General features: G+C 57.6%; 42 protein-coding genes, 1 other RNA gene and 1 pseudogene (2 of these 44 only partly in view). 11 read left to right on the forward strand and 33 right to left on the reverse strand.

Annotated features, from left to right (window positions below; all coding sequences use genetic code 11):
- From IQ265_RS16490 to IQ265_RS16535, 10 genes are all read right to left on the reverse strand, one after another.
- Nucleotides 1-527: the start of a polysaccharide pyruvyl transferase family protein gene (locus tag IQ265_RS16490; RefSeq protein WP_194055543.1), read on the reverse strand. Its footprint begins 760 nt before the window's first position; 527 of the gene's 1,287 nt are visible here — the first part of the coding sequence; the start codon lies at nt 525-527; its stop codon lies beyond the left edge, outside the window.
- Between the two features lie 60 nt (nt 528-587).
- The gene (locus IQ265_RS16495) at nt 588-1,307 is read right to left on the reverse strand and encodes a TylF/MycF/NovP-related O-methyltransferase (RefSeq protein ID WP_347404977.1); all 720 of its coding nucleotides are present in this window, start codon (nt 1,305-1,307) and stop codon (nt 588-590) included.
- 21 nt (nt 1,308-1,328) lie between these two features.
- The gene (locus tag IQ265_RS16500; protein ID WP_194055546.1) at nt 1,329-2,606 is read right to left on the reverse strand and encodes an ABC transporter ATP-binding protein; all 1,278 of its coding nucleotides are present in this window, start codon (nt 2,604-2,606) and stop codon (nt 1,329-1,331) included.
- A gap of 142 nt (nt 2,607-2,748) precedes the next feature.
- A complete protein-coding gene (locus tag IQ265_RS16505; protein ID WP_194055548.1) occupies nt 2,749-3,174 on the reverse strand; it encodes a hypothetical protein in 426 nt (141 codons plus the stop codon).
- A gap of 246 nt (nt 3,175-3,420) precedes the next feature.
- Complete coding sequence (locus IQ265_RS16510) at nt 3,421-4,638, reverse strand: glycosyltransferase family 4 protein (RefSeq protein ID WP_255523565.1); 1,218 nt, start codon at nt 4,636-4,638, stop codon at nt 3,421-3,423.
- A 918-nt stretch (nt 4,639-5,556) separates the two neighbouring features.
- Nucleotides 5,557-6,555 carry a hypothetical protein gene (locus tag IQ265_RS16515; RefSeq protein ID WP_194055552.1) on the reverse strand — a complete coding sequence of 333 codons (999 nt, stop codon included), beginning with the start codon at nt 6,553-6,555 and terminating at the stop codon, nt 5,557-5,559.
- Nucleotides 6,556-6,635: 80 nt separating this feature from the next.
- Entirely contained in the window at nt 6,636-8,594 is a 1,959-nt protein-coding gene (locus IQ265_RS16520; protein ID WP_194055554.1) for a hypothetical protein, read from the reverse strand.
- Between the two features lie 61 nt (nt 8,595-8,655).
- The gene (locus IQ265_RS16525; RefSeq protein ID WP_194055563.1) at nt 8,656-10,965 is read right to left on the reverse strand and encodes a polysaccharide biosynthesis tyrosine autokinase; all 2,310 of its coding nucleotides are present in this window, start codon (nt 10,963-10,965) and stop codon (nt 8,656-8,658) included.
- Nucleotides 10,966-11,122: 157 nt separating this feature from the next.
- The gene (locus IQ265_RS16530) at nt 11,123-12,253 is read right to left on the reverse strand and encodes an SLBB domain-containing protein (protein ID WP_194055565.1); all 1,131 of its coding nucleotides are present in this window, start codon (nt 12,251-12,253) and stop codon (nt 11,123-11,125) included.
- Nucleotides 12,254-12,530: 277 nt separating this feature from the next.
- Nucleotides 12,531-13,733 (reverse strand): argininosuccinate synthase, encoded by a 1,203-nt coding sequence (locus IQ265_RS16535; RefSeq protein ID WP_194055567.1) that lies wholly within the window; start codon nt 13,731-13,733, stop codon nt 12,531-12,533.
- A gap of 420 nt (nt 13,734-14,153) precedes the next feature.
- Here IQ265_RS16535 and IQ265_RS16540 point away from each other — a divergent pair, with 420 nt between their 5' ends.
- Together IQ265_RS16540 and IQ265_RS16545 are read left to right on the forward strand one after the other, a co-directional pair.
- On the forward strand, nt 14,154-14,372 hold the full coding sequence (locus IQ265_RS16540; protein ID WP_194055569.1) for a hypothetical protein: 219 nt from the start codon (nt 14,154-14,156) through the stop codon (nt 14,370-14,372).
- A 2-nt stretch (nt 14,373-14,374) separates the two neighbouring features.
- Nucleotides 14,375-14,707: a type II toxin-antitoxin system PemK/MazF family toxin gene (locus IQ265_RS16545; protein ID WP_194055571.1), complete on the forward strand. Its 333-nt coding sequence runs from the start codon at nt 14,375-14,377 to the stop codon at nt 14,705-14,707.
- A 132-nt stretch (nt 14,708-14,839) separates the two neighbouring features.
- On the opposite strand, the gene IQ265_RS16550 is transcribed toward IQ265_RS16545, so the two are convergent.
- Nucleotides 14,840-15,145, reverse strand: coding sequence for a hypothetical protein (locus IQ265_RS16550; RefSeq protein ID WP_194055573.1), 306 nt, complete (start codon nt 15,143-15,145; stop codon nt 14,840-14,842).
- A 962-nt stretch (nt 15,146-16,107) separates the two neighbouring features.
- Between IQ265_RS16550 and mazG the strand changes: the two genes are divergently transcribed.
- Nucleotides 16,108-16,968, forward strand: coding sequence for a nucleoside triphosphate pyrophosphohydrolase (gene mazG, locus IQ265_RS16555; RefSeq protein WP_194055582.1), 861 nt, complete (start codon nt 16,108-16,110; stop codon nt 16,966-16,968).
- Nucleotides 16,969-17,071: 103 nt separating this feature from the next.
- On the opposite strand, the gene IQ265_RS16560 is transcribed toward mazG, so the two are convergent.
- From IQ265_RS16560 to IQ265_RS16570, 3 genes are all read right to left on the reverse strand, one after another.
- The gene (locus tag IQ265_RS16560) at nt 17,072-17,290 is read right to left on the reverse strand and encodes a hypothetical protein (protein WP_194055584.1); all 219 of its coding nucleotides are present in this window, start codon (nt 17,288-17,290) and stop codon (nt 17,072-17,074) included.
- A gap of 119 nt (nt 17,291-17,409) precedes the next feature.
- Nucleotides 17,410-18,423, reverse strand: a complete 1,014-nt coding sequence (cofG, locus tag IQ265_RS16565) for a 7,8-didemethyl-8-hydroxy-5-deazariboflavin synthase subunit CofG (RefSeq protein WP_194055586.1) — start codon at nt 18,421-18,423, stop codon at nt 17,410-17,412.
- A 32-nt stretch (nt 18,424-18,455) separates the two neighbouring features.
- Entirely contained in the window at nt 18,456-18,836 is a 381-nt protein-coding gene (locus IQ265_RS16570) for a rhodanese-like domain-containing protein (protein WP_194055587.1), read from the reverse strand.
- A gap of 447 nt (nt 18,837-19,283) precedes the next feature.
- Between IQ265_RS16570 and mutL the strand changes: the two genes are divergently transcribed.
- Entirely contained in the window at nt 19,284-21,017 is a 1,734-nt protein-coding gene (mutL, locus tag IQ265_RS16575; RefSeq protein WP_194055588.1) for a DNA mismatch repair endonuclease MutL, read from the forward strand.
- A gap of 125 nt (nt 21,018-21,142) precedes the next feature.
- Here the strand turns inward: mutL and IQ265_RS16580 are convergent, their stop codons facing one another.
- The 12 genes and pseudogenes from IQ265_RS16580 to rpsT all read right to left on the reverse strand — a co-directional run bounded on the left by IQ265_RS16580 (nt 21,143) and on the right by rpsT (nt 39,119).
- Nucleotides 21,143-22,369 carry a glutathione S-transferase family protein gene (locus IQ265_RS16580; RefSeq protein ID WP_194055589.1) on the reverse strand — a complete coding sequence of 409 codons (1,227 nt, stop codon included), beginning with the start codon at nt 22,367-22,369 and terminating at the stop codon, nt 21,143-21,145.
- A 78-nt stretch (nt 22,370-22,447) separates the two neighbouring features.
- A complete protein-coding gene (locus tag IQ265_RS16585) occupies nt 22,448-23,092 on the reverse strand; it encodes a response regulator transcription factor (protein WP_194055590.1) in 645 nt (214 codons plus the stop codon).
- Nucleotides 23,093-23,503: 411 nt separating this feature from the next.
- Nucleotides 23,504-24,118: a fasciclin domain-containing protein gene (locus tag IQ265_RS16590; protein ID WP_228037983.1), complete on the reverse strand. Its 615-nt coding sequence runs from the start codon at nt 24,116-24,118 to the stop codon at nt 23,504-23,506.
- A 449-nt stretch (nt 24,119-24,567) separates the two neighbouring features.
- Nucleotides 24,568-25,212, reverse strand: a complete 645-nt coding sequence (locus tag IQ265_RS16595; RefSeq protein ID WP_194055591.1) for a hypothetical protein — start codon at nt 25,210-25,212, stop codon at nt 24,568-24,570.
- A gap of 116 nt (nt 25,213-25,328) precedes the next feature.
- Nucleotides 25,329-25,673 carry a hypothetical protein gene (locus IQ265_RS16600; protein ID WP_194055592.1) on the reverse strand — a complete coding sequence of 115 codons (345 nt, stop codon included), beginning with the start codon at nt 25,671-25,673 and terminating at the stop codon, nt 25,329-25,331.
- Between the two features lie 309 nt (nt 25,674-25,982).
- Nucleotides 25,983-27,059: a Gfo/Idh/MocA family oxidoreductase gene (locus IQ265_RS16605; protein ID WP_194055593.1), complete on the reverse strand. Its 1,077-nt coding sequence runs from the start codon at nt 27,057-27,059 to the stop codon at nt 25,983-25,985.
- Nucleotides 27,034-27,756 carry a ribonuclease III gene (gene rnc, locus IQ265_RS16610; protein ID WP_194055595.1) on the reverse strand — a complete coding sequence of 241 codons (723 nt, stop codon included), beginning with the start codon at nt 27,754-27,756 and terminating at the stop codon, nt 27,034-27,036. Before rnc ends, IQ265_RS16605 begins: the two co-directional genes overlap by 26 nt.
- Before the next feature lie 21 nt (nt 27,757-27,777).
- Nucleotides 27,778-28,155, reverse strand: an RNA gene (gene rnpB / locus IQ265_RS16615) — RNase P RNA component class A.
- A gap of 248 nt (nt 28,156-28,403) precedes the next feature.
- A pseudogene (locus tag IQ265_RS16620) lies at nt 28,404-34,325 on the reverse strand (DNA-directed RNA polymerase subunit beta').
- A 106-nt stretch (nt 34,326-34,431) separates the two neighbouring features.
- Complete coding sequence (gene rpoB, locus IQ265_RS16630; RefSeq protein ID WP_194055601.1) at nt 34,432-37,740, reverse strand: DNA-directed RNA polymerase subunit beta; 3,309 nt, start codon at nt 37,738-37,740, stop codon at nt 34,432-34,434.
- 174 nt (nt 37,741-37,914) lie between these two features.
- Entirely contained in the window at nt 37,915-38,757 is an 843-nt protein-coding gene (locus tag IQ265_RS16635) for a TatD family hydrolase (RefSeq protein WP_194055603.1), read from the reverse strand.
- Nucleotides 38,758-38,816: 59 nt separating this feature from the next.
- Nucleotides 38,817-39,119, reverse strand: a complete 303-nt coding sequence (rpsT, locus tag IQ265_RS16640) for a 30S ribosomal protein S20 (RefSeq protein WP_194055605.1) — start codon at nt 39,117-39,119, stop codon at nt 38,817-38,819.
- 225 nt (nt 39,120-39,344) lie between these two features.
- Between rpsT and hisD the strand changes: the two genes are divergently transcribed.
- Both hisD and IQ265_RS16650 read left to right on the forward strand, forming a co-directional pair.
- A complete protein-coding gene (gene hisD / locus IQ265_RS16645; protein WP_194055607.1) occupies nt 39,345-40,670 on the forward strand; it encodes a histidinol dehydrogenase in 1,326 nt (441 codons plus the stop codon).
- Between the two features lie 126 nt (nt 40,671-40,796).
- On the forward strand, nt 40,797-42,443 hold the full coding sequence (locus IQ265_RS16650) for a CTP synthase (protein ID WP_194055609.1): 1,647 nt from the start codon (nt 40,797-40,799) through the stop codon (nt 42,441-42,443).
- A gap of 16 nt (nt 42,444-42,459) precedes the next feature.
- Here the strand turns inward: IQ265_RS16650 and IQ265_RS16655 are convergent, their stop codons facing one another.
- The 3 genes from IQ265_RS16655 to argS form a co-directional block, all read right to left on the reverse strand.
- Complete coding sequence (locus IQ265_RS16655; RefSeq protein WP_194055611.1) at nt 42,460-43,659, reverse strand: adenylate/guanylate cyclase domain-containing protein; 1,200 nt, start codon at nt 43,657-43,659, stop codon at nt 42,460-42,462.
- A 12-nt stretch (nt 43,660-43,671) separates the two neighbouring features.
- Nucleotides 43,672-47,019, reverse strand: a complete 3,348-nt coding sequence (locus IQ265_RS16660; RefSeq protein ID WP_194055614.1) for an MHYT domain-containing protein — start codon at nt 47,017-47,019, stop codon at nt 43,672-43,674.
- 382 nt (nt 47,020-47,401) lie between these two features.
- Nucleotides 47,402-49,159: an arginine--tRNA ligase gene (gene argS, locus IQ265_RS16665; protein ID WP_194055616.1), complete on the reverse strand. Its 1,758-nt coding sequence runs from the start codon at nt 49,157-49,159 to the stop codon at nt 47,402-47,404.
- A gap of 98 nt (nt 49,160-49,257) precedes the next feature.
- On the opposite strand from argS, the gene IQ265_RS16670 reads away from it, so the two are divergent.
- The 3 genes from IQ265_RS16670 to mnmH all read left to right on the forward strand — a co-directional run bounded on the left by IQ265_RS16670 (nt 49,258) and on the right by mnmH (nt 51,774).
- Nucleotides 49,258-49,713 carry a cupin domain-containing protein gene (locus tag IQ265_RS16670; protein ID WP_194055618.1) on the forward strand — a complete coding sequence of 152 codons (456 nt, stop codon included), beginning with the start codon at nt 49,258-49,260 and terminating at the stop codon, nt 49,711-49,713.
- Between the two features lie 156 nt (nt 49,714-49,869).
- Complete coding sequence (locus IQ265_RS16675; protein WP_194055620.1) at nt 49,870-50,706, forward strand: DUF429 domain-containing protein; 837 nt, start codon at nt 49,870-49,872, stop codon at nt 50,704-50,706.
- 18 nt (nt 50,707-50,724) lie between these two features.
- A complete protein-coding gene (gene mnmH, locus IQ265_RS16680) occupies nt 50,725-51,774 on the forward strand; it encodes a tRNA 2-selenouridine(34) synthase MnmH (protein WP_194055622.1) in 1,050 nt (349 codons plus the stop codon).
- Nucleotides 51,775-51,836: 62 nt separating this feature from the next.
- Here the strand turns inward: mnmH and IQ265_RS16685 are convergent, their stop codons facing one another.
- Nucleotides 51,837-52,172 (reverse strand): hypothetical protein, encoded by a 336-nt coding sequence (locus tag IQ265_RS16685; RefSeq protein WP_194055624.1) that lies wholly within the window; start codon nt 52,170-52,172, stop codon nt 51,837-51,839.
- 289 nt (nt 52,173-52,461) lie between these two features.
- On the opposite strand from IQ265_RS16685, the gene leuC reads away from it, so the two are divergent.
- Both leuC and IQ265_RS16695 read left to right on the forward strand, forming a co-directional pair.
- The gene (leuC, locus tag IQ265_RS16690) at nt 52,462-53,874 is read left to right on the forward strand and encodes a 3-isopropylmalate dehydratase large subunit (protein ID WP_194055627.1); all 1,413 of its coding nucleotides are present in this window, start codon (nt 52,462-52,464) and stop codon (nt 53,872-53,874) included.
- A 315-nt stretch (nt 53,875-54,189) separates the two neighbouring features.
- A complete protein-coding gene (locus IQ265_RS16695) occupies nt 54,190-54,876 on the forward strand; it encodes a Crp/Fnr family transcriptional regulator (protein WP_194055633.1) in 687 nt (228 codons plus the stop codon).
- 25 nt (nt 54,877-54,901) lie between these two features.
- Here the strand turns inward: IQ265_RS16695 and IQ265_RS16700 are convergent, their stop codons facing one another.
- From IQ265_RS16700 to purN, 3 genes are all read right to left on the reverse strand, one after another.
- On the reverse strand, nt 54,902-55,870 hold the full coding sequence (locus IQ265_RS16700) for a DUF1350 family protein (protein ID WP_194055635.1): 969 nt from the start codon (nt 55,868-55,870) through the stop codon (nt 54,902-54,904).
- Between the two features lie 278 nt (nt 55,871-56,148).
- On the reverse strand, nt 56,149-56,979 hold the full coding sequence (locus IQ265_RS16705; RefSeq protein WP_194055637.1) for a hypothetical protein: 831 nt from the start codon (nt 56,977-56,979) through the stop codon (nt 56,149-56,151).
- A gap of 97 nt (nt 56,980-57,076) precedes the next feature.
- On the reverse strand, nt 57,077-57,671 hold the 3' portion of the coding sequence (gene purN / locus IQ265_RS16710; protein ID WP_194055638.1) for a phosphoribosylglycinamide formyltransferase. Its footprint extends 80 nt past the window's final position; the window shows 595 of its 675 coding nt (coding positions 81-675); the start codon falls outside the window, past its right edge; it ends in the stop codon at nt 57,077-57,079.

The following is a 57,671-nucleotide window of genomic DNA, read 5'->3' on the forward strand; positions in this document are numbered from 1 at the left end:
TGAACAGGGCCTAGTCCTTGTCCAACTAGTATGGTTGGTATCCCTAGTTGATTAGCCAGGCTTAACATTGCTAACCTCGGCTGCGTTTCACATTTAAACTCGTCAGTAATATATCCTCCACCAGTTGCAATTACTATATCTGCCCTATACAAAGCATCCATCAAAAGCCGAACTTCTTCGAGAAGACCGGCTTTTTTTTTAAGCTTTAGGGATAAAATTCTCAAAAAAAGAGTCGGCTTGTGTCGACGGAGCAAATTTTCTAAAAATAAGCCTAGTTTGGAGAAATATCTAATGAGTGGTAACTGATAATACCGGGCTGCCAAAGGTGAGAACCAAGTCATACGAGCCTGAACTGATATAGGCTTTGTGCTTGGAAAAATTTCCGATAATTTTTCGGGATCTGATGTCAGAACTTGAATAGATGAGTGAGGGAAAAGGCGATCTAGGCGTGATAAAGCTACCGTTAGCATAGCTAGATCCCCCATATTAAGAAGGCGATAACCACTATTCTCAACTAAAATGCGCATTATCCCAGCTCTCTAAATCAGGGCACTAGTATTACCAACACATTAGGGCAAGAGAGCCAATCACTTTTTGACTATGTGTAACCTGCTTTTATGATAAAAGTCATATCCTGCCTTAATATTCTCAAAATACTCATCAACGGCTCTACGACATCCAGTCCAAACATAGTAATCATCGATTACTAAGGTGCCTCCGCTAACAAGATGTGGCTCTATACGTGACAAGCAAGTGTATACGGAATCATACCAGTCGCAATCAATATGGGCTAAAGAGACTGGGTGATCGATAAACAGTGATTTTTCATACAAACCAGTCACAAGATAGATGTGGTTTTGTTCCAAATCAAGCCCATAAGACAAAAAATTGTTAACCACTTTCCCATATAAATCTTCTTCATATCCATAGTATTTTGATTTCCCAATACCTTTCGAGTTGCCAGAGATAATTGTTTCATAACGCTCATGAACATCTTGTTCATCTTTTGCAGAAGGTTGGGGAATTATTCCAAATACATCAAAAATGAAGAATTTTTGACTTTTAGATTTAGAGCTGGCAATAATTATCGCAGAACCCCCTAATGCACAACCAGTCTCTACGATGACTCCATCGATTTTATTCTTTCGATTATTAATGATAACGCTAGCTAGATCTAGCAAAGCATCCCGATTCAAATAAGTTAGTTCCTGCTTAATTACACTATCAATAGTGGCCATGATAGGTTGGGAAGTTTTTCTTCCTTTAAGGAAATTTTTAATACTCGTAGACAGTAATTGATTTTTCACGGCATTACGTAGTGTTAGGTGTTACATACTCCAGGCTTGATGCCCCCCCATTCCCCATTGGTGAGGAATCATTATGCTGCCATGACTAGAAGAATATGCTGTCCTTCCTTGTATATGTCCCTGCTCAACATCAAAAATGTATGCAGATTCAATATGATCTTGCACCTCTCCATCGCTCATAAGAGCGACGTTGATTCGATAGCGGCCTGGGAGAAGCAATAATTCATCAATTTCACAAACCAAGTGGTCTCCTGCTACAGTATTGATTTCGTCCTTTGAACTGCGATTCGCACTGTTAAAACAGCTAATCGGATGGCCTTGCTGATCGTAAAAGGTGAAAACGCAGGTTAAGCCAAAAGCTGCATTATTAACAGTAAATATAAATTTAGCCGGTTGGCCAGCAACTAAGTTGCCAGTCGAGTCACCATTTATTCCAATAGCTTGTACTTGAACTAATCGTATTTTTCCCCTCCCTTTTCGATCCTTCCTACAGGATAAATTGGTTGTAACGTTTTTTTCCATTGCTTCTAAATAAGAGTTAGTTGCCGCCACCGCTGTGCCATTTTTGACGACTTTGCCTTGAGCCAATAGAATTCCTCTTCTACAAAGGGTTTGTAGGGTACCGAGATTATGACTGACAAACAAAACCGTCCTTCCCTCCTTCTCTGCCACATCCTCCATCTTCCCCAAACATTTCTTTTGAAACGCCGCATCTCCCACCGCCAGCACTTCATCCACAATCAAAATCTCTGGCTCTAGGTGCGCTGCTACCGCAAATGCTAGTCGCACATACATACCACTGCTGTATCGTTTAACCGGCGTATCCAAAAATTTTTCGACCTCTGCAAAAGCGACAATCTCGTCAAACTTGCGACGAATGTCTAGCTTGCTCATCCCTAGGATGGCCCCGTTGAGATAGATATTTTCTCGACCCGTTAGCTCCGGGTGGAACCCTGTGCCTACTTCTAGCAGGCTGGCTACTCGGCCTTTGATGCTAATACGCCCTTCTGTGGGTTCGGTAATACGACTCAGAATCTTTAGCAGGGTAGATTTGCCTGCGCCGTTGCGACCAATGATGCCAATGCGATCGCCCTGTTTTACCTCAAACGACACATCCTTCAAAGCCCAAAACTCTTCTAATTTAAGATTTTCGGCTTTAGCTTTGGGGTTGAAAAGCTGGGTTATACCTTTGGCTTGCTTAGCCAATACATCTCGCAGGGCGGTGTAGCGCTCTTGCTGCTGGTGGCCAATAATATATTTTTTACCCAGGTTTTCAACCCGGATGACGGTGTCAGACATTGGAGCTGCAGGTGGTAGATAGTAAGGCTATGGCGTTGGGAGCTAAATTACATCTGCAAGGGTACGCTCGGATAGTTGAACATATAAAGTGGCTTTAGGCTTTTGCTGGAAAGAAACTGTGGGGTATCTACCACAGAGACTATTAGCCAATGCGGCGAAAATCTTTGATGCCCTGGTACTGGGTTTGGCGGGCTTGGCGACGGGTGAATTCGCTAACGGTAGGGTTGCCGGTAGGGAGAATAACGCCGCTGGCTTGCATCCAGAGGGTTTCCGGGGCGGTTTCAACGGTGTACTGGTTGGCAGCGGTTTTGTGGACGTGGTACCAGCGAGTTGTTTGGCAATGGTCACACCAAAAGGCTTCAAGCCATTCGCCTGTTAGAGGAACAGTGCCGTAGCCAGCAATTACAGTGAGCGATCGCAGTCTGCTTAGGCCCCGTTGCTGTAAATGCTCGGCTTGGGTGGTGTAGAGGGGATATTTTTGGCTAACACTGTCAAGGTAAGTACCGTGTTCGGGGCAGTAGATGGCGCGCCGTTTAGACCGACTGCGGTTGCGACGAGATGAGGCCATAACGAGGAACCAACAACGAGTATTTAGAGTGCAAGTGCTCCCGAAGGTACGGGTAGGTGATCATTTCCAGACACACTTATCCTGTCTACGGTCTTAGGTCAGCGTGGCTAAGACTACGGGGGAGAGACTGAGATCCTGAGACCGTCGAAGTCCGCTCCATGTCAGAAAGGGTAGCGGAAGTATTCAATTAAGCAAGGCCTAGACCAGAACATTTAAGATTTCTAGCTAGCCTAAGCAAGGGTGAGCCTACAGCCGAGAGGCTGCGGCCTTAGTAGGAGGTGAGGCGTGGGCAGCAGGGGCAGGCATAGGGCCATAGAGACAGCTTTCAACCACTTCAACGTAGCGAAGGACGCCCTGTTCAGGGGTAAACTTTTGCTGCATGTAGCTGCGACCCCGATCGCCCATCTGCTTGACCAGGGCTGGGTCAGCCATCAGCGTGTGGATAAAGTCGGCCAAGCCCTTGCTATCGCCGTTGCTGAAGGCGCGGCCAAAACCGCCCTCGGCCAGCAGCGATCGCAGGTAGGAGTGAGTTTCACAGATAGCCGCTACCGGTCGGCCGGCAGCTAGGCTGCTATAGAGTTTGCTGGGAGCCACCAACCCTTCGACTCCGGGTACTAGACTGACCAGGCTCAGATCGCAGGCTGTGAGTGAGTAGGGCAAATCGCCCTTTGATTGATAGGGCAAAAACAGGCAGTTTGTCAACCCTGCCGCCTGGGCCCGATCTGCGCAGGGTTGTCGTTTGGCTCCGCCGCCCACAAACACAAACTTAACGGGCGCGTGGCGCAGAGCTTGGGCCGTCGCCATAACGGTATCCAAGTCGTGACAGCGGCCCATATTGCCGGAGTAGAGCACCGTGAATACTTGGGTTAGCCCGTGCTGATGGGCAAACCAGTTATCGGCTTTTGGGCGCGGATAGATGAGCCCAGGGTCGGCCCAGTTGTGTATGACCGATATTTTGTCGCTGATCTCGGGGCACTGATCGACAATGCGCTGCTTCATGGTGCGACTGAGCACCACGATCGCCTCGGCGTTGCGCCAGGTCAGGCAATTGAGCCAGTTCCACAGCCGCGCCAGACCGTGGGTTTTGGGAACAACTCGAAGCGCCACCGCCACCTCGGGGTAGAGATCGTAAACAACGCACAGGTAGGGCTGCTTAAACAAGCGGTGCAGCAGGTAGGCCAGCACGGGCAGGTAGGGAGGCTCGGTGGTGACAAGTACCAAATCACCCCGCCGAGCTGGGTGCAGCAGTTTCACCAGCGATCGCAGACAGTATAGAAGCCCGCCTACGGCTCGCCCACGAATGCGCTGGGGCCAAAGGCGGGAGGTACGCGTGCGCCGCACCATTACTCCATCAACTACTTCTCGCTGAGGGGCGAGGGAGCGATCGTAGGCATAGCCCGGCTGACCAGCAAACACCTGCACCTTCAAGCCCTGGCGACTCAACCCCTGGGCTAATTCCGCCATTAGTTGCCCAGTGGGCGCATAATCAGGGGGAAAAAATTGAGTCAAAATTGACAATTGTGGAGATACGCCCGGATCAAAATGCATTGATTTCATCAGCTTCATCAGCCTTTACTTGCATGCAAAAAAGCGGCACCAAACAGTTTCTTCCAGCCTCCGATTAAATCGTACTGAGCATTACAAGTTCTGCCTTAGGGGCAGCTTTTGCGCATCTGCCTATCGGTTGATATGAGAATAGTTCGAGCGAAAATTAGAACAAACCCCGCAAAAGCAAGCTATAGCTTTTCTAAGCAGAATAGCTATAGCAAAAGAGCAACTTTTCTAGCCAAACCTAGAAACTTACCTACCGCGATAAATCACGCAGGGCACGAGCAGAAGCTTCAATATTTCTTGACATAATTCTCTCCCGACTTAGAGAATACGCAGAAGGATACCGTACTTTATCAGACATTGGCGATAATTATATGGCATTTTATGAAAACTGGCCTGATAGAGCTAAACTGCTCTGAGTCGAGCCAGTGAGGGAAATATTTCTCAAAGAAAGTCTGTTTCAGAAATTACAAAACAGCGGCAAGAATTGTATCAACGAATTCAGTCTTGCCAGATTGATGCCGAACAATATTTGTTTACAAAAATCCGGGAACAATAACAACTTAAAAACGTAGACCTTAGCCACAATGCCGATGCAGCTAACTCAAAAGGTTAACACTAAAGTTGTCGCTCGAAGCTATGAAATACCCTAATAACTAAATGGTTAATACCCAAATATTTCAATGCCAGGGTGACCAGACAAACTAATAGACCTTAAAAGCAGGCTCAAACTATCAGCTTGCTTCTAGTAAGCCAAGGACGGTTTCAAAAAAAGCGTTTGAGGCCAGTAGGCCCCAAACGCTTTTTCAACATGAAATTCTCTAAAGTGGTTTAGTCGGCTGCTGCCTGGACATCAACAGCGGCCCTCAACTGCTGTAGCGATCGCCCCAAAACCACAAAGTCTTCAAACTGGGTCAAGGTTACTAGGGCCGCTGGATCGGTGTTGTCTAGAATGCGGTTGTAGGCCTGAATTGCCGATTCAAGCTGGGTGGCATTGACGACCGTGGCGACTGTTCCCTGGGGTTGAGCAGGCAGCAGGCCGCTGACGGCATTAAATAGAAATACCAGCTCAGCATAATCTATTCCGACCAGGGCCATTTCAGTAAACGTGGCCACCTGGCTAGGGGCCAAGCCAGCGGCAAAGGAGGCCGCCAAAAACCCTGCAGCGTTGGCGATTTGATCGAGAGTGCCCCGCAGAGGCATCACCATCGGCGTGCCGCCTACAGGCGTAAAGACAGCGGAGGTGGCCAGGGTAGTGGGCTGAGCGCCAGGGACGCCCGTAGGAGCAGCGATGCTCAATGTGCCCTGGCTGCTGATGAGTGAGACGCTTTCGCTACTGGCGATCGCAGCGACGGCAGCGGCCGCAATTTCATTCGCAGTCTGCTCAACGTCTTCACCTTCACTTATGGCCCCAACCGGGCTAAGACTGTTGAGGTTGATTCCGCCCGGATTGGTGAGAGCTGCAGCCAGCGCAGGATTAGTGCTTTGCAACCCCTGCAATACCTGGTTAGCAGAGGCATTGAGAGTTTGCTGTGCTCCGGCGGTCAGGGTTACTTCACCCGTAAAAGGGTCGACCGTAGCATTGGGTGAGGTCGATTCTAGATACTCTCCGCTACCCAAGCAGGACGGTGCATTCGAGTCTAGCTGCTCTTCATTACCTAGGCAGGGCGCGCCAATCGTTAAAATTGACGATCCTCCCACCGTCACGCCGCTGCCCTGGCCCGTTGGTACAGAGCCAGTGTGCCCTGGAACTGCGATCGCCAGGCTAGCGCCCACCAGAGCCAGCAGAAGCCAGAGTTGTCGCCGTAGTCGGCTCGCCAGTTGTTCCACGGTTGTTCTCCTAAATCGGGTGAGTTGTAGGGGTTGAGGTATAGCTGAAGATTGAGCGATAGGACTACCGCTAAAGCCGCCTAAAATCGGGGACCAAAATTAAAGCCGTAGCCAATGCTAAGCACTGCGACGGAACCGGCGCGGGTATTGTTGCCAATGTCCCCGTAGAGTAGATTAAGGGTCAGCGGTATGGTGGGCTCGGGCACAATGGAGGCACCAACGTTCAAGCCCGCCCCGCTCCAAGCGGTGTTAATTGAAAATTGAGGATGCACCTGAAGACCAACCCCAGCAATCACGCCGACACTGCTGTTTTCACCAGAAAAATAACCGCTTCCCGCGCCCAGGGTAGCTGTAATCGGCAAACGATTGCCCGGGTTCTCGGGCTGTAGCAAACGCGCTGCCGTTACAACGCCGTACACGCTAGTGCTAGTACCCGCTGCGTCAGATCCATAGGAAGCAAAGTTGTTTACCCCTACGGCTGCAGCAACTTGAGTGTCATCACTGCTGTAGATGTGGCGGTGCACTTTGGCATCAAAACTGCCATTTTCACCAAACCGACGAATACTCTGCAGGTTGTAGGCCAGTTCTACCCCTACGGCCCGCTGCGCATCGCCCAGCCCAAAGCCCATTGAGAAGCTGCCGTCGGCCTCGGCCCGCAGGCGATCGGCCCCGGAGAGCGAAGCGCTGAAGAATACATCTCCCCAGTCAGCCCCAAAAGCAGAGGGAATGCCCGCATTGGGCGAGGGCGGAAAGCTTTGAGCCGGGTTGGCTGCAGTGGTTAGCGGCTCAATGCGCAGATCGTTGCGCAGCTGGTCTGCCGCTGGGGTAGACGGTGTTGCCTGGGCAACAGTTACCGCTGACGGCTGCGCCGCTGGCCGAGGGACGACGGCCAATTCTGCTGAGGAGCCTGAGGGCACATCTACGGGTTCTGGCGACAGATTAACGGCTCGTCCCGAGGACATGACCGGCTGTGGAGTCGGCAACGCCAGGGCGACATTGGGAGTCTGCCCCGGTAACGGGGGGAGCTGAGGAGCATTGACAACCGGAGCTACTCTAGCCGCGATCGGCTTCTGTGGCTGAACCGACAGTCTACGGCGAGCCGATCGCGACGGTAGGGTGGGCAGCTGCGGCCCTCGGCTGAGCGTTTCGGGCCGAGACACCTGGCGCGGGGAAGCAGCAGGGGCAGCGGTAGAATCGGTAGCGGTGAGCGGCTCTTCAATACCGTAGGCCGATCGCAGGTCGTGCAGCAACGCCTGTACCGTTGCGGCCCGCGATTGCAGAGACGCTAAATTCGTTGGGCGATTAGGGGCAGCGAGCGCCGTATCAGGCCGCTGAATGGCCTGGGCCAGGGGCTTAGCAGCGGGCTTGGAGGCGATCGCAGCAAACGGCTCGGCGGCGGGAACAGAGGTCGCTGGGGATTCAGGCGCAGACGGCTCTAGGGGAGCAGCCGCAGCGGTGACGGCAGGACTAGCGATCGCCTCACTTTCAGCCTGAAGCGCACTCTGGTGTGCACTTTGGGAAATCTCACTCTGGGAAACAGCATCCGCTGGCTCAGGCGAATCGATCGCAGACAGCGGCACCGGGGCAGCATCGGTTGATTGCTCAGCCAGACCGTGGCCCGATATTTCTGAAGAGGGGGATGCAACAACCGACGCGGGTGTCGGCAAAGCCGCTGTGGCTTCTGGGACAGCGAGGTCGGCCTTGGTGCTGCGGTTTGAAACAGCAGTGTCTAGAACCGTCGGCTCGGGCTGGGCACTGGGCACTGGGGCGAGTTCTACCGCCGCTGCCAAAGATGAGTCACCCTCGGGAGTCCAGGTTGGCTGAGCCACACCCTGGTTTTCGGTTTGGGGTGCGGTCGTCTGGGCCGAAGGCTCAGGCACAACCACCGAATGCGGATCTTCGGCCAGAGTCACACCCAGGCTTGGGCTGAGAACCGCGACCGGCAGGCTGGTATTGGCCTCGGCTCCCTGAGGCAGCAGCCCCAAACCGGCCAGCCCCAGCAGCCCGCCAGTAATCAGGGGTTTCGATTTACGCTTCATTGTCTATGCTCCTCACATCCCGTCGTTGTTGCCGCACCCACCGCTGCTAAGCAGCCCCTAGCTAGACGTTTTCCTCCAGCCCAACCGCCACCTGGGGGCGGCCATAGTAGCCGTAGTAATAGTCGTAGCCACTCTGCCGACTCTGGGGTACACCATTAACCACTAGCCCCAGCAGCGGAGCCTGGGCAGTGTTGCCCAAGTCGGCCAGCACCCGCTGAATTTCCGATCGCTCCGATCGATGCAGCCGCACTACCAGCAGCAGCCCGTCAGCATGAGCCGCCGTAAGTTTAGCGTCGATCATGCCGGACAGAGGCGGTGTATCAAAAATGATTAGGTCGTAGTGGCGGCGAAACTGCTCAGTGAGCTGCTGCATCTTCCGAGACGACAACAGCCGACCGGGGGCAGGCGGGCGAGCCCCGGCGGTCAGCAGGTGCAGGTTGGGGTTGCCCGGCAGCTGCAGCACCAAGTCGTTGGGGTCATCAATGGCCTGGGTAATCAAGTCGCTCAGCCCCTGGCGATTGGGCTGGGCAAAGATCAGGTGCTGGCTGGGCTTGCGCAAATCGCCGTCAATTAGCAGCACTCGACGGCCCATATTGGCCGCCGCGATCGCCAGGTGAGCGCAGACGGTCGACTTTCCCTCCCCCGGCACCGAAGAGGTCAGCGCCACCACCTGCACCGGCACGTCAGAACTGAGCATGCGCAGGTTGGCCTCAAGGGAGTAAAACGCCTCGGCAAAGCTGAAGGAGGTGTAGAGCTTTTCGGGGCTCTGGCTCTGGGTCAGCACATCAGCCATAGTGGCGGCCAGATTGGGCTCGATCAGCAGCGGCTGCTTTTGCAGGGCTGGGGCGTTGGGTATCGTCGCCAGGTTGGGTAGTTGAGTTGTTTTAATCAGCTCGTCGGTGCTGTGAAAAGCCTGATCGATGCGATCGCGCAGCAGCGCCGCCACCCCGCCCAGCATCAACCCCACCACCGTGCTAAGCAGCAGGTTGCGGGGCAAGTTGGTTGTCTTGGTAATGCTCGACTCGCTGAGGGGAGAGATAATCTCCCAGGGAGACGCCTGCCGGGCCATCTGCAGCCGCATCTCCTGGCGACTGGCCAGCAGCTGGTTGAGGCTGCTTTCGGCCACCGTCAGCTCACGGTCAATTTGCTGAAACGATCGCGACAGATCGGCCAGCCGCTGAATTTCGGCCTGCAGCTGCCGCACCGTCTGACCAATCGCCTGATCCTGGGTTTGCAGCACCTGCATCTGGTTGGCGGTATCCACTAGCTGCTGCATCAACCCCTGGCTCACCGAGCCTTTGTAGCCCAGGGTATCGGCTTCCACAGCTTCCCCCACCAGCCGCTGGGCCTCGGTTTCGAGCAGGGGCAACAGCTGCTGCCGCTGGTCTTCCAGGGCTTCGATCATGGGCGTATCGGTTTGAAACCGGGCCGATTCGGCGGCAATGGTTTGCTCTAACTCGCGCAAATCTCCCAGCAGCGCTTGGTAGGTGGGCGACTCATTGAGGTTGGCCACCCGAATAGCCGTATCGGGGTCAAAGCCCACCTGGTCGCGCAGATTGTCGTACAGCGGCTCCAGGGCAGTTAGCTCTACCCGCAGCTGCTCTTGATCGGCCAGCATTTGGTTGAGGCGCTGGGTCACGCTTTCGCTGGTGGCGTTGACGTTGACGATGTCGTAGCGCTTCTGAAACTCACTCAGGTCGCTCTCAATGGCCTCAACCTCCTGCCATTTCTCCTGCAGCTGCTCGTCTAAAAACGTTAGCCCCCGGCGCAAGTCACCCTGACGGTCCTGCACGCTGTAGTCAACAAAGCCTTCAATCACCTGGTCGAGCACAAACGATACCACCGCCGGGTCGGCATCGTTGTAGGTGACGCGCAGCACCTTTGATTCCCCTTCCTGAACAATCGACAGGCGGCTGAGCAGCGCGTTGTAGGTAATGTTGGGGTAACGGCGCTGAATGTTGGCCAAGATAGGTTCGATCACCGCCGGGCCGCGCAGCACCCGAATTTGGCTGTCGTAGTCGAGCCCTGATGCCCCACCGCCCTGGGCCCCAACGACATTCTCCAGCGCTAGGGGGGTAACGTTAGTGACGGGCTCGACTAAAAGGTTAACGCTGCCGCTATAGGCCGGAGGACGGCTCAGATGCCAGAGGGTTAACCCACCAAAGGACAGGGCCGCAACCCCTAGAAAGACTCCGGCTCGACGCTTGAGCACCCCGATCAGCTGGCTGAAGTCAACGTCATCGCCCTTCTCCACTAAGGAGGGGGGTGGAGCCATCACAGGCACAAACTCGGGCCTGCCAGAGCCATGACCGTTGCCATGACCGTTGCCATGACCGTTAGTTTCGCGGGGTGTGGAGGAGGGAAAAGGCATAGGGTAAATCTGGGGAGTACTCCCAAGAAGTCATAAACTTATAACTCAAAACTCAAAATCCGACCTGATTGAGGTCTAGCTGAAAGAAGCCTTATCTAGTAGTGGTCCTGACTAAACAGCCGCTGTTAGCGGCAGGGGTGCGGGGGTTCAAACCTACCTAAAACCCTAAAAGTCGCAGAACAGTGGTTAGCGAGGTAAACGGTCGCAGCAAAAGGCCCAGGGTATCGCCAGTGGCGGCGGCGAAGTTGCGATCTACAATCACCACGTCGTTGGGGCGCAAAATGGGGTTGGTCGTGTCGTTGGCGGCGGCGGCCAGGTTGACCTCGACTGTGCGCTGGTCAACGCTGCCGTCAGGGTTAAGCCGCACCAGCTGCACCGTGGAGGTTTGGGCACGGCTGCTCTCAAACCCTCCGGCGGCTAAAATGGCCTGGTTTAACGTGGCGTTGGCGGGCAGGGTGACGCCACCGGGGCTGGCCACTTCGCCCACCACCTGCACCGGCATCTCGGCGGGTGAAAAATTCGCGCTCGAAACCGCTACTGACTCCTCGGGCGAAATAGCTACCGCCTTAGGAATGACAATCGTGTCGCCATCGCGCAGGCGAATATCCTGGCTAATATCGCCGGTGCGAATCAAGTCCCACAGACTGGTGGTGATTACGGCCTCGCCCTGTAGTTGCGATCGCCGCACCTGAATGTCTTTGATGTTGGCCTGCTGGGTAATGCCCCCCGCTTCCTGAATCACCTGGGTCAGGGTAGGCCACTGACGGCCAGCCGTGGAGCCGCCGCCGCCGCTGGTTTCGGCTTCGAGGTCGATGGTGTAGGTGCCGGGGCGGTTGACCTCGCCCGCCACCACTACCCGCACCGGACGGGCCGACAGCAGCGTCACGGTGAGCTGGGGCGGTCGCGTCAGCAGGGGGGCATAGCTGGCAGTTAGCGCCGCCTGGGCCTCGGCCAGGGTGAGACCCTGCACATCCACCGTACCAGCCATAGGGAGAGCCAGGGTGCCGTCAACCAGCACCTCGTGAACGCCATTTTCGGGGCCGCTAAACTCGGGGATATTAAAGATGTCGATACGGATGCGATCGCCCGGCCCCAGCACGTAGGCTTCGGGGAAGCGGGCTTCAGGCTCTGGGGCGAGAATGTTGGGCAGACGCGGCCTCGGGGCCGCTGTTTCGTTGTCGTTAGTCAGGGGGAGAGGTTGGCCTTGGGCAAGCCCATGGCTGTGCCCTAGCGTCAGCGTTAAAACCAGGGTTCCCAGGCTCCAACTGAGCAGACAGAGGCGGTTCATCATTGGCTTCCTTAGGCTGTCTGGGCAACCCCATGAACGTTACACACTAAATGTCACAACAGCACCGCGATAGCCGATCTTGATCACTTAGCTCGAGTTTAGCCTCCGTAGTTTGTAAAGGTTTACGTTTATAGGGGAAACGTGGCTAGGGGCAAGGGGTGGTGACCAGATACGGTGACAGAGACTAATACGGGTAATCGACGCATAGCTCTAGCGACTGTTCCTAAGGTTTTACCAAATCTAGCCACGATGGGCATGAAGATCAGATAAAGCAGCGCTACCCCCGCAGCTTTTCAGACCACACCCGCGTGGGCAACCCCCATACATAGATAAACCCTTCGGCGGCGCGGTGGTCAAACTGGTCGTCGGAGCTGTAGGTGGCTAGCGCTTCGCTGTACAGGGCCAGGTCAGACTGGCGACCCACCACTCGGCAGTTGCCCTTAAACAGCTTCACCCGCACGGTGCCCGTCACCCGCTCCTGGGTCTGCTGAATGAAGGCATCGAGCGCCAGCTTCAGCGGGCTGTACCAGAGGCCGTTGTACACTAGGCGGCTATAGGTTTCTTCGATGCCGCGCTTGTACTGGGTCACATCGGCGGTCAGGGTCAGGCTTTCCAGGTCGCGGTGGGCGTCGATTAGCACCAGCAGGGCGGGGGCCTCATAGATTTCGCGCGATTTGATGCCCACAAGGCGGTTTTCGATCATGTCGATGCGGCCCACGCCGTGGCGACCCGCGATCGCATTCAGCTGCGTAATCAGCTCTACCGGCCCCACCGCCTGACCGTTGAGGTGGGTGGGCAACCCCTTAGTAAAGCCAATCTCGACGTACTCGGGCTCGTTGGGGGTGTTTTCGATCGCCTCCGTCATCAAAAAGACTTCTTCCAGCGGCTCGGTCATGGGGTTTTCGAGCGGCCCGGCCTCAATGCTGCGGCCCAGCAGGTTGCGATCGATGGAATATGGGCTAGATTTTTTCACCGGAAACTCAAGGCCCGTTTTTTCGCCGTAAGCAATGGTTTCCTCGCGGCCCATGCCCCACTCGCGGGCGGGGGCGAGCACCTTGAGGTTGGGGTTGAGGGCGGCGATCGCCACGTCAAAGCGCACCTGGTCGTTGCCCTTGCCGGTGCAGCCGTGGGCCACGGCATCGGCCCCGTAGCGATCGGCGGCCTCGACCAGCGCCTTGGCAATCAGCGGGCGGGCCAGGGCGGTGGAGAGGGGATAGCGGTTTTCGTACAGGGCATTGGCCTGAATGGCGGGAAAAGCGTAGTCTTTAATAAATTCTTCGGTCAGGTCAGCCACCAGCGACTCTTTTACCCCGGCATTGAGCGCCTTGAGGCGAATCGGCTCTAGCTCGTCGCCCTGGCCCAGGTCAGCGGCGAGGGTAATCACCTCTTTTACACCCCACTCATTCATCAAGTAAGGAATACACACGGTGGTATCCACGCCACCGGAATAGGCTAGAACAACTTTCTCTGCGCGACCCATGGGCAACCTGCTTTCCGATAATGGGGGTAGTCAACCGTCGTCCCGGCAGGACGACCCGCCAAACTTACCACAGCTCAACTTCTGTATAGGTATAGTGAGGCTCTGGCAATCTGGCCATGGCTATCTTATATGGTGTTGCCCGCCCTGCACTACGGCGGTTTAGCAAGATCTGATGACATGCGGCGCAGGGTTATGACAACAGCGATCGTTCTACCAGCGAGCCCTCGCCATCCTCGAGCCAAAACTAGGGGCCGAGCACCCCTGGACGTTGCGCTGCCGAGAGAACCTGGCAACGTTAGATTAGGTACCGGGTGCCTATCAAACTGGCAAAACTAACTTGAGGTGTTGCCAAGGCACCCGGTACCTGGAGGGCGGGAAGTAGCTGAGCGTTTTTGACTCAATAGCTGGAGGTAAACAGCGATGAAAGCCTATGAATTTGCCGGAGAGGTGATGGCTGATGGGCAACTCAAACTGCCAGAGTCTGCCCTGGCGCAATTGGCTGGGCATCACGCCGTTAGAGTTATTGTGCTCGTGCAAGACACTCCCGAAGATGAGGAAAACGCCGAATGGCAGGCAATGGCGGCTGAACAGTTTTTGGCGGGCTACAGCGATGCCGATGCCATCTACGACACGCTGTAGCGATGACCACCTATGAGCCGGGGGATGTTGTTCTGCTGGCGTTTCCCTTTACTGACGGCATTCGTCAAAAACAACGCCCAGCCCTGGTTCTGCTAAATACTGGCGATCCAGATATTGTGTTGGCCAGAATTACCAGTCAACTCTACACAACAGCGTTTGATGTTGCTCTTTCAGATCAAGCTGAAGCGGGTTTGTTGCTGCCTTCAGTAGTGCGGCTGCACAAGCTTGCAACGTTAGAGAAAGGGACGGTTAGTCGCTATTTAGGACATCTTTCAGCCCAGGATTGGGCCAAAGTTAGGAGCGTTCTCAACGCGCTGTGGAGTCTAAGCCCATAGCCAGCTAGGGGTCGAGCACCCCTGACAGCGCGCTGCCGCGAGAACCTGGCAACGTTAGATTAGGTACCGGGTGCCTATCAGACTGGCAAAACTGACTTGAAGCATTGCAAAGCACCCGGTACCGGTCGAGAGCTAGCGCTGATCCTCTATGACCACTCTATGAGTATCGCGCCTCAGCAGGCTAAACACTTCGCCTTGCTCTGGGGTAATCAAAATTCCCGATCGCGGCACTATCACCAACTGGCTCCAGGTGGCCTGGTCGGCGTAGGTCAGCACATGCAGCAGGTTGATGGTGGCCCGTACCCCCTCGGGCGAGCCAATCACCAAATGGCGCAATCGCTCGCGCCCTGGCTGGGGGCTAGGGTTTGCAAGGCGCAGGGGATTCGCATCCCCGGTTTCTTCGAGAAACCGGGGATCTTGGCGGGTAAAACACAACATAGTTCAGGGATTCCTTTTAACGACGAGTAAGGAATCCCAAAAATTTGGCCGCCCTAAACTGGTGCAGTTCAGGACGGCCTGGGCAATAATAGCCCTAGCCTCCGAGACAGCTACTACCTGTTGAAGGGGTTAGCCGCTGGTTGGTGTTGGTAGCACCTTCCAGTGGCGTTTGACCAAATTTTTGGGAAGCTCAGACTGCACGCACACAGCCATAGCTCAGTAACGTACCCTATTCAACCCCCTAAATCAAGTCAAAATCGCTACAGAGCATGGAATGTCAGTTCAGTATTCACGGCTTCCTCGTTTCAATGCTCTGCATGGGAATGTTTGCCGGAGGCTCTGTCTCCTAAAGTAAGCGGCAAAGCTGCAAAACCAGGGTGCCCAGGCGGAGCGAGGGCACCAGGGGGAGGGGTGTATTCATTCGCGACACCTTTGATATGCAGCCGTGCAGCGCTGCGTTCAGCCGTTGCACCTTTAGTGCAGCGACGCGATCCTTTAGTGCGATTGCGCAACATTCGATTGTCAGACTGCAATGCTTTGATGCGATCGCGCAACATGCGATTGTCAGGCGACAACATCTTAAGTTGCGGCGCGACAATGCTGCTGCGATCGCGCAATTCTTTAAATTGTCAATACACAATGCTTCTGTCATAGAGCAACTTCGAATAGTAGCCCGCTGCACGCTTACCTGTTCAATACGCAATGCTTCTGTCATAGAGCAACTTCGAATAGTCACCCGCTGCACGCTTACTTATGCGGTGCACAATGCTGCTGTTATTGATGCAAACGCTTCGGACATACCCTGCATCACGTCTGTTATGTCAGAACTCGTTACAACCCGCTGCAACGTTCACCCAAGTCTGGGGGCATACGCAAGAGAGCGGGTGCACAGTAGTAGTTGATATACCCGCCGCTGCAATTTGCTGCCATGCTATGAGGGTTGTCGTCAACGCAGTTTTGCTATGGTTTCTGCGCCCTCCTCGTCCGGCACTCCCCAAGACCTATCTTCTCCCCATCGCGCCGCCATTCTCGCCGCCCTGGAGCGCCTAATTGACGTGATCGCCCAGTTGCGCCACCCCGAAACCGGGTGCCCGTGGGACTTAGCCCAAACCCCCACCAGCCTGATTCCCTACGTGATCGAAGAAGCCTATGAGGTGGTCGATGCCATTCAGGTGGGGGAGAAGGATGCGATCGCAGAAGAACTCGGCGACCTGCTGCTTCAGGTGGTGCTCCAGGCCCAGGTAGCCAGCGACAGCGGCGACTTCGACCTGGGCACCGTGGCCACCGGCATTGCCGACAAGCTGGTGCGCCGCCATCCCCATATTTTCGGCGATGCGACGGGCGAAACTCCCGAAGAAGTGAGCCAGAACTGGGATCGCATCAAGGCCGCAGAGAAGGGCATTCCCCACGAACCGCACAGGCTCACCCCCAAGCTAGTCAAGTACAGCCGCACCCTGCCGCCGCTGATGGCCGCCAGCAAAATCTCCGTCAAAGCCGCCAAGGCCGGGTTTGAGTGGGAGGATATCGACGGCGTGTGGGATAAGTTTCACGAAGAGCTGGACGAGTTTCGCGAAGCTTTGGCGAATGAACCCAAAGAAAATCAGCAGGCGGAGCTGGGCGACCTGTTGTTTACCCTGGTAAATTTGGCCCGCTGGTACGACCTCGACCCCTCCGAGGCGCTGCAAAGCACCAACCGTCGGTTTATCAAGCGCTTTGAGCTGGTAGAATCGGTAGCAGAGAAGCCCCTAGGCGAGTATGGCATTGAAGAGCTAGAGGCGCTGTGGCAAAAGGCGAAGGCGCAGCTGGCCAAGCCTCAGAACTAGAACATTAAGATTGAAGCTTAGGTGAGTGGTGGGCAGTGCCCACCCTACGGTAGGGTAGGCACTGCCCACCATTCAGCAACGCCAAAATAACCCCATCGCAGACCTATCGCGGCGCATCAGGCTTGTAGTAGTCGTTGGGGCTAGCGGACTGGCTGCCGCCGTCTTTGTTGATGCAGCCGGGCTTGTCAACGTAGCGACAGACGCGGGCGTAGAGTCGGGCACGGGTGCCCGGCGGGCCAGCGGAAAATAGGACGCGATCGCCCCCCACAATCCCCACCAAAATTTTGACGCCGCAGACGGGGCAGGTTTGGGGAGCAGGCATGGGTTTACCTCAGTTGACTTGTGAGGATTTTACCCTGTAGGCGTGGATGGGTAGCGTTCCCTGAGCGAAGTCGAAGGAGGCGCTCCCTGAGCGGAGTCGAAGGGAGTGAGTTGCTGAATTCAAAGGTTGGTGAGTGAGTTGCGCCAGGTTTTAACCAAAGACCGCAGCGGCGTGGGTAGCCAGGGGTCGTATTGAGGGTACACCGGCAAGCGGGGCCGGAGCTGCCAACCAGCGGGGGCGATCGCGTCTCTCAGCGATTCTGGCGTGGGGTGGTCGTAGTCAGGGTTGACTTCATCGATAGGGCTGAGGCCGCCCAGGTCGCGAGCACCCGCCTCTAGGCAAGCCAGCAGCCCAGCCGGGCTAACCAAATTTGGCGGAATTTGAATGGCAATCTCCGGCGGTAGGTGGTCTTTGGCCAGCTGCACGGCCCTGATCAAGGCAAGCTCACTCAGCGCCATACCGGGCTGTAGCTGGCGTTGACCGGGGCTATGGGGCTGCAAAATGACCTCTTGAATATGGCCGTAGTGGTGGTGAATGGTGGCGATCGCCCCCAGCGACTCTACCCAGTCGGCCTCTGTTTCCCCCAGCCCCAGCAGCAGCCCGGTAGTAAAAGGAATGCTCAGTTCGCCTGCCTGAATGAGCTGGTTTAGGCGCACCTCGGGGCGCTTGCTGGGGGCGTGACGGTGCACTGTCTCCAACAGCTTGGGCGTCACCTGCTCCACCATTAGCCCCATCGAGACGTTGACCTCGCGCAGCTGCGCCATCTCGGCTCGATTGAGGGGGCCAGCGTTGGTGTGAGGCAGCAGCCCAGCTTCTAAGGCTAGCTCGCAAATCTGCCGAATGTGGTGCAGCCAGTCGGCGCGGCGGGGGCTGCCAGGGGCGACTTCGCCGCTGAGCACCAGCACCTCACATACGCCTCTCTGACGCAGCAGGGGCAGCTGCTGCGCTAGGTCACTGAGGCTGAGCCAGGGCGATCGCCCCGGTTCAGCTCGAAAGTTGCAGTAGGTGCAGCGGTTAAAGCACTCGTAGGTGGGCACCAGGGTGTGGGCAAAGCTGTAGGTTACCAACCTGGGCGGCTGCACTATCGCCGAGCGCTGACTACTATCCTCTTCAACACCTGTTGCCTGCTCCATAGCCCTGCCGCTGCCCTCACCGCATGTCTAGATCAGCTTAGGCTACCGCTGCAGATGACCTCTACTGGAAAGCCAGCGGCCTTCCAGGCGGCGACCCCGCCGCGCACAATAGCCACCCGTGAAAAGCCGGCGGCCCGCAGCTGCTCGGCTACCGCAGCGGCCTCATCGTCGGTGTTGCTATAAATATAGAGGTCGCGGGTGACCTCAAAGCACTGGGCCGCTGTATCCAGCAGCGAGTCAACGGGAATGGAAATCGCACCCGTGATGTGGCTGTGGTTGAAGTCGTCGCGATCGCGCACGTCGATAATAGTCAGCGCTGGTTCCCCCCAGTCAAGCCGCTCTTTCAGATCGTATACACGCGACTTGGGCCGCAGGGGAGAAGGCTTGGGCAGGAGGCCAAAGAAGCGATTCATGGTGAGGAGGATCCTGAGGAAGGCGTTCCCCTGCAATGTAACAAACCTTAATAGGTCCGGCAAACTTTTGTAGCGGCGTATAGACAAAACTGCCCCTCAACTCGCTCAAATTGATTGAACAAATTCAATCAATTGCCTAAAAAAAAGCTCTGAACGCGATTTTTGCGATTTTTTTGCTGCTGCGATTTTTTAGCAAAGCAATCGAGCATTCTGCCCCACGCTTGATACTTAATCCGAATCGCATAACCCCGGTTGCAAACGAGTGGCCTGCGTAGGGGCAAATGGCGTTTGCCCAGCCCAGTCGGGGTAGCCAAGGCGGATTCAGTATGAGTTGGTTAGCACCGGCAGGGGATTGGTTCTAGTCGCGCCTCCGCCTTTACAACCTCCTCGATCCTTTGTACTGGTCTGGTCTTCTCGCAGTAGCATTGGGAGAGTTGTTCTTGGAGAATGGCCCCCATTCCTGTTGTCGACTCACCCCACACCGACCCCAGCCGCCCCATTCAACCGCTGCCTGGGGAAGTAGTCCACAGCATTGCTGCCGGAGAGGTAATTGACTCGCTGGCCGCAGCGGTGCGCGAACTGGTCGAAAACGCCCTCGATGCTGGGGCCACCCACATTACCGTAGCCCTCTGGCCTGAGCAGGGGCGGGTGCAGGTAGCCGACAACGGCATTGCGATGGGCCTAGACAATCTTCACCAGGCCGCTATTCCCCACAGCACTAGCAAAATTCGCACCCAGGCCGATCTGTGGCAGGTGCAGAGTCTAGGCTTTCGGGGCGAAGCTCTGCACAGCCTGGCCCAGGTGAGCCAGCTGGAGATTTGCAGTCGCCCCTCTGGCAATGAGTCGGGCTGGCGAGTCACCTATTCGGCTCAGGGGGAACCGCTGGCCACAACTCCGGTGGCGATGGCCCCCGGCAGCGTTGTTACCCTAACCAACCTGTTCGATCGCTGGCCCGCCCGTCGCCAACGTCTGCCCGCCATTCCGCGCCAGCTCACCCAGGTGCAGCGGGTGATTCATCACTGTGCTCTGGCCCACCCCACCATTACTTGGACGGCCCAGCTCAACGATCGCCCCTGGCTCGCCCTCACCCCCAGCCCCACCGCTCGGGGGCTGGTGCCGCAAATGGTGCGTGCAATCGCTGAAGTCGATCTGCATGAGGGCTGGCAGGCGGTTCCCTCAACTTCAGACATCGACCTGGCTACAGGAGTTTATGGCCTAATCGGCCTGCCCGATCGCTGCCATCGCCCCCGCCCCGACTGGGTCAAAGTGGCGGTGAACGGGCGACTGGTGACGGTGCCTGAGCTAGAGCAGGGCATTCTGCAAGCCTTTCGCCACACCCTGCCCCGCCACCGCTACCCGCTAGCCTTTGTCCACCTGACCGCCGCCCCCAGCGACATCGACTGGAACCGCCGCCCCGATAAGAGCACCCTCTACCTGCACCAGCTCGATCGCTGGGTGACCCTTTGCCAAAGCCACATTGAGGCTCTTTTAGGCCAGCAGGGGAGCAGTCTGCCCGACGCCAATCAGCAGCAGCGGGTGACGCAGTTGCTCAAGACAGCCGAACCGGGGGGTGCCTACGGCCCAGCGGACGACCTGTCGGCCAGCAGCCTGTCGGACACCCTACCCTACCGCGATCGCCCCGGCCGTCTGCGGGCGATCGCGCAAGTTCACGATCGCTACATTTTGGCCGAGCAAACCGACGGGCTGTGTCTAATCGAGCAGCACATCGCCCACGAGCGGGTGCTCTACGAACGGCTGCAAGATCGGTGGCGGCTGGTACCGCTGACAACGCCAGTGGTATTGGAAGGGCTAACGGAAAAACAGCTGGAGCAATTTCAAAGGCTGGAATTAGCGCCGGAGGAGTTTGGGCCAAATCGCTGGGCGATTCGGCAGGTGCCCGCACCCTTGGGCGATCGCGACGACCTACCCGACGCCCTGCTCGAACTCAGCCTGGGCGGCAACCTGGATACGGCTCAGGTGGCGATCGCCTGCCGCACCGCCATTCGCAACGGCACCCCGATGGATGTCTCTACGATGCAAACTCTGCTGGACGACTGGCAGCAGACCCGCCAGCCCCGCACCTGTCCTCACGGCAGACCCATTTGCCTGACGCTGAGCGAAACCAGTCTGGCCCGCTTCTTCCGGCGCAGCTGGGTGGTGGGCAAAAGCCACGGCATTTGAGGGAGACAGAAACCCGGTTTCTGCTGAGGGAGACAGAAACCCGGTTTCTGCTGGGCAAGCGCCAGGTGTCTGTAGCTGTAAGTAGAGAAACCGGGTTTCTTTAGAGAAACCCGGTTTCTTTGCGCCTATGCAGCAAAGTTGGCTGGATCTTGATCGCGGCGATGGCGGATCGGCAGCGGCTCGGGTTGGGCATCCCCCGCCAGAGCAGCGGTAGTCTCCAGAGCTTCGCGCAGGCGCTTGGCGGCGTAGATCGACATATCGCGGGGCACGTTGATGCGATCGCGCAGGTACCGCAACCCCAGATCTGATCCGGCAGGCGGCTCACACACGTCCCCCGTCATCAAATGCGTCAATGCGCAGCGCAGAGCCGGGTCGATCACCTCTTTAGCCGCCGGATTCACCTTCACAATGTTCTGCCAATGCTTCACTACGCGAGCTAGCGCCTCCACCCGCGCGGTCTCTGGCTCGGGGTAAGCCACATCGGGTAGACCAAACCAGGGACCGCGATCTACCTGGGCCTGGTTCTGGCGCGTCTGGGGCAAATCATTCTCGTAGCAGCCGCCCATCTGCGGCGGCAGGTCGTGCACGTGGGTGTGAAAATCGCTCTGGGTGCCGCGATAGGTAGGGCGGCTCTCTAGCCCATCAAACCAGGCTCCCAGGCGTGGATTCTCTTCGCGCAGCGAGTAGCCTTTGTAGTAATACAGGCTGGCATTCATGCGCTCCACGTAGGGCACAAACACAATGTCGGCGGTGCTAAACTCCGGCAAAAAGAATGGCCCAGGGGTGCTGGCCAGGGCCTGCTCTACCCGCTGCACCACACCCACAAACTGGTCGCCCGCCCGCTGGTCTGCCCCAGGCGATTCCGGAACGGATCGCTCCGCGAATCGCGCGGGCTGACACAGCCACATACACCAGGCCCGAAACAACAGCCGCTCTAGCTGGCGCAGGGGCACCACCTGCGGGTCTTTCATGCCCCAAACCAAAGGGCCAAAAGCATTTTCTAGCGCCAGCAAAATGTCGTCGCTCTCGGTAATCATCCGCCCGTCTAGCTCCAGGGCTGGCAGCATTCCCGAGGGCACCTTGCGCTTGTACCAGGCCTCCTTTTCGCCGTAGCAAAACATGGTGACCTTTTCGATTCGGTAGGGCACCTGCTTTTCTTCTAGCCACAGCCACACTTTTTGGCAGTAGGGACACCAGGCGTGGTTGTCGCGGTAGAGGGTTACCCGCACAGCGCTTTCGGGCTGGCCAAACAGCCGCAGTCGAGACTGGGCGTTGGTAGGGCCATTGACGTAGTCGATCGAGAAATCGGCCAGCTCTTCTAAGGCTGACCAGCTTAGGGGGGCAGAGGTCATAGGAGGGGAGGTTTAGGGTTCACGGTTTAAGGTTCAAGACAATTCCTTAAACCTCACACCCTGTACCTTAAACCCTTTCTAAGCCTTATTGTTCTCGATCGCCCAGCGCGCCAGTTCGGTGCGGTTGTTGAGGCCGGTCTTGCCCAGCATGTTGCTGACGTGGCTCTCAATGGTGCGCTGGCTAACCTGAAGCTCGTTGGCGATTTCGCGGTTGGCCATACCCCGAGCCACAAACTGCACCACCCGCAGCTCGGTTGGGGTCAGCTCCACGTCAAACGGCACCTGAATGGCCGGGCTGCCGCCACCTTTGATCTGCTGCTTGATCAACCGCGACGCCTGCTTCAGCGAAGACTCGACCTGAGCCACCAGTTCTTCTGGCTCAAAGGGTTTGACCATGTAGACATCGGCACCAGTGTTTAAACCCTTGACCCGGTCCTGGCTCTGCCCTTTGGCCGACAAAAATAGAATTGGAATCCACTCGGTAGCCGGGTTTTCGCGTACGTTGCGCACAAAGGCATGCCCATCCATTTCGGGCATCATGACATCACAGATGATCATGTCTGGAATAGTGTCTTCCAGCATGTCGAGCGCTTCTCGACCGTTGCCCGCTGTTTTAACTTCATAGCCTCGGAACTCCAGATAGTCCTTGACTAACAAAATCAAGTTGGGGTCGTCGTCAATTAACAGAAGCTGCTTCTGGTCACCGGGATTGGAATCCTTCATGCTCTGACAATCACTGCGATTAGTCTGCCGTTAAAACCTAAGTATGCCCCTGGAGCAAAGTATGCCCTCAATAGCTCCGTATAATCACACTGGTGAGGCAGCACCTACTCTTTTAAGCTGCGCCCTCCTGGGGTGAATCAAAGCCTTGCTCCTACTGCTGATGATACTTCAACAAACTCACATCAGTGTGGATGCTCTAGGACCAGCTCTGAGGCGATCGCACCCAGCCGCCCGGTTTAGCCCAAAAAGCACCCTTCAAATCTCCTCCTGCCGTCTTTCCACACAAACGGTCGCCCTGAAAATTAGGACGACCGCTTGCAACGCTAGCTCAACGGTTCTTGGGAGAATGAGGCCAGTCAATCACCACCCCAGAGCCTTGAGAAAGACCTGAGCCTGCCTAGCTGTAGAGAACTACATGGGCAGCAGCACCGAGTCAATAACGTGGATAACGCCATTGCTAGCTTCGATATCGGTAGCTACAACGTTCGCTTCGTTGATAGTGACCGCTTCCTCGCTCACCACCACCGTAATAGGAGCACCGGCCAGGGTATCGACTTCCCCAGAGGCCAGATCGGTCGAGAGCACTTCACCATCCAAGACGTGATAGCTCAAAATTTGGGCTAGCTGGTCGCGGTTCTCAGGCAGCAGCAGGGTGTCGAGAGTACCCTCGGGCAGTGCCTCAAACGCTTCATCAGTGGGGGCAAAGACGGTTACAGAGAGTTCCGGGTTGCTCAGGGCTTCGGTCAAGCCAGCCGCTTCAATTGCAGCGGTCAAAATTTCGAAGTTTTCGTCACCAGCCGCAATTTCTGCGATCGACTGCTCTGTAGCGGCCGTAGGCTGCTCGACCTCGGTCAGCTCCTCAGCACCAGGTTGGCCAACCTCAGTGGGCTCTTCAGCCGCAGCGGGCTCCTCAACTTGAGACATATGGGTATCGGAGACAGCCTGCTGAGGAAAGGCGGTGACAGCCAGGGGGGCAGCGCCAAACAGCAGTAGACCGAGTGCAATACGCAGAGTGTTCGGAGTCATGTGGAGTTACGTCCTAACAGGGTTTGAAACTAACTGGCAAAACAACTTTACATTGCTTAACCAGACCTGAAGAGTTGTAACACGGAGGAAAGAGGCGACTATCTATCCAAAGATAGAACCCATTCGTTCCCCAAATTGTCAAAAATGAATTTTTTACAGCCAAATAAATAGCAGGTAGGGTAAGTAAACCTGCAAGCCCAGCAGCCCAAAACCAGATTTAACACCCCCTGCCGCCCCCAGGCTGCAGTCAGCCTATTTCAAAATCAGCCCCGTAAAGAATGGTGAACGTGGCTGACATTACAGGGCATGAAATTATGGATGGCCATTGCGTTTAGGACATCGGCCGCCTTCAATGGCAAACGCTGGGACAGCACCATGGCGTATAGCCATTGCCTCAGAGGGTACATGGAATGTTCTAATCGTTCTGGCGATGGCTATAGTTTTTAGCTCTACTCGTTGCGCTGGGTAGCGTTCTGTTCGCGCCCCGGAACAGCTTCCATCGCCGCCAGCACCGCCTGCTGAGCGGCCAGAATGTCGCGTTCTTCGCCTCCCAGGTAGAGTCGACCGAAACTGCCCACTGAACTAATTTGCAGGATGTTGATCAGGGCGGCTTTTTCGGCTTCGTTGGCCGCTAGAGAGGCGTAGGCCGCAGGCTCCACCTCAAACACGTAGAGGGTTTGACCCGCAACGATCATATTGCCCCGGCGAGTGCGATTGATGAGCTGCACGTGGTGCGAGTCTAGGTTGCGAATAACTTGACTGGAGATGATGCGAGGCTTGAGCCGCTCGCGATAGGAAGATACCCCCAGAGCCGAAAGCATGGCCCCGCCTGCGGCATGCACTTCACCCTGGTTGCTAGCGTGAATTTCAAGCAGTCCGTAGAGGCGTTCCACAATTAGCGTGCCCGGGCGCACTACTGCCGCTTTGAGACCAATGTCGAGAATGCGGTTGATCTCAATGCCGGGGGAGATTTCTATCCAAAGGGATGCATCGCCCGGCAGCGGCAAAAACCCCAGCGATACAGTGCCCATGTAGGCCGCATGCTGGGGCTGAAGATTATCGATGTAAACATAGCTGCGAAGATCGACTCCCAAACCCGGTATCCCTCTTTCCTTCCCTGGTAGTATACCGGGCTGGGGAATAACTTGATGTTGCGGTCTAAGGCTACCCTGGAGCGGAGCGCACCAGCCTAAGCAGCGATAGGCTAGGGCTAAAACTTAGAGCCAAACCCAACTGATGTAGTGCCCATGGCATCGTAAACGGTGAGTCCAAGGGGCAGGTTAAGCTCTCCAGACTCGTCTACCAAGTCGTTGAGGAAGGGCATTTGCAGCGACTCGGCCAGTTCGCCAATGCCGCCGCCCTCCTGGGGGCCAACCCGCTGGCCCACTTCGCCAGCCAGGCGATCGAGGCTGTCTTGGCTGTGACTTTCAACCGCCAAAGCATCGGCCATAGTCATAGGAGTCGTTTGCAGGTCTTGGGGGGCGGCCATGGCCTGTATAGGCGCACCGCAAATACCTATAACGGCTGTCGCCGCGATCCAGTAGGAGTAGTTCATAGTTCGGGTGTGTGAGGGTGAATAATGGCCGACAACCAGGAACTCAAACCCTTGGCCCTGACAGAAAGGCGACGAGTTTTTTTAGGTATAACCCGTCAAGTTAGATCGTCAAAGCAAGCTTAATTTAGGGTTCATGAAGTTTCAGGTTCATGAAGCAGCGTATACAAAGTAACCTGCACGTAACGTGGCCTACATCGGCCCGTCGATGTAGGTTGCCCATCCCTCGGTAGAACTACCAGGGCAAGGCGACGAAAGTTTTGGTTACCTTCGATGGGTTGCCCATTCGGGCAGGGTACTGCTCCTCCGCCTCTAGACGGTGGTGGTTTCGCCGGTTTCAGCGGCAGCGGCAACAGCGACCATGACCTTAACTAGATCAGTTGCCATTTGCCCTGAGGAGATGGGTGAAGGCTGATTTGCGGCGACGCACTGGAGAAAGTGACGGCACATTTCGCCTAGGGGCTCAACCGAGGCGATCGCGATCGCTTCGGTCTGGGACCCCATGGGTACAAAGGGGAACGACTGGGTCTGAAATTGCCCTCGATGTAGGGTTAGCGGGCTCGCTTGAGGGCTTTCGTCGAGCACCAGGGTACCGCGATCGCCCACCAGCGCCAGTCGCCGCTGCTTGTCAGGGTTGGCCCAGCTAACATGAACCATGGCCTCTAGAGGATGGGGGCGATCGCCCCGGTCATAGATCAACCGCAGCCAGCCCGCATCACTCAACCCCGAGGTAAAGTTTTCCTGGGGCTGGGGCTGCAGCCACGCCTGGCCCCAGGCGGCAACGGCGGTGGGCTGCGCCCCTAGCCAGTGGTTGAGAATTGAAATATCGTGAATGGCCAAATCCCAAAAGGCATCGGCATCGGGACGCACAGGGCCGAGATTGGTGCGGGCCGCGTAGCCGTAGCGCAGCGTGCCCAGTTCTGGGCAGAGGTCCCGCCCGCGCTGCACCGCCGGGTGGAACAGGTAGGTGTGGTCAACCATCAGCTGTCGCCGCTGGGCTACCGCTAGCTGGCTCAGGGCGGCACTGGTTCCGTGCTCTAAGGTGAGGGGTTTTTCGCTCAGCACGTGCAGCCCTTGCTCTAGGGCGGCTTTAATCATAGGGTAGTGGGTGCTGGCGGGGGTAGCAATTACCGCTGCCTCCAGCCCCAGATGGGCGATGGCCTCAGTCCAGGTGTCGTAGCAGGCCACGCTGCCCGCCAAACTAAAGCGATCGCACAGGTCGTGCAGCCGCTGGCGATCGGGATCTACCAGGGCTACCACCCTGGCTTCGGGCAGCGCGAGAAAGTTGCGCAGCAGGTGGGTACCCCAGCGGCCCAGGCCAAAAATAGCCAGCTTGAGGGGAGCTAGACCGGGGGCAGATCGATCAGGGCGAACCAGAGGGTTGGTCATGGATAAGGGTTTGGCGAAGGCGATCGTAGGCGGCGGCGGCCGCCGCCTGCTCGGCCTGCTTTTTGGTGGGGCCGTAGCCAGTTCCCCAACAGGTTTCCCGAAACCAGACAGTTGATTGATACCGCTGGGGGTCGCCGTCTACGGGGCGCTGCTCGGCGGTGCGGTAAGTGGGCAGGGCTTTGCTGTGGGCCTGGGTAAGTTCTTGCAGGGCAACTTTGTAGTTTTGCCTGGCCGGGTCTTGGTGCACCGCGATCGCCCTTTGACGTAGCGAGTCGTCTAGCCAGGCTCGCACCAGCTTCAGATCGTGGGTTTCTAGATACAGCACGGCGACTACGGCTTCTAGGGCATCAGCCAGGTGAGTGGGGCCAGCGTTCATGCCGGGGCCAAGAAGCAGGTAGGGGGATAGCCCCAGATCCTGGGCCAGTTGAGCCAAGCTGCGATCGCTAACCAGCACCGACCGGAGCGCCGACAGTTCGCCCACCGAGGCGTTAGGAAAGCTCTCCTGCAGACATTCTGTCGCCGCTAAACGCAGTACCGCGTCCCCCAGCAGCTCAAGCTGTTCATAGTTGTGGCGAGCATCCGCCGACTTGTGGGTCAGCGCCTGGTTCAGATAAGTCAAATCAGGGCTGGCGGGCAATCCCAGCTTTTGCACACAGCGCTCAAGCTGCCGTTGCCGCGACAATGGTAGTTCAGTCACGACTCGTAGAGCGAGTAGAGGGGAAGGAGGTAGACATAAGCCGGGTTCTGTTCCCCCGTTACCGGGGGGGCGGTTATCTATCTGGGACGTTTGTTGCCAAACGCCTCTTGCGGCACTCAACGACGGGGCCGGAAAAAGACCAACCTTGCCCCTTGACCTTGCACCCGACCGGGGTTTACCGAGCCAGCACCTCTCGACGCTGCTGGTGCGCTCTTACCGCACCCTTGCACCCTTACCTGTGCCCTAAAGTCATTGACCTAGGGCCATCGGCGGTATGTTTCTGTGGCACTTTCCTCACGGTCGCCCGCACTGGGCGTTACCCAGCAAGTCTGGTCTTTCGGGAGCCCGGACTTTCCTCAGACTGGTAAACACCAGTCCGCAACCGCCTGCGCTACCTCCCTCTTATCTCTAGTTTAAACCCCAGGGTCAAGAAAGCTGCGGTTAGAGGAAGCGTGGCGAGCAACCTTTTGCTTCGCCCCATCAATCCTGCGCTTCTACTGGGCCGAAGCAAAGCAAGGGCGAATCCGCTATTCCCGATCAATCCTTGGTCTGCCGTCACGCCTGGTCCTCATCGCCTCAACGCTGTAACGCTAGAAAACACAAAGCCCCGGCGGAGCTAGCTCCGCCGGGGCTTGAGGGCGATCGCCCTAGAGATCGGTTTGATCGTCAATCAGCAGGTCATCGTCGTCTAGATCAGAGCCGTTGCCGAGGGCCGTCAGGTCACCGTTGCCCGCCGCACCACGCGTACCGCCATCATCCAAGGACATACCGCCGATCATCTCGTCGTCATTGAGCATGCTGAGGTTGCCCTCCAGATCGTAGCTGCGGGCGGTGAAGTCATCCAACACCACGTCCTGCAGCACCATGTCGTCGTCCAAAATAGCCGACTCATAGGCCGAGTCAAGCTCTGGAGACGGGGTTTCCTCGTAGGCGTTGTACCCGGTACCGGCCGGAATTAAGCGTCCGATAATGACGTTTTCCTTCAGGCCGCGCAGCCAGTCAGACTTGCCCTCGATCGCCGCCTCGGTCAGGACCCGAGTAGTCTCCTGGAAACTAGCCGCCGAGATAAAGCTGTCGGTATTCAGCGAGGCCTTAGTGATACCCAGCAGCACCGGGGTATATTCCGCCGGAGCACCGCCGGTAATGGCCATCGCTTCATTCACCTGCTCCACCTGGTAGATCTCGACCAGTTCACCCGGCAGCATTGTGGTATCACCACCGTCATCAATGCGGCACTTCGACGACATCTGCCGCACAATCACCTCGGTGTGCTTGTCAGAGATATCAATCCCCTGGGACTGATACACCGACTGCACTTCGTTCACCAAGAACGACTGCACCTTCTCTAACGCTCCCAAAGCGGCATCGTGAATACCCATACCCTGGCTGAGGTTGTACTTAAAGAACACCTCCAGAATCTGGTGCGGGTTAGCCGGGCCGTCGGTCAGGTGCTCAGCGGTGCTAACCCGCTGGCCATCGGACACCAGCACGTTTTGCCCAGGGCTAATCGGGTACTCCGTGACCACGCCGTCGTCTTCGATGATTTTGACCTCTACGGTTTCGTCATCGCTATAGACAACCTGGGCATTGCCAGGGCGCTCGGACAATACACAGGCTTCCTTCGGCTTGCGGGCCTCTAGCAGCTCTTCAATTCGGGGTAAACCCTGAATGATGTCGCCGGTCTTGGCCCGTTCAAACACCAGCAGCACCAGGTTGTCGCCCCGCTGTACCAGGTCGCCATCTTCAATGTGCAGAACCGCGCCGGTAGATACCCGGTAGGGGCGAGCCAGCCGTAGGGACACCTGACTACCCTCAATGGCGGTAACTTCTCCTGATTCTTCGTAGCTGACGCCCGGAGCCAACTCAGTATTGGCCACCACGAGGTCGCCCACCTTTACAGTAGGAGCTTGGCCCTGGAGATCTACTTTGACCCGGTCGGCCTCTCGAACCACCAGCACTCGGCGAATGGCTTCTTGTCCCTCGCGAATACCGCGCACTTCCCCCGATTCTTTACAGCGAATCTCAGTGCGGGCTACCACCGCTCCCGGCTCAATCTGCTGGCCGTCTTCCACCAGCAGGCGGGTCACGGTTTTACCCTGGGTTTGGTCAGCCACGACATCGCGACGAATCACCTGAGTTTCAAGCACCACCATCTGCAGGCGCATCAGGTCGGCATCTTGATCATCGGGCACCAGCTCAATGTCGGCGACCACGTGGGGTGACTCGTCTTCAATGTCGAGCACCAGCTGAGTGCGCAGTAGCTCAACCCCATCCACCGACTTCACCCGCTCCCCGTCTTTGAAGGGAATGCGCTGAACGGCGCGCAGTTTGATCGAACCAGCGGCATCGGCAGCACTGTCCTGGCTGGGCACAGCGGGCTCGCTAGGAACGACGTACTCCTCCACCGGGCGCAGCAGCAGAGCAGGGCCGTCGGGAGTTTCGACATACTCTACGTAGCGCAGCGCGTCAGCCACCAGGCCCGGCATGACCTCTTCGCCAGCGTTGACCAGGGTGCCATCGCGATCCATCACGTCCTCGGGCGCATCCACCATGTGAATTTCGCCGGGTTTGACCAGAATCTCGCGCAGAATGTCGTTCTTCTGAGTCACTTCGACCACGCCGCTGTTTTGACAGAAGATGTCTTTGACGACCTCAGTTCCCGCTTCCAGGTACTGACCGTCTTCTACCATCAACAGCGAGATGTCTTTATTGACCTCGTGGGCTTCCTCAGGAATCCACAGGAGGGTGCCACCCTGCACCACTTCGTAGCCCTGCTTACCTTTGCCCTTCTTGGCTACGTCGACGCCAGAGAATTTGACGATGCCGCCCGTTTGGGTGTGGAAGCGATCGTCTTCGAGTTCAGCGATCACCTGGCCGCTGGTGACCTTGGCCCCAGGGGTGGCAATTAGGGAGAAGCGCTGACCGTGGGCGGTCTCAATGAAGTAGTGCTCGCGGCCCTGGCCGTGCTCTTTGCGAACCTGAGCCTGGTCTAGCATCACCGAGGCGGTGATGATTTCGACCTCACGGGTGCCCTTCTCGTCGTCAGCTTCGGGCAGGCGCACCAGACCGCCTCGCTCAGTGGTGAGCTTGGTTTCAGCCAGGGTGTCGTCGGCGTTGACGTAGTCGCCGTTGCGCACCACGGGTTCAGCGCTGGGGGGCAGGTTATAGACGTCGCCGGCCAGCACCCAAAGCAGACCACCCCGCTGGGCTAGGCGAGTAGTGTTGCCCTGACGGTCGGTTTTTTCTTCCTGGACGAGGCCAGCAAATTTCACTTCCCCAGCCAGATCAGAGGTCACGTCCTTGGTAGCTTTCTCAGTCACCTTGCGGGTGCGTCCGGCGGAGGGCAGCTCGGCTAGCAGCTGCTCTTTTTGCACCGTCTCGCCATCGCTGACAAACAAAATCGTGCCCTGAGGCAGAGACTCGGTTTTGTTTTTACCCGTGCCTTCAATCACAATGTCGGCGTTTGCCTCCAGCATGAGGGCTTCTTCGCCGTAGCGGGTGCGGAAGGCGCGGGTCTTGAGGTTTTTGGGCAGCTTCACGGTGCCGTCTTTGGTGGCCCGAATCCGGGGTGCCACTTCACCTGTGAAGGTACCACCCGTGTGGAAGGTCCGCATGGTCATCTGAGTGCCGGGCTCGCCGATAGACTGGGCGGCAATGATGCCCACGGCTTCGCCCAAATCGACCATTTCTGAGTGAGCCAGGCTCCAGCCGTAGCAGAGGCGGCAGACAGAACGGGTCGCCTCACAGGTAAGGGGCGATCGCACCACTACCCCTTCAACCCCAGCCTCAGCCAGCATTTCGGCAGTTTCGGGAGAAACGGGGTGGTCTTTCTCCAGCAGCACCTCACCGCTTTGGGGATGCACGACATCTTCAGCCACCACCCGGCCCAGCAGGCGGTTTTCCAAAGGAATCAGCACCCGCTCACCGTCGGTCATACTGCGCAAGGGAATACCCCGCTCAGTGCCGCAGTCGTGCTCACGAATGATCACGTCCTGGGATACGTCGACGAGACGGCGGGTCAGGTAGCCCGAGTCCGCCGTCCGTAGGGCGGTATCCACCAGACCCTTACGGGCACCGTAGGAGGAAATCACGTACTCGGTAACGGTCAACCCCTCCCGGAAGTTGGTCTTGATAGGCAGGTCGATGATCTCCCCCTGGGGGTTAGCCATCAGACCCCGCATGCCCACCAGCTGGCGCACCTGGGAGATGTTCCCCCGAGCCCCAGAGAAGGCCATCATGTACACCGAGTTGAGCGGGTTATTTTCTTTGAAGTTTTTGACCACCTGGTCTTTCAGCTCTTCGCTGGTGTCGTTCCAGGTGTCGATTACCTTGGTCAGACGCTCCACTTCGGTAATTTCGCCGCGGGTGTAGCGCTCTTCGGTAACGCGAATGTCTTCTTCGGCAGCCGCTAGCATGCCCTTCTTCTCCTGCGGTACCTGGAGGTCTTCCACGCTAATGGAAACCCCGGCCCGGGTAGCGTACTTAAAGCCCAGCTCCTTAATGCGGTCGGCCATCTGAGAGGTACGCGCGGTGCCGTGCTGGGTGAACGACCAGGCGATCAGCTTCTTGAGCTGCTTTTTGTCAATAATACGGTTCCGAAAAATCAGAGACGATTGAGGTGCCCCTTGCTCAGCCATAGGTTTTGCCCTTTGTAATGTGCCTGTGATGTTCGTGCTGTGGTGGTGTGGTGGCCCCTAGCCCGCGATCGCGTCGAGCACCGCCTTGTTGTAGATAATGCGGCCCGGTGTGGTCTTAATGTACTGAGAGATCAAGCTGCCCTCGCTGTCTAGACGCACGCGGCGATCGGGGTAGATCTCCGTGATGGTGCCATCCTCAGACTCCATTCGCTCAGGAGCAGTCGACTTGGGCTGGTCAGATTCAACCTCCCCATCAAACCGCAGCCATACCTTGGCATGGAGATCAATCAGCCCCTGCTCAAACGCCATAATGGCGTCCTCCATGCTGGCGAAGTAGTGGCCTTCACCCTTGGTAGCGTCGGGGTTTTCCGCCGTCAGGTAGTAGCAGCCCAACACCATATCCTGAGAAGGCGTAATGATCGGCTGCCCCGTTGCGGGCGAGAGCACGTTGTTGGAGGCCAGCATCAGCAGACGAGCTTCCGACTGGGCCTCTAGCGATAGGGGCACGTGCACGGCCATCTGGTCACCGTCAAAGTCGGCGTTAAAGGCCGGGCACACCAGCGGGTGCAGCTGAATCGCGCGCCCTTCCACCAGAATCGGCTCAAAGGCTTGAATACCCAGGCGGTGCAGGGTCGGAGCCCGGTTTAGCATGACGGGGTGGCTTTCGATCACCTCCTCCAGCACGTCCCATACGCTGGGGTCGTTGTGCTGAATCAGCTTCTTAGCCGCCTTGATGTTGTTGACCAAACCCTGACGAATCAGCCGATGGATGACAAAGGGCTGAAATAGCTCGATCGCCATCTCCCGGGGCAGCCCGCACTGGTGAATTTGCAGCTTGGGGCCGACCACGATCACAGAACGGCCCGAGTAGTCTACCCGCTTGCCCAGGAGGTTTTGCCGGAAACGTCCCTGCTTACCCTCAATGATGTCAGAGAGGGATTTCAGCGGCCGATTGTTGGCCCCAACCACCGTGCGGCCCCGACGACCGTTGTCGATCAGGGCATCTACGGCCTCCTGCAGCATCCGCTTTTCGTTGCGGACAATGATTTCTGGAGCCAGAATCTCTTGCAGGCGAGCCAGTCGATTGTTGCGGTTGATTACCCGGCGGTAGAGGTCGTTGAGGTCAGAGGTCGCAAAGCGCCCCCCGTCGAGCTGCACCATCGGCCGCAGGTCGGGCGGAATCACCGGGATCACATCCAGCACCATCCACTCGGTCTTGGAGCCAGTGGCGATGAAGTTGTCAATCACCCGCAGGCGCTTGATCAGCTTGGCCCGCTTCTGGCCTTTGGAGTTGGCAATGTCCTCCCGCAGCTTTTCCGCCGTGGTCTCTAGCTCCAGGTCCTCCAGCAGGCGCTGTAGGGCTTCGGCCCCAATGCCAACCTCAACGCCAGACAACTCGGTTTCTTCGTCGTAGAGCTGGTCTTCGATCTCAATCCACTGGTCCTCAGTCAGCAGCTGCTTGTAGCTGAGGTTGTCAGCGTTGCCGGGGTCAAGCACCACGTAGGCATTGAAGTAGACGATCTGCTCTACATCGCGCAGGGGCATGTCGAGCAAAATAGCGATATAGCTGGGGATCCCCTTCAGGTACCACACGTGGGCCACCGGGGCGGCCAGCTTGATGTAGCCCATCCGGTGACGGCGCACCCGCGACTCGGTCACCTCCACGCCGCAGCGCTCGCACACAATACCCCGGTGGCGCACCCGCTTGTACTTACCACAGTGGCACTCCCAGTCTTTAGCGGGGCCAAAGATGCGCTCGCAGAATAGCCCGTCCATCTCAGGCTTAAGGGTGCGGTAGTTAATCGTTTCGGGCTTGGTCACTTCGCCCACGATTTGCCCGTTTGGCAGGGTGCGCTCTCCCCACTGGCGAATCCGTTCTGGGGAGGCGAGGCCGATTTTGACGTAGTCAAACCGTTGTTCTAACTTGGCCATGCTGGGTGTTTTCCTTGAAAGGGCGCTTGGTCTAGGGTATGGCGGGTAACGTCTGCCCCCCGGAATTGCCTAGGCACGATCCTTAGGGGCAGACAGGGGATGGGGGTTAGTCTTCCACTTCTTCTAGCTCTTCATCCCGAGCAATAGACTCATAGGTGGGTCGAGAGGGGGTGCGGCGGCTGTTGACATCAGCCATCAGGTCTACTTCGGTATCACGACTGGTGCCGTCCTCACGGGTTTCCACCTTGTGCACCGCAATGTCTAAACAGAGGGACTGCAGCTCTCGCATCAGCACCTTAAAGGACTCAGGGGTGCCAGGACGAGGAATCGACTTGCCCTTGACGATCGCATTGAGCGCCTCATTGCGCCCCTGCATGTCGTCAGACTTGACCGTCAGCAGTTCCTGAAGGGTGTAGGCCGCCCCAAAGGCTTCTAGGGCCCACACTTCCATCTCGCCAAATCGCTGGCCGCCCTGCTGAGCCTTGCCGCCCAGGGGCTGCTGGGTCACCAGAGAGTAGGGGCCGGTAGAACGGGCGTGGATCTTGTCGTCAACCAGGTGCACCAGCTTCAGCATGTAGGCCCGACCCACGGTAATGGCCTTGTCAAAGGCTTCGCCGGTACGACCGTCCCGCAGCACAATTTTGCCGGGGTCATCGGGGTTGAAGATCCAGTCTTTGCCGCTGGTTTCTCGGGCCTCCATCAGCTTGCCGTGGGTAGAGTTGCGAGAGGCCTCCTCCCCGTACATTTCATCGAAGGGAATCACCTTAAAGCGGCAATCCAGGTTGTCGGCGGCCCAGCCGAGCAGGCACTCAAACACTTGTCCCACATTCATACGGGAAGGCACCCCCAGCGGGTTGAGGGCAATGTCAATGGGAGTACCGTCGGGCAGGTAGGGCATGTCTTCGATGGGCAAAATGCGGGAAATAATGCCCTTGTTGCCGTGGCGACCGGCCATTTTGTCGCCCACCTGAATCTTGCGCTTTTGAGCCACATAGACCCGCACCACCATGTTGGCACCCGGGGGCAGCTCATCGCCCTGTTCCCGGGTAAACACCCGCACGTCGACCACCCGGCCTTTCTCACCGTTGGGTACCCGCAGGGAGTTGTCGCGCACGTCTCGGGCTTTTTCACCAAAGATGGCCCGCAGCAGCTTTTCTTCCGGCGGCTGATCCGACTCACCCTTGGGCGTGACCTTGCCGACTAGAATGTCTCCCGACTCAACCCAAGCCCCAATGCGGATAATGCCGGTTTCGTCAAGCTGGCGCAGGGCATCTTCCCCAACATTGGGGATTTCCCGAGTAATTTCCTCAGGGCCGAGCTTGGTCTGGCGTGCCTCAATCTCAAACTTCTCCACGTGAATGGAGGTGTAGACGTCGTCATACACCAGACGCTCGCTGAGCAGGATGGCGTCCTCGTAGTTGTAGCCTTCCCAGGGCATATAGGCGACCAGCACGTTCTGCCCCAGCGCCAGCTCGCCACCTTCGGTGGCCGAACCATCGGCCAGCACCTGACCAGACTGCACCTGCTCCCCAGGAAACACAATGGGGCGCTGGTTCAAACAGGTATCTTGGTTAGAGCGCTGGTACTTTTGCAGCTCGTACTCGTGAACGTTGCCCTCAGGGTCGCGCACCTTGATCATGTCGGCGTCGAGGTACACAATCTCGCCGTCGGTGCGGCTGATGATCACCATACCGGAGTCGCGGGCCGCCTGGGCCTCAAGGCCTGTACCTACCAGAGGGCGCTCGGGCTGCAGCAGAGGCACTGCCTGACGCTGCATGTTTGAACCCATCAGGGCGCGGTTGGCGTCGTCGTGCTCCAAAAAGGGAATCAGCGAGGTAGCCACCGAGATAATCTGCACAGGCGATACGGCCACGTAGTCCACCTCGGTAGAGTCAGTGGTGGTAAAGTCCTGGCGGTAGCGCACCGGAATGGTGTCGCCAATGATGTAGCCATTTTCGTCGGTGGCGATGTCCCCCGGGGCGACCCGCAGGTCGTCTTCTTCGTCAGCGGTCATGTAGATGGGTTCGACATCTTTAAAGACGCGACCATTCTCAGCCTTGAAAAAAGGCGTCTCAATAAAGCCAAACTCGTTGACTCGGGCGTGGGTAGCCAGAGAGCCGATCAGACCAGCGTTAGGGCCTTCTGGGGTTTCAATCGGGCAGATGCGCCCGTAGTGGGACGGGTGAATGTCGCGCACGGCAAAGCCCGCCCGCTCACGGGTCAGACCGCCGGGGCCGAGGGCGCTGATGCGGCGCTTGTGGGTCAACTCAGCCAGGGGGTTGGTCTGGTCCATAAACTGAGACAGCTGGCTGGAGCCGAAGAACTCCTTGATAGCCGCCACCAGCGGCTTGGGGTTCACCAGCGAGGCCGGGGTCAGCGAGTCGGAGTCGGAGACGGTCATGCGCTCGCGAATAATCCGCTCCAGGCGGTTGAGGCCCACCCGGACCTGGTTTTGCAGCAGCTCGCCGACGGAGCGCACCCGGCGGTTGCCCAAGTGGTCGATGTCGTCAATGGAGCCGATGTCGAACTCCAGGTTAATCAGGTAGTCGATCGCCGACAGAATATCGGTAGGGGTCAGCACCCGGGTGGCGTCGGGCACGTTGAGGCGCAGCTTGCGGTTGAGCTTGTAGCGGCCCACCCGACCCAAGTCGTAGCGCTTGGGGTCGGAGAAGCGGGAGTGCAGCAGTTGCTCACCACCGGCCACCGTGGGGGGTTCACCGGGGCGCAGCTTGCGGTACAGCTCCAGCAGGGCCTCTTCTTCGCTGAACTGCCCTTCTTTCTCGATGGTTTTTTGGAAGTAGTCGGGGTGGCGCAGGGAGTCGAAGATCTCGTTGTCGGTGAGGCCCAAGGCCTTCAGCAGCACCTGGGCCGACAGCTTGCGGGTTTTGTCGATGCGTACCCAGACCAGGTCGTTTTTGTCGGTCTCAAACTTGAGCCATGCCCCTCGGTTGGGGATCAGGTTGGCGTTGTAGGTGCGGCGGCCGTTTTTGTCGGTCTCAGCCTTGTAGTAAACCCCAGGGCTGCGCACGATCTGGTTGACGATCACCCGCTCGGCCCCGTTAATGATGAAGGTGCCGCGATCGGTCATCAGGGGCAGGTCGCCAATAAAGACTTCCTGCTCCTTGATTTCGCCGGTTTCCTTATTGATTAGCCGGGTAGGCACGTACATCTGCACGGCGTAGGTAGCATCCCGCCGTTTGGCTTCGTCAACGTCGTACTTGGGGCTTTTGAGCTTGTACTGCTTACCCAAAAAGTGCAGTTCGAGCTTGCCGGTGTAGTCAGTAATGGGAGAGAAGCTCTCTAGCTCTTCAATCAACCCTTCCTCCAGGAACCAGCGAAAGCTAGACCGCTGAATTTCTACCAGGTCGGGCAGAACAAAGTTGGGGGGAGCTTGGTAAACGGTGGTTTCAGTCATGGGTCTCCTAGTGCAGGTCAGCCAGGTGCAGATGGGTCAGGACGTAACGACGCATCTCGAACGGAGCGAGTGGGCAAATCGGGGCAGTAAAGTAGGATAGCCGTGTAAAGCTGGTCCGGCGTAAGGGGGAGAAACTGTTTAACAGCGATCGCCCCAGCGCCTTAAACCAACTGCCTAGCAGCCCGCCGGGGTAGTTACATAAGGTGAGTTGGAGTCAGCGGCAAGCAATTGGGATAGCTCGGGTAATTTAAACAAGGTCACAGCGTTACGGGTGGTAGTCTGAGCCAAGGCTTCAAATTCAACCTGGCGCAGCTCAGCCAGGCAAGCCGCCACATGATACACAAAGGCAGGCTGGTTGCGGCGTTCTTTACGCCGAGGTTCAGGGGTAAGAAAGGGACAGTCAGTTTCAACTAGCAATCGGTGGGCGGGCACCATCTGAGCCGAGGCCTTGACCTGGTGAGCGTTTTTGAAGGTAACGATGCCGCTAAAGCTGATATAGAACCCCAGATCTAGAAACTGCTGAGTCTCTGCTGGAGTACCCGCCCAGCAGTGCATGACGCCACCAACAGAGCCAACATGACGCTGAAACTCATCAATCAACTCAGCTGTTGCCTGGGCAGCATCTCGACAGTGGACGATAACCGGCAGATTTAAATTGTGAGCGATGGTCAGCTGCTGCCAAAAGGCCTCGCGCTGAACAGCTTCGTCATCTGCTTTAAAGAAATCGAGTCCGGTTTCACCAATGGCAACCACCCGATCGTCAGCAGCGGCCAGCTCAGCAATCTGGGTAGCCGTGGCGCTAGTCCATTTGTCCATGTCGAGGGGGTGTAGCCCTACCGACAGGTACAGCTCTGGAATGCGATCGGCGATCACCTGCATAGCCGCAAACTCTCCAGGCTCGACGCAGGAATGCACCAAAGCCAAAACCCCGGCCTGTCTCCAGGCCTGGGTTAGTTCGTCGAGATCCCCAGCAAACGTATCAAAGTTGAGGTGTACGTGGGTATCAACCAAAGGCATAAGCAAGTGCAGCGACGAGAAACGGCAGGCGGCCCAGCGTGTTTGGAACCCAGGGGAACCTAGGACGCAGCCCCTGCCGTCTCTTGAGCTTTGAGCACCCGAGCCAAACGAGACTTTTTACGGGCACCGGTATTGGGATGAAGCACACCGCGCTTTACAGCCTTATCAATTTTGCTATAGGCAGCAGCCATGGTAGCTTCAACCTGCTTTTGGGTATCGGCGCTAGGGGCAGCCCGATAGGCGTCAACAGCAGAGAGATAGTTTTTGGTCAGCGTTTTAACCGCCGATTTGTAGGATCGGTTGTGCAGCCGATTGCGCTCGGTAATTTCAATTCGTTTTAGTGCAGACTTGATGTTTGCCACAGTTCGCCCTAGCTTAACAAGATTAATTGACTGGATAAAGCATGTTAGCACCAATTGGTGCCAGTTGGTGTAATTGGAATGCTTTGGTTAGCTACCAAATTAGTCTGTAGATCGACTAGGATGTTATGAACGCTGGTGTTGACTGCCTTCCGGGACGTTTTACCGCCCTCAAGCAGCCAACCTAGCCAAACGCACCTTGCTGGCTTATCTGGATTCCTGGCTGTAATGCTGCGCATCACCCATCAGCTACCCGAGGCAAAAACAGAGCTGCAACGCATCTGTGCCCGCACCCACGACGACCAAGTCGTTCATAAGGAAGCCACAGTTCGAGAAATCTTGCACGCTGTTCGTCGCCAGGGAGACCAGGCCCTCATTCAGTATACTGCGGACTTTGACGGAGTTACCCTGGTCGCCGATGGGCTGCGCTTTTCGGGGGCCGAACTGGATGCGGCCTATCAGCAGGTGAGTAAGGGGCTGCTGGATGCCATTCGGCTGGCCTGCAAGAACGTAGAGACCTTTCACCGCCAGCGGGTACCCCAGAGTTGGGTAAGGTTTGAAGACAATGGCGTGGTCTTGGGCAAGCGCTACACCCCCGTCGATCGAGCCGGCATTTATGTGCCTGGAGGGCGGGCGTCTTACCCCAGCACCGTGATTATGAACGCGATTCCGGCTCGGGTGGCCGGGGTAAAGCAGGTGGTCATGGTCACTCCCCCCGGTCAGACGGGTACGGTGAACCCGGCGGTGCTGGTGGCCGCCCAGGAGGCGGGCATCACTGAGATTTATCGGGTTGGCGGTGCCCAGGCGATCGCAGCGCTGGCCTACGGCACTGAGACTGTCCCGGCGGTAGATATTATTACGGGTCCCGGCAATATCTACGTCACACTGGCAAAAAAACTGGTGTTTGGCACGGTGGGCATTGACTCGCTGGCAGGGCCGTCTGAGGTGCTGGTGATTGCCGACCATACGGCCAACCCCGCCCATGTGGCCGCCGACCTGCTGGCCCAGGCGGAGCACGACCCCATTGCTGCCGCCATTTTGATTACGACTAGTGAAGTACTGGCCGAGCGCGTGGCCGCTGAGGTTGACCGCCAGCTGGCGGGGCACCCGCGCCAAACCCTGACCGAAAAGGCGATCGCAAACTACGGTCTAGCCGTTGTCGTCGACAGCCTGGAGATGGCTGCTGAGCTGTCCAATGGGTTTGCCCCTGAGCACCTGCAGCTGGAAGTAGCCGAGCCCTGGGATCTGCTAGAGCACATTCGCCATGCCGGAGCGATCTTTTTAGGCCATTCCACCCCTGAGGCGGTGGGCGACTACTTGGCTGGCCCCAACCACACCCTGCCCACGTCGGGCGCGGCCCGCTATGCCTCTCCGCTTTCAACCGAAACCTTCATGAAGCATTCCAGCCTGATGCAGTACTCGCCTGAGGCCCTGCGGGGGGTAGCGGAGGCGATCGCGGTGCTGACGGAGACCGAGGGTTTGCCCTCCCACGGCGACTCGGTGCAGCGGCGGGTGCAGCCCGAAGCGGGCAGTGAGAGCTCTCCCAGCGCTTAGGCCAGGCTTTCCCAAATTGCTCTCCCCTGGACTGCTTCACAGCCAACAATTAGGAACGGCACGGATCACCTAGCCCCTGTGGCACAATTAACGGGTTAACGCTCCTGGGGTCTGGGTTAAGCTGCTATGACGAAGTTTGTGTTTGTAACCGGCGGCGTAGTGTCGAGCATCGGCAAGGGCATTGTCGCGGCCAGTTTGGGTCGATTGCTAAAATCGCGCGACTACTCTGTTTCTATTCTTAAACTTGACCCCTACATCAACGTCGACCCCGGCACCATGAGCCCCTTTCAGCACGGAGAGGTGTTTGTGACCGAAGATGGGGCTGAAACCGATCTTGACCTGGGCCACTACGAGCGGTTCACCGACACGGCCATGTCGCGGCTGAACAGCGTTACTACAGGCTCAATTTACCAGGCGGTGATCAACCGCGAGCGCCGGGGTGACTACCAGGGGGGCACGGTGCAGGTGATTCCCCACATTACCAACGAGATTAAGGAGCGCATTCACCGGGTTGCCCGCAACACCAACCCCGACGTGGTGATTACTGAGATTGGTGGCACCGTTGGCGACATTGAGTCGCTGCCTTTTCTGGAGGCGATTCGTCAGTTTCGAAAGGATGTGGGCCGCCAGGATGTGCTCTACATGCACGTCACCCTGGTGCCCTACATTGCCTCGGCGGGAGAGCTCAAAACTAAGCCCACTCAGCACTCGGTCAAAGAGCTGCGATCGATCGGCATTCAGCCCGACATTTTGGTGTGCCGCTGCGAGTGTCCGCTGCCCCAGCCGATGAAGGAAAAGATTGCCGAATTTTGCGACGTGCCCGCCGAGGCCGTGGTCACCTGCCAGGATGCCAGCAGCATCTATGAGGTGCCCCTCAAGCTGGAGCACGAAGGGCTGGCCCACCAGGCGTTGAAAAGCTTGGCGCTCGATCAGCGCCAGCCCCACCTGGGTCAGTGGGAAACCATTGTAGAGGGGCTTTACAGCTCTAGTCACCCGGTTGACATTGCCATTGTGGGCAAGTACGTCAGCCTCAACGATGCCTACCTGTCGGTGGTGGAGGCGCTGCGCCATGCGGCGATCGCCCATCGAGCCGCCCTGAACGTGCGCTGGATTAACTCTGAAGACATTGAAGTCAACGGCCCGGAGGCTCACCTGAGCGGCGTCAACGGCATTTTGGTGCCGGGTGGGTTTGGTTCGCGCGGCATCGGCGGTAAGGTGCAGGCGATCGAGTATGCCCGCACCCGAGGCATTCCCTTTTTGGGGCTGTGCCTGGGCATGCAGTGCTCGGTCGTCGAGTGGGCTCGCCACGTGGCCCAGCTCGACGGAGCCGACAGTTCAGAATTTACCCCCGAAACCCCCAACCCAGTTATCAGCCTGCTGCCTGAGCAACAGGATGTAGTCGATTTGGGCGGCACTATGCGGCTGGGGCTTTACCCCTGTCGGCTGGCTCCCGATACCCTGGCCAGTCGCCTCTACGGGGCGGAAGTTGTCTACGAACGCCACCGTCACCGCTACGAGTTCAACAACGCCTACCGCAACCTGTTTGTGGAGTCGGGCTATACCGTCAGTGGCACCTCTCCCGACGGTCGCCTGGTAGAAATTATTGAGCTACCTGGCCATCCCTTCTTTATTGCCAGCCAGTTTCACCCGGAGTTTCAGTCGCGGCCTAGCGCGCCCCACCCGCTGTTTTTAGGGCTGGTGAATGCGGCCCTGAGCGCCACCAAACCCCTGACGCCAGTGGCGGTAGAAGTCGGGGCCACTGCCGATGCTTAAGGGCGATGCTTAGGGGTTAGCCGCAGCACAGGGCTGGGCCAGTGGGGTACTCCAGGGCGGTCAGCTGGGTAGGTTTGGGGGTGACCTGCTCCTGGGGAGTCAGCCAGTAGGTGGTCATGCTGTCGCCATTTTTAAGACAAACCGGACCGCGAGGCTTGAGGGTAAAGTGGTCTTTGAGGTGAGCGTAGGCCAGCTCTGACACCTGAATTTTGCCAGCCTCGCCGGTCGTTTCCATAAAGCTGGCGATGTTGACAGTGTCGCCCCAGAGATCGTAGATAAATTTGCGAATGCCGATTACTCCAGCGACAACGCTGCCTGAGTTAATGCCGATGCGCAGCCGGAAGGGATGACCGTCGGGCCGCTGAAAGTCGCTGATGGTGGCCTGCATGTCTAAGGCCATTTGAGCGATCGCCTGGGCGTGGTCGGGGCGGGGGCAGGGCACGCCGGCGGCTACCATATAGGCGTCCCCGATGGTCTTGATTTTTTCTAGCTTGTAGATGGCGGCCAGCTCGTCGAAGCGAGAAAACATTCGATTGAGTAGATGCACCAGGTCGCAGGGGGCCAGCTGGGCCGCCACGGGGCTAAAGCCCACGATATCGGCAAACAAAATAGTGACGGCGTCAAACTGGTCGGCGATCGCCTGCTCCCGCTCTTTGAGGCGCTGGGCAATTTGGAAGGGCAGCACGTTAGTCAATAGCTCCTCAGAACGCTGGCGCTGGCGGCGAAGTTCGGCTTCAACCTGCTGACGTTCTTTAATTTCGGCCTGGAGCTGTTGGTTTTGGGCCTTTAGCTGCTGCTGCTGTCGCCGCAGGGCCAGCTGATGCTTAACCCGCAGCAGTACCTCGTAGGCCATGAAGGGCTTGACGATATAATCGGCTGCCCCAAGGCCAAACGCCTGCTCTTTTTCGGTTTCGGCGTCGCGGGCGGTCAGAAAAATAATCGGGATGCTCTGGGTGCTCTCGCTCACCTTAAGCTGACGGCAAACCTCAAAACCATCCATCGTAGGCATGGTGATATCGAGCAAGATCAGGTCTGGGGGAGCCAGCGCAATGGCGTTTAGGGCCAGGGCACCGCTAATGGCCTTACGGCAGCGGTAGCCCTCGGATTCCAGAATGGTAGACAGTACCCGCAGGTTGTCAGGTATATCGTCTACCAGGAGAATGTCTGCATCCTTAATATCTGCATCCTGATGGTGAGGGGGAACAGCGGTAGTCATAGGTTCGATCGGCTACAGGGAAAGCGTTGAGGAGGGAACAGCGGTGAGGTCGATGATGACATCGAGACGAAAATCGTTGACTAGACGATTTAACCGCTGCGCTAGGGGGTCTTGTTCGGGGGGAAGCTGGGCGATGAGCTGACGGACGCGGCGGTCGTCAGCGGCTTGAGCAGCCTGGTGAACCTGGCTGAGCCAGTCGGGGGTAAGCAAACTTAAGTCAGCCTCGGTGAGGGGGCGATGATCTTTAATCGAGCTTTGTCCGCTGTAATCGGGCTGGGCTGCTGTAGTCTCCTGGAGCCGGTGTTTGACCATCGAGCTATCTTCATCGAGCTGAGACCCACTGGTGTACTGATAGGCGAGGTTTAGGCTCCGGCCAATGTGCTCGAGCAGCACCCGACGCTGAAGGGGTTTTGGCAGCACGGCATCACAGCCCGCCGTAAGGCAGTCTGAGCGCTGCTCCTCAAAGACACTGGCGGTCACCGCAATAATCGTGGTGGTAGCACCCCCAGGCAGCTGGCGAACCCGACGCGCCACGGCATAGCCGTCGAGCACGGGCATGCGCATGTCAAGGCAGATCAGGTGAGGTTGCCACGCCTGCCACAGGGCAATAGCCTCTTCACCCTGGCTGGCTTCGCGCACCTCAAACCCAGCTCCCTCTAGCCAGTGGCGAATCAGCAGTCGACTCTCGGCCACATCGTCAGCGACTAGAATTCGGGGGGCGGGCTGGTGTGAGGCCAGGTGCACAATGTCGTAGTCAGGCTGCTCTAAGCCAGCGGCAACAACCCCCGAGGGCTGGTCTTTGACAATCGCGGCCATACCCACGGGCAAACTGACCGTGAAGGTCGAGCCCACCCCTGACTGGCTCGTCACGGTGATGTCGCCCCCCATCAGTTGAGCAAAGTTGTAGCTGAGCGACAGCCCCAACCCGGTGCCTTCAGCGGAACGCCGCCCCGACTGAGTTTGGTGAAAGGGCTGAAACAGGTGGGCAATTTCTTCTGAGTCAATGCCTACGCCAGTGTCTTGCACCTCGATGTTGAGCCGGTAGGGCTGAGCCGGATCGCTCAGGTTTGGATGCAGGCGCGATCGCACCACAACGCTGCCCTGGTGCGTAAATTTGATCGCGTTGCCAATCAGGTTAATTAAAATCTGCCGCAGTTTACTCTCGTCGGCCCATAGCTGGTGGGGCAACGGCGGCGGCACCACCGCTAGCTGAATTCCCTTGGCTTCAGCCTTGAGCTGCAGCAGGTCATCCACGGCCTGCAAGAGTTGGTGCAGGTCAAAGACCCCGTTGTTAAGGGTAATTTTGTTGGCCTCTATTTTGGCCAACGACAGCACGTTGTTGACCAACCCCAGCAGGTGGTTACCGCTGCGGTTGACAATGGCAATCAGGTCGCGGTGGGCCGCATCTAGACTGTCGTCGTCGTGCAAAATTTGGGTAAAGCCCAGAATGGCGTTGAGAGGAGTTCGCAGTTCGTGGCTCATGCTGGCCAAAAAGTCGCTCTTGGCCTGGCTTGCGGCATCGGCAGCGCGTTTAGCCACCGCTAGCGCCTGGGCCTGCTGCTGGGTCTGCCGCAGCAGGTCGGCCTGTTGTACGGCCGTACCCAGGTGAGTACCGACCTGAAGCACCATTTTGACTTCGTTGCGAGCCCAGGTGCGCGGATAGTGGTGGGCGTAGATGCCCAGCAGCCCCCAGAGCTGGCTGCCAGCAAAAATAGGCACAATGACGTAGGCACGCACCTGCCATCGCTCTAGAAACTCCAGGTAACAGGTATCAAACCCTTCGGTGTAGATATCGTTGACGCGGTGATAGGTGCGGTCTTGGCGGTAGGTTTCTGCCTGGGTTTCTTGCAGGTAAGTATCTTCGAGCAGCAGATAGCCATCGTCAAAACCGCCGCTTTGCAGTTGGCGAGCACCGCAGTCGTCCTGGTCAATGAGGCGATCGCTGACTGTTGCCGTCGCCAGCGTAGAAGGGGCCGTGGAGTCAGTGAGCGCTTCGGCTACTACAGTACCGCTCCAGTCAGGGTTGAAGCGGTAGATCCAGACGCGATCGCAGCTGAGAGCCTGCTGCAGTTCTTCAGTGGTGGCGGCAAAAATAGCCTCCAGATCCAGGGTTTGGCGCATGCGCTGCACAATTTGCATCACCGCTTTTTCACGGTTGGCCACGGCTCGTACCGCCACCTCGGCCTGCTTTTGCATCGTAATGTCGCTGCAGGTGCACACCACCCGTTCTACCTGCCCCGCCTCGTTCAGCTGGGGGTCAACATTTACCAGCAGCCAGCGCGGCGGGTCGGCCTCGGTAGCACTGACCCCCATGACCACATCCCCTAAAGGCGCTTTTTGGGCGATCGCCCGCTGCACCGGCAGATCTGCTAGTGCAAAAGGCGTGCCGTTCTCATTCTGAATGTAGCCAGCCTGACCAAACACCAGGGGGTGGCCCTCTCCTTCGGGCAGGTGCAGCAGCAGCTGAGCCGCTTGATTGCGAATTAAAATTTCGGCTTTGGCGTTGAGCAGCAGCGCCCCAACTCCCATCTCGCGAATTAGGGAACGAAAGCGCTGTTCGCTATTGGTCAGGGCCACCTCCTGCAAACGCTGCTGAGTGAGGCGTCGGTTAATGCGCAGGGCGATTAGGGTCAGCAGCAAAATTACGGCGGCTCCGAGCCCCACGGCTAAAGCTAGCCACTGAGCCTTGAAATTGGGTAGCGCTGCTACACTCGCAGTCAAATGATTGGTTAGATCAGCGGCTATATCATTGGGCTGAAACGCTGTGGCAGCCATAGCGGTATAGTGCAGGCCGCCAATGGCGATGCCTAAAGTTGGTACCGCTAACTTAGCAAACCAGGGCTGCCCCTGCCCAGGGCGCTGCGGCGGCCAGATGTTGAGCACTAGTGCTGCCGTCGAGGCGACTACGGCTATGACCACCGAGAGGGCAACTAGAGGCCAGTAGTAGCTCAGGTGAGCCGGTATTTCCATCGCCGCCATACCGGTGTAGTGCATCCAGGCGATCGCCAACCCCATAACCCAACCGCCAGCTACCACCCCAGGCCAGCCCAAGCTGGGCCGACTGACAATCGCCAGCGCCACGCTAGCCGCCAGCACCGCACTCACCAGCGATAGACCCGTCATTAGAATGTCGTAGCTCACCGGCACGGGCAGTTCCAGCGCCAGCATACCGATAAAGTGAGTGGCCCAAATGCCCATGCCCATGGCTAGCCCACCACCCAGCAGCCAGGGCCACTGGTAGCGCTCTATGCTCAAAATCTGCCGCCCCAAACTCAGGGTGGTAAAAGACGCCAACACTGCAACACCCAAGGACAGGCCAATTAAGCCAGCATTGTAGTGACCGACTACCGCGTAGGGCATTGTGATAGTTTCAACCAAAAACTTAAAAACTGGTTTGAGACGCAACCCTAGCTTTCCCGATAACGTGCCTCTCGCACCAGCAGTTAGTATCAGAGCGCACAATCTTTTTGAAGCTGCATTACTTCCATAAAAGTAGCTTTCAAAGTATTAGCCTAGCCAGATTAAAAGCCCCTAATTCAGAGGGGCTTCAACATCCTTTAGGGAGAGAATTACTCGCTAACTATTAATTCAACGTTCCGTTTAGATATCGGGATATCTCTTCAAGATAGATGCCCTGCTTGCGTCCTATTTTGCACCCATCTTGAGGAAAGCAAGTTTGAAACAGAATGTCTCCTGTCTTTAGGAGGATGTCAGCTAAACATGGCAGCTGTACGCAGCACTTTTACATGCGTTCTAGCACCTGAATGCCCAGCAGCGACAGGCCCAGCTTCAGCGTTTTAGCGGTGAGATCACAGAGCAACAGGCGGGACGTGCGCTGAGGGTCTGCCGCCTGTAACACCGGGCAGCGATCGTAGAACTGGTTGAACTTTTGGCTCAGCTCAAAGAGGTACTGGCAGAGACGGTTGGGGTAGAGTTCGCGGGCGACTTCCTCCACCACCTGATCGAGCTGGAGCAGGTGCCGGGCTAGAGCAAACTCGGTGTCATCTTCGAGGTGAATGCGGGCCTCGGCGGGCAGGTGGTCAAAGTCAATGTCGCCCTTGCGGCTGATGCCCTGCACCCGCACGTAGGCGTAGAGCATGTAGGGGGCAGTATTGCCCGCTAGGGCCAGCATTTTGTCGAAGCTAAAGATATAGTTGCTGGTGCGGTTTTGGCTCAGGTCGGCGTATTTTACCGCACCCAGGCCAACAGCTTCGGCGACGTTTTGAATGAAGGCCTCAGTTTCTTGCCGTTCCTCAGCCTGAATGCGATTTTCCAGGTCAGTGCGGGCGCGGCTGACTGCTTCGTCGAGCAAGTCCTTCAGGCGCACAGTGTCGCCAGAGCGGGTTTTGAACTTCTTGCCGTCTTCGCCCTGCACTACCCCAAAGGGCACGTGGGTAAGCTCGATATTGTCGGGAATCCAGCCGGCCTTGGCGGCCACCTGAAACACCTGGGCAAAGTGGTTGCCCTGCCCCGCGTCAACTACGTAGAGCACGCGATCGGCCCCGTCCTGCTGGGTGCGGTAGCGGATGGCGGCCAGGTCAGTGGTGGCGTAGTTGTAGCCGCCGTCGGTTTTTTGAATGATCAGCGGCAGCGGGTCACCGTCTTTGTTGGTAAAGCCGTCGACAAAGACGACCTTGGCCCCCTGGTCTTCAATCAGGAGCCCCTGGGTGTCTAAATCCTTGACGACATCGGCCAGCAGGGGGTTGTAGAAAGATTCACCACGTTCTTGAATCTTGATGTCGAGGCGATCGTAGAGTTTTTGAAATTCCCTGCGGGACTGTTCGCAAAGCGCTTTCCAAGCTTTGGTAGCCGTATCTTCGCCCGACTGCAAAGCGACAACGGCTTCACGAGAGCGGACTTTGAAACTGTCGTCTTCATCAAAGCGTTTTTTGGCCTGCTTGTAAAAGGCGACCAGATCGCCGATATCTACCGATGAAACCGCTTCTAGCGCCTCGGGACAGGCTTCTTTTAGATGAGTGATCAGCATGCCAAACTGGGTGCCCCAGTCGCCGACGTGATTGATGCGCAGTACGTCGTGGCCCATGAACTCCTGCACTCGAGCGATGGAGTCGCCGATGATGGTTGATCGCAGGTGGCCAACGTGCATTTCTTTAGCAATGTTGGGGCTAGAGAAATCGACAATCACCTTTTGGGGCTGCTCGGCAGGAGCCACCCCCAGGCGCGGATCGGCCTGCATAGCCTTGAGCTGATCTTCTAAGTACTGGGTTTTGAAGCGCAGGTTGATGAAGCCAGGGCCGGCAATTTCGGGTGGCTCGCAGAGGTTGCTAAGGTCGAGCTTTTCGACAATTTGGGTGGCAATGTCGCGGGGTTTCTGCTTGAGTGGCTTGGCTAGCGACATGGCCAAGTTGGCCTGGTAGTCGCCAAACTTGGGGTTAGTGGTGGGCACCAGCATAGGGTCGGTACCGGCTAGCTCTGGGCCAAAGGCAGCGACCAAAGCTTGCTCAAACCGAGTAGTGAGTTGTGCAAGTGTAGACTTCATGTATGTTTTCCCTAACCCCTGCCTGAGAAATCTGTTTACTGCTGCCGTAGGGTGGGCACGGCTCACCAACCCATCTACGCTACTACGGGAATTGACCTATGACGGACCCTCATCCACTCCTGACCGCTGCGGCGATCGCAGCCCTACCCGAAGCTGTCTTTGTTCACCCCCTTAATCCTAGGGCAATCCGCCACGGCAGGTCGCTGGGCGACGAAACTGGCTTGCACCACCTGGGCATTCACCTGGTGCGAGTCGAACCGGGCCACGACTCGACCCAGTATCACGTCCACCAGGCCGAGGAAGAATTTATCTATGTTCTCTCAGGGCGGGGACTGGCAGAAATTGGTACAGACACCTTTGAGATTGGCCCTGGCGACTTTATGGGCTTTGCCCCAGGAGGGCTGGCCCACAGCCTCAGCAACCCGTTTACCGAAGACCTGGTTTACCTGGTGGGTGGTATGCGATTAGATTTCGATATCTGTGACTACCCTAAGCTGAACACTCGCATGTACCGCCGGGTTGACCAGCGAGAATATGTGGATCTAGAAGACTAGGCGTTCTTACCCCCTACGACCCAGGCAAGGCACACTCTTTATCAGAACACTATGCCAGCCCGTCGGATGAGCGGAGCCTATGTCGGCTAAGCGGGGTCTCTGTCGGCCGAGCGGAGTCGAAGCCGACAGACTACATCGAGCGGAGAATTTGTGTAGATGAGCAGCGATTCTCGCAGCCCGCAAAAACCAGCGCGAATCGAGGAACCCCCTCAGAAGCGCGAGTACCATCGCTTTCTCGGGGTTGATTTAGGTTGGCAAAGTGGCCCCACGGGCCTATGTTGCCTGGATATGGCGGGCGATCGCCTGCAGCTAGTTGCCATCGATCGCCTGCAAACGGTAGCCGAGATTCTGGCCTGGATATCTCAATGGGCCGAGGGTGCTGATAATGCCGTGGTGGCGGTAGACGCCCCAACCCTCATCCCCAACGAAACCGGCATGCGCTTGCCCGATCGCCTGGCCCACAAGTACTTTGGTCGCTACGACGCGGGCTGCTACCCCGCCAACCGGGGTCGCCCCTTTGCCGAAAAACTGATCGCCTTTGGTCTGGCCCTAGAATCCCTCGGCTTTCAGCACCAGCCCCGCAGTGATCCTCAGCCGCAAGGACGGTTTCAGCTGGAGGTCTTCCCCCACCCGGCAACGGTTCATCTGTTTGGACTGACCAAAATTCTTAAGTACAAGAAGGGCACTCTGGCCCAGCGTCGTCCTGAACTGGAAAAGCTGCGGCAGTACCAACTGGCGGTGCTGCCCACCCTGGAACCCGCTCTCAGTTTGGAGGACTCTGACTTGCCTGAGATTCCGCTTACAGGGGCGGCGATGAAAGCGGTAGAAGACCAGCTTGATGCCCTCACCTGCGCCTACACGGCAGCCCACTGGTGGACCTGGGGTTTGGAGCGAAACTGGGTGCTGGGCGATCGCGGTGAGGGCTACATCGTGGTGCCTGCACCAATTCCTCCTAAGCTGCAACCCGCTACACTAAAGCAAGGCCTAACCTGAATTCGCCTAACCCTGCCCATGCCATCGCCTTTAAATATTGACGACTTTCTGCAAGGCTCTGGCCCTATTCTTGACGTGCGCAGCCTAGGCGAATACGAGCAGGGGCATATTCCTGGGGCCGTGAGCTTTCCTCTATTCACTGATGATGAGCGCGCCCAGGTGGGCACCTGCTACAAACAGGTGGGGCGCGAGGCCGCCGTAGAGCTAGGCTTTGACATTGCTGGCCCCAAGTGCGGCGAGTTTATACGTGCGGCTAAGGCTTTGGCCCCCGATCGCCACATTCGGGTGCATTGCTGGCGGGGAGGCATGCGCAGCGGCGGCATGGGCTGGATTTTGGAACTGGCCGGGTTTACGGTACACACCCTGATCGGGGGATACAAGGCTCACCGCCGCTGGGTGCGGGATACCCTAGCTAGCCCCAAGAAAATTGTGATTCTGGGCGGCATGACCGGCAGTGGTAAAACCCTGATTTTGCAAGAGCTGGCTGCGCTGGGGGAGCCAGTGTTAGACCTTGAGGCTCTGGCCAACCACCGGGGCAGTAGCTTTGGGGCATTGTTGCTGCCGCCGCAGCCCTCAACGGAGCACTACGAGAACCTGCTGGCGGAGCAGTGGGCAAAATTACCCTCGCATCGCCCCATCTGGCTGGAGGCCGAGAGCCGCCGGGTGGGCACCTGCCGCATTCCTAACGAGCTGTTTGCACAGATGGAGGCGGCCCCGGCGGTGGAGGTGGTGCGATCGCTCGACGAGCGCCTTGACCTGCTGGTGGAGATCTATGGCGAGGCGGCTGAGGCAGATCTCGTTGAGGCCACCGAGCGAATTCGTAAACGCCTGGGGGGCGATCGCACCCAAGCTGCCATACAGCACATTCAATCGGGCAACCTGCGCGCCGCCTGCGCCATCATTCTCGACTACTACGATCGCGCCTATCGCCACGATCTAAAGCGGCGCGGCAACGTTATTCCTCAGGTAAATATCGCTGGCCTGTCGCCCCAGGACAGTGCCCAGATCCTCATCGACAAACGTTCTCACCTGTGCTCAGACGCCGAGGCTGCGATCGCAGCAGGGTGAGACCCAAAAAAGAGCCGCCGAGACCAGGTTTCGGCGGCTCTAGTTATCTATGGCAAATTTACCTAGGAGTTGGGCTGAGTGGTGACATTGGTAGCGCCATCGACACCCATGGCAACTTTTTTCGCTTGCTCCAGCACGCTTTCGGCGTCGGGGTTGTACTTCAGCACCACGGTGGACCCAGTTTGAGCCACCCAAAGGCCCACGCTGTCCGAGATGTTGGCCTGGTCGAGGGCCAAAGCTACGCGCTTGGCCAAGCCGCTCTCGTCGAACTGGCCATCAATACCCACCTTAGCGGCGTCAATTTTGGCGGTGGTGGCTGCCTGCTTCACATTAATTCTGGGGGTGGCCTTAGCTTTTTCTTCTTCTTTTTTACCGAATAGCTTGCCTAGAAAACCCATGACGTATCTCCTAATGAATAAAACCAATTTTTGGGGTGCAGACTGGCTCTGGCAAAGCTTTCCATGCTCTACCAAAAACCGAAGCCGCACCTCGCTGGAAGGTACCAAGAAACTGTAAAGAATCTATAAGGGAACTACAAGGACCATCGGATACACTTGCGAGCTCGATCTAGAGAGATATTTTCCTAAGCCGTGGGGCAGGGGCTTTGGGCTAAGATAGAACACTGGTAACGCATTCGCCCTCTTTCTACGCTAAACAGGTTTCATCGTTTTTGCCTATAGGTCTGCCATGAGCAAGGGTACGCTGTTCGACAAAGTTTGGGATTTACATACCGTTGGCACGCTGCCATCGGGGCAGACTCAGCTTTTTATTGGGCTGCACCTGGTGCACGAAGTCACCAGCCCCCAAGCCTTTGCCATGGTGCGCGAGCGTCAGCTAACGGTGATGTACCCCCAGCGCACCGTCGCCACCGTCGACCACATCGTACCGACCGAAAGCCAGGCCCGCCCCTTCGCTGACCCCCTGGCCGAGGCCATGATGCAGGCCCTAGAGCAAAACTGCAAAGAGCACGGTATTCGCTTCTACAACATCGGCTCGGGCAGCCAGGGCATTGTCCACGTGATTGCCCCCGAACAGGGGCTGACCCAGCCGGGTATGACGATCGCCTGCGGCGATAGCCACACCTCTACCCACGGCGCATTTGGGGCGATCGCGTTTGGCATTGGCACCAGCCAGGTGCGCGACGTACTGGCCTCTCAAACCCTGGCCCTGGGCAAGCTCAAGGTGCGCCGCATTGAGGTCAACGGTGAACTGCCCCCTGGGGTCTACGCCAAGGACGTTGTATTACACATCATTCGCACCCTGGGAGTCAAAGGCGGCGTGGGCTACGCCTACGAGTTTGCTGGCACCGCCATTGAGGCGATGTCGATGGAGGAGCGCATGACCCTCTGCAATATGGCGATCGAGGGCGGGGCGCGCTGCGGCTACGTCAACCCCGACCAGATCACCTATGACTATCTCAAGGGTCGCGACTTTGCACCCCAGGGCGCTGCCTGGGATGAGGCTGTCACCTGGTGGCAAACCCTGCGCAGCGACGCCGACGCCGAGTATGACGACGTGGTAGTGTTCAGCGCCGCCGACATTGGCCCCACCGTCACCTGGGGCATTACTCCCGGCCAGGGCATTGCCATTCACGAAACCCTGCCCCTGCCCGAAAGCCTACCCGACGAAGAGCAGGTGCTGGCCCAAGACGCCTTTGCCTACATGGATCTCAGCCCTGGCCAAAGCCTAAAGGGCACCGCCGTTGACGTATGCTTTATTGGCAGCTGCACCAACGGACGAATCAGCGACCTGCGCGAGGCGGCCAAGGTCGTCCAGGGCCACACCGTGGCCGCAGGGGTAAAAGCCTTTGTGGTGCCCGGCTCTGAACGGGTGAAGCAGCAGGCTGAGGCCGAAGGGTTAGACCAGGTGTTTACCGCCGCAGGCTTTGAGTGGCGAGAGGCGGGGTGCTCAATGTGCCTGGCCATGAACCCTGACAAGCTCCAGGGGCGGCAGATCAGCGCCTCCTCGTCAAACCGCAACTTTAAAGGACGCCAGGGGTCGGCCTCGGGTCGCACCCTGCTGATGAGCCCGGCAATGGTGGCAGCAGCGGCTCTGGCAGGCCAGGTGACCGACGTACGCGACTACCTGCCACATTCCTAAACCTTTTTTCCTTGATTCTGAAAAGCTCCGGCAAATGTGTTGTAGACAGCTAAACCCACCGCGACTGGTGCGGCAGATCACAAACGTTAACGAACTATTTGCCTGGGCTTAACCTAGCTTGAGGAGTTTCTTAATTTAAGCCGTTGAAGATGGGGGCGGGGACCCTGCTACCACCGAGCCAGAATTCATCCAACTTGGATGACCTGAGTGCCGACCATGCCGCGATCGCCCCGTAGGTCAGTCCTGGAGCGGTTCAATTGATCGTTGCGCTTTCTGTGGGTTAGCAGTTTACCCCGGCGAACTCTAGGTATCTCAGTGTCTGTAACCGCAACTTCCGCTGCCCGCGATGCTGCTATTGACCCTCGCAGTCATCAGACCTTCATTCAGCTCCTAGAGCAGCTATATCGAGAACGAGCCCTGGTACCTTACCCCGCAGGACGGCCCATGCCGCTCCGGGTCGACGAAATCTTGATCATCTGTCGGGGAATTGTTCAACTGTTCACCATTCAGCAAGACGGTAGCGAGACCCTGCTGGGGCTGGCCGGGCCGTCTATGCCCGTGGGGCTGCCCCTAACCTCCGTTGACCCCTACTGGGCCACCGCCCTGACCGATGTCGACGTGCTCTCGCTGCCCATGGCCGAAATTGAAGGGTCCTCGGTGTTAATGGCGGGCATGTTTCGCAATATTACTCTGCGGATGCAGCAGGCTGAGGCCTGGCTGGCCCTCTCGGGTAAGCGCCTGGTAGCCGATCGCCTCAAGCACTTTTTGCTCATGCTGGCCCAAGACTTTGGCCATGTTGAGCCCAGCGGTATTCGCATTCCTATGCGGCTGACCCACCACCAGCTGGCTACCGCCATTGGCACCACCCGCGTTACCGTCACCCGCCTGCTCAAAGACTTTAAAACCGAGGGCTGGCTAACTATCGATCAGCGCCACATGGTGCTTCAGCTCGATCCTCGTTTTCCGGCCAACCAGCTCATAAACCCAATGGCTCAGCGCTAAGTAGAGAGCCGGTTTAAGCCATGTTCTAACGCTTAGCCAGCGATGGCTCCGGCAAATTTACGGGTATCGTCGGCTTAGGTATCGTCGACTCAATGATGCGGTGCTGGAGCTGGTGAAGAAACTTTACCACCGTTTCCCCAGTAGACCAGCTCAGCAGCGGCTTGGCAAACTTATCAAACGGGTTGAGATCCACGAGCCAGGGTCCTACGTTCACCCCGAGCGGTTCGAGGTGTTTGCCCCCTAGCTCTGTGTGGATCAGCTTTTTCGTTTGCAGATGTCGGTAAAGCCAGCCGACATCGCTGGCGGCGGGACAAGGATCGGTTATGCTTCCAGCCACGGTGTCGCGGCTAAAAGAAACCATGGCCGTCAGGTTGAATAGGCGGCTGCGATCGATTAGGTCGAGGGTTTGCTGGCGGGTAGGCTGCACTCCCAAACCCAACTTATTGAGCAGGTGAGCCACGGTTTTGAGCGGCACTGCGCTAGTGGTGTCGCTGATGTCGGGAGCCAAAAGCAGCGTGGGCTGGTTCCAGATAACGGGGGCGGTGGCCAGGCGATCGCGCAACCAGTGGGCATTCTCAACGCCAATCACCTCATCTAAGGTGGTATCTAACGGGTTGAGCTCAACGCCACAGAGCAGTTCTAGCAGGGCAATGTATTTACAGCCCAGGCTGTGGCCCAGCCAGGCGTAGCGATCGCTCTGCTGGTAAACTTCCGCTTCGTAACCGGCTTGAGCCGCTAGCTCTGGCAGATACGCCTGTAGCCGCCGCTGCTCTTCTAATAGGCTCAGGGCAATACCCCAGTGGCGAAAGCTAAACCGAAAGGGCATGGCCACCACGGTGTAGCCAGCGTTGTAGATTTCATGCAGCAGGTGGCGATAGCTGAGGGTTGGGAAGGAGCCAAAAAATGCTCCACCAATGAACTGAACCACTCCCTGGGGCTGAGGATGCAGCGCCACCCAGCTAAAGGAAACCGGCTGAAAGGTAAAGGGTTTCATTGATACTTCGTGTTATGGCGATCTAAATAACGTCCAACAGCCGTGAGTTATACCAAGTCCGGTTCAAAAACCCGGCTCGAAACAGGTACCCTGCAGGGGCAAACGGTCGTTTGCCCTTGATCAATCGGGGGTAGGCAACCAGGGTTTGGCCTTAGGGCTGTCCACGGCTATTGGAATCAGCATGAGGCAACGAGCAAAGCGGAGACGTGAGGCTAGCTGGCAGACCAGCACCCGAGCGGGGATAAACATTCTCTCGGGCGCTGGGATGAACCAAGCACCTACCGGTTGACCGGTTCCATGCGGATAGGAATTTCCAGCTTGGACAGCAGGTCGCTAACGGTGTTCAGGTTTTCGGCGCTGGGATCAACCTGGGCCAGAGTTTCGGCCAAAACCTCCGCCCGAGCCGTGGGGCTCAGCAGCGATAGATCAATCATGGGGGGGTTAATCACGTCGAGGGGCGGGCGATCGTTAACTACCTCAGACACGATGACCGGATCGATGGGGAAGAAACCGCGATCGGGCTCTACCTCGTTAAGTCCCTTGCCGCTGGCGAGTTCTAGCGGATAGTTGATCTGGTCAAAGTCACCGCCGCGAGCTGCCAGGTCGTTGGGCAAGAAGGTGCCGCGCACTTCGGGATTGAGCAGTACTTTAACCGGGCTATTGCTCTGGGGCCGCAGGAAAATTCCCTGGCGCAGGGCGGGCAGGCGCAGGCGCACAAATCCACGAATCTCAACGTCGGGATTAGCCTCATTTAGCAGACCAGGCCGAGTCAGATCGGGCAGCAGCTGCACTGAAGCCGTCTGCTTAGCAGGCAGCCTAAACCGGGTGGTAAACACCGGGGTCACAGGGCTGGGCATGACCGGGCTCAGCGCTAGCGTGGTGTTTTCACCAGCGATGTCAAAAGCTACAAAAGCATTGCCAGCCAGGTTGCGATCGGGGTCAACCGGGTTGGGACGGCTGACATGAAACTCAAGCTGATAGGTAAAATCGCGGTCTTCCAAATTAGCAATTGTTAGAAAATATCCCTGGACCACGCGGCGGGCCACGGCGGGGTCTGCCGGGGGCGGGGCAATGCGCTTAACCAGCAGCTCAAAAGTACTAATTTCCATAGCTTGATTTCACCAAAAAATACGGCTTGTCCCAGGCAGCTGGGCACTTGGCAGAAGCGCGTGCCCTTGACCTTTGGGATTAAGCCCATTCTGGAAGCTATGCCCCAGGGTCGCCGTCACCCGGCCGGGTACTTTTAGCTGAGGCCAAAGCCGCCAGGGCGATCGCAGCGGGATAGATGCGGTGTTCCTGCACCTGAATACGAGCCTGAAGGGCCGTCGGCGTATCGGTTGGCTCCACCGGCACCGCCGCCTGCATAATCACCGGGCCACTGTCTACCGCTAGCTCGACCTGGTGCACCGTACAGCCCGCCACCTTGACCCCCGCCGCCAGCGCCTGCTCTACGGCCCGCAGCCCCGGAAAACTGGGCAGCAGACTGGGATGAATATTAAGCACCCGATGCGCAAAGGCGTCAATCAAGACCGTCGTTACGCAGCGCATCCAACCCGCCATAATTACCCAGTCCACGCCGTGGGCCTGGAGTGTTTGCACAATGTCGTAGTCGAGGGCTTCGCGGCTGGGGTAGTGGCGATGGTTGAGCAATACCGCCGGTAGCCCCAGGCGGGCGGCTCGCTCAGCCACTCTCGCCCCAGGATTGTTGTACAAAACGACGCAAATTTGAGCGTGCAGGTCGCCGCGCTCGATGGCATGGGCGATCGCCTCCAAATTGCTGCCGTTGCCCGAGGCCATTACC

The organism is Nodosilinea sp. LEGE 06152, assembly GCF_015207525.1.
In the GTDB taxonomy this organism is placed as follows: domain Bacteria; phylum Cyanobacteriota; class Cyanobacteriia; order Phormidesmidales; family Phormidesmidaceae; genus Nodosilinea.

Coding starts and splice junctions, on each gene's coding strand:
- hisD (WP_194055607.1), top strand. CDS start 39,345: ATGCTGCGCATCACCCATCAGCTACCCGAGGCAAAAACAGAGCTGCAA.
- IQ265_RS16505 (WP_194055548.1), bottom strand. CDS start 3,174: ATGGCCTCATCTCGTCGCAACCGCAGTCGGTCTAAACGGCGCGCCATC.
- rpoB (WP_194055601.1), bottom strand. CDS start 37,740: ATGACTGAAACCACCGTTTACCAAGCTCCCCCCAACTTTGTTCTGCCC.
- IQ265_RS16700 (WP_194055635.1), bottom strand. CDS start 55,870: ATGAAACCCTTTACCTTTCAGCCGGTTTCCTTTAGCTGGGTGGCGCTG.
- IQ265_RS16670 (WP_194055618.1), top strand. CDS start 49,258: ATGACGGACCCTCATCCACTCCTGACCGCTGCGGCGATCGCAGCCCTA.
- leuC (WP_194055627.1), top strand. CDS start 52,462: ATGAGCAAGGGTACGCTGTTCGACAAAGTTTGGGATTTACATACCGTT.
- IQ265_RS16660 (WP_194055614.1), bottom strand. CDS start 47,019: ATGCCCTACGCGGTAGTCGGTCACTACAATGCTGGCTTAATTGGCCTG.
- IQ265_RS16590 (WP_228037983.1), bottom strand. CDS start 24,118: ATGACTCCGAACACTCTGCGTATTGCACTCGGTCTACTGCTGTTTGGC.
- IQ265_RS16510 (WP_255523565.1), bottom strand. CDS start 4,638: ATGGCGGAATTAGCCCAGGGGTTGAGTCGCCAGGGCTTGAAGGTGCAG.
- mutL (WP_194055588.1), top strand. CDS start 19,284: ATGGCCCCCATTCCTGTTGTCGACTCACCCCACACCGACCCCAGCCGC.
- IQ265_RS16540 (WP_194055569.1), top strand. CDS start 14,154: ATGAAAGCCTATGAATTTGCCGGAGAGGTGATGGCTGATGGGCAACTC.
- IQ265_RS16675 (WP_194055620.1), top strand. CDS start 49,870: ATGAGCAGCGATTCTCGCAGCCCGCAAAAACCAGCGCGAATCGAGGAA.
- IQ265_RS16635 (WP_194055603.1), bottom strand. CDS start 38,757: ATGCCTTTGGTTGATACCCACGTACACCTCAACTTTGATACGTTTGCT.
- IQ265_RS16705 (WP_194055637.1), bottom strand. CDS start 56,979: ATGGAAATTAGTACTTTTGAGCTGCTGGTTAAGCGCATTGCCCCGCCC.
- IQ265_RS16500 (WP_194055546.1), bottom strand. CDS start 2,606: ATGTCTGACACCGTCATCCGGGTTGAAAACCTGGGTAAAAAATATATT.
- IQ265_RS16535 (WP_194055567.1), bottom strand. CDS start 13,733: ATGGGTCGCGCAGAGAAAGTTGTTCTAGCCTATTCCGGTGGCGTGGAT.
- IQ265_RS16560 (WP_194055584.1), bottom strand. CDS start 17,290: ATGCCTGCTCCCCAAACCTGCCCCGTCTGCGGCGTCAAAATTTTGGTG.
- IQ265_RS16650 (WP_194055609.1), top strand. CDS start 40,797: ATGACGAAGTTTGTGTTTGTAACCGGCGGCGTAGTGTCGAGCATCGGC.
- IQ265_RS16600 (WP_194055592.1), bottom strand. CDS start 25,673: ATGAACTACTCCTACTGGATCGCGGCGACAGCCGTTATAGGTATTTGC.
- IQ265_RS16570 (WP_194055587.1), bottom strand. CDS start 18,836: ATGAATCGCTTCTTTGGCCTCCTGCCCAAGCCTTCTCCCCTGCGGCCC.
- IQ265_RS16685 (WP_194055624.1), bottom strand. CDS start 52,172: ATGGGTTTTCTAGGCAAGCTATTCGGTAAAAAAGAAGAAGAAAAAGCT.
- mazG (WP_194055582.1), top strand. CDS start 16,108: ATGGTTTCTGCGCCCTCCTCGTCCGGCACTCCCCAAGACCTATCTTCT.
- IQ265_RS16525 (WP_194055563.1), bottom strand. CDS start 10,965: ATGCCTTTTCCCTCCTCCACACCCCGCGAAACTAACGGTCATGGCAAC.
- cofG (WP_194055586.1), bottom strand. CDS start 18,423: ATGGAGCAGGCAACAGGTGTTGAAGAGGATAGTAGTCAGCGCTCGGCG.
- IQ265_RS16520 (WP_194055554.1), bottom strand. CDS start 8,594: ATGAAGCGTAAATCGAAACCCCTGATTACTGGCGGGCTGCTGGGGCTG.
- argS (WP_194055616.1), bottom strand. CDS start 49,159: ATGAAGTCTACACTTGCACAACTCACTACTCGGTTTGAGCAAGCTTTG.
- IQ265_RS16545 (WP_194055571.1), top strand. CDS start 14,375: ATGACCACCTATGAGCCGGGGGATGTTGTTCTGCTGGCGTTTCCCTTT.
- IQ265_RS16550 (WP_194055573.1), bottom strand. CDS start 15,145: ATGTTGTGTTTTACCCGCCAAGATCCCCGGTTTCTCGAAGAAACCGGG.
- mnmH (WP_194055622.1), top strand. CDS start 50,725: ATGCCATCGCCTTTAAATATTGACGACTTTCTGCAAGGCTCTGGCCCT.
- IQ265_RS16580 (WP_194055589.1), bottom strand. CDS start 22,369: ATGACCTCTGCCCCCCTAAGCTGGTCAGCCTTAGAAGAGCTGGCCGAT.
- IQ265_RS16530 (WP_194055565.1), bottom strand. CDS start 12,253: ATGAACCGCCTCTGTCTGCTCAGTTGGAGCCTGGGAACCCTGGTTTTA.
- IQ265_RS16655 (WP_194055611.1), bottom strand. CDS start 43,659: ATGACTACCGCTGTTCCCCCTCACCATCAGGATGCAGATATTAAGGAT.
- IQ265_RS16585 (WP_194055590.1), bottom strand. CDS start 23,092: ATGAAGGATTCCAATCCCGGTGACCAGAAGCAGCTTCTGTTAATTGAC.
- IQ265_RS16605 (WP_194055593.1), bottom strand. CDS start 27,059: ATGACCAACCCTCTGGTTCGCCCTGATCGATCTGCCCCCGGTCTAGCT.